Origin of the sequence: Pseudomonas sp. PWP3-1b2 (assembly GCF_049896045.1) — a bacterium.
In the GTDB taxonomy this organism is placed as follows: Bacteria; Pseudomonadota; Gammaproteobacteria; order Pseudomonadales; family Pseudomonadaceae; genus Aquipseudomonas; species Aquipseudomonas antarctica_B.
Genome location: NZ_JAFCTN010000002.1, coordinates 57,672 through 114,150, shown reverse-complemented (window position 1 = coordinate 114,150; position 56,479 = coordinate 57,672). Strand labels below are relative to the sequence as shown.

The following is a 56,479-nucleotide window of genomic DNA, read 5'->3' as shown; positions in this document are numbered from 1 at the left end:
ACACACACACAGCAGTCTCCTACTGCCTTGGATCAGTTACCGGCAGCACTGCCCTGGCTGCTGTCATCGGTGGTGTCGTAGCCGTCACCGTCGCTGGTGCCGCTGTCACCTTCGTTCTGGTGCAGCACGCCGCCGGTCTTGACCGTCGACTCACGCAACGTCGATTTCAGCGCCGAGCGCGGCAGCGGGTTGCTGGTGGTGGTCGACAGTTCCTGGCGGAACGGGTTGACCAGCTTGGCGTTCAGGCGAATATCCTGAGACGAGGCGCCCACCGACAGGTTGAAGCTGTCGGCGTCCACCACCCATTGCTTGCTGTTGACGTCGTAGTAGGCCAGCGAGCGATCGTTGAGTTCGATGGTCACACGCTTGCTCTCGCCCGGCTTGAGGAACACCTTCTTGTAGCCCTTGAGCTCCTTGATGGCGCGTTCGACTTTCGGGTTGTTCTGGCCCACATACAACTCGGCGACTTCAGCGCCCGCCACCTTGCCAGTGTTGGCCAGGTCGAACGAGACCTTGATCGGTGCACCGGCCACTGCGACACCTGGGCTCACGCTGATGTTGCTGTAGCCGAAGGTGGTGTACGACAAGCCGTAGCCGAACGGGTAAAGCGGCTTGATGCCTTTCTTCTCATAACCGCGATAGCCCAGGAACAAGTCGTCCTTGTAGCTCATTTCGGCCAGGGTTTCCTGGTTGTCGAATTTCGGGAAAGTCGCGTAGATCGGGTTGTCTTCGATGTTGCGTTCGATACTGATCGGCAGCTTGGCCGATGGGTTGACCTTGCCCAGCAGGATCTCCGCCAACGCCTGGCCGCCGTTCTGCCCAGGGTAGAACGCATGCAATGCGGCCGGCACCTGGTCGATCCAGTCACTCATTTTCAGGCCGGTGCCGCCGTGCAGGGTCACCACGGTATTGGGGTTGACCTTGGCAATGCTCTGGATCAACTGGTTCTGGAATTCCGGCAAATCGAAGCTGTGGTCGAAGCCTTCGCCTTCGTATTCGTTGCTGTTACCGGCTGCCACCAGCACCGCGTCGTAGTTCGCCAGGTCCTGTGGAGCAACCAGCGAAGCCCAGCTCATCTGCACGCCCACCAGGCCGCCCATGGTCGACAGGTAGCCGTTGCGGCGCGAGTATTCGAGCTTGATATCAACCGGCTTGCCCGCTTCCAGGTTGACCTTGGCAAATACCGGGATGGTCGGCGGAATGCTGTTGTTCGGCAGCGGCTTGCCGTCACCGTTATCGAGGACCTTCTGGCCATTCACGTACAGACGTACGGCACCGTCGGCGCGGATCTTGAACACCTGTTCGCCGCTGACGGTCGGGGTGATCTGGCCGCTGTAGCGAATCGAGGTGGCGGCGGTATCACCGTTCACCGGCAGGCTGTCGGTGGACCAGTCCAGGTCGACATGGTTGTCGGTGCGCGTGGCGGCCGGGTCGCCGGACCAGTTGGTGTTGCTGAAGAACTCGGTCTTCACACCTTTGACGCTGTTGCCATTGCTATCGGTATGGGTCCAGTTCGAGGTGGACGGGTCCAGGGACAGCCCCTCGATAAACTCAACCTTGGCCCCCGGTGCCAATTGCTGCAGGCCGCTCAGCTCACTGATGTAGTTGGCCGCCATTACGTTGGCGCTGCCGAAACCGGTCGGTGGCGCGTACTTGGCCAGCGTGCCGACCACGGCGATGCGCTTGACCTTCTTGGCGTCCAGCGGCAGCACATTGTTCTGGTTTTTCAGCAGCACAATGCCTTCGCGGGCAGCATTGAGCGCGACGCGGTTGCTGGTGGCGCTGTTCATGTTGTGGCTGGTCAGCGGGGCTTTGCTGTCGAACTTGTACAGGTAGATCTGCTTGAGGATGCGGCGCACCTTGTCATCGATGGTCGCGCTGCTCAGCTCGCCGCTGTCGAGGAACGGCTTGAGGACGGTGCTGTTCATCTGGTAGCCCATCATGTCCAGGTCGGTACCCGCCTGCGCCGCCGGCAACCCGTCGACCACTGCGTTGTAGTCGCTCTGCACAAAGCCCGGATAGCCCCATTCGGTTTTCAGAATGTCGCGCATCAGGTGCTTGTTCTGGCAGGCGAATTCGCCGTTCACCTTCTGGAACGAGCACATCATCATCGCCACTTTGCTGTTCTTCGAGGCTGACTCGAAAGGCGGCAACGTCATCTCGCGCAGCACGCGTTCGCTGATGGTTTCGTTGAGGTGGAAGCGGTTGCTTTCCTGATCATTGGCGGCGAAATGCTTGGCGTTGGCCCACACCCCGCGCGACTGAATGCCGTTGATTACCGCCGGGCCCAGGCTAGCGCCGAGGAACGGGTCTTCACCGGACAAATACTCGAAAGCACGGCCGCTGTAGGGCATGCGGTACAGGTTCACCCCTGGCCCGGTGACGAATTGATAACCGCCGCTGGCGGTGTCGTAGCCCAGCGCGCGGCCCAGGTCGATGGCGCGACGCGGGTTCCAGCTGGCGGCCAGGTTCGGGCCGGACGGATAAACTACGCCTTGGGCGTTGCCTTCGCTGGTGTAACGCACGCCGACGCCGCCGTCAGCACCATGAATTTGCGGGATGCCGTACTGGGTCAGTGGCTTGACGTCCCAGCCGCCGGTGCCGCCGATGTAGGCAAGCTTTTCTTCCATGGTCATCTTGGCCAGGGTCTTGTCCGCCGCCTTTTCGGCGCGGTTCACCCGGCCTTCGTCGAGGGCGGGGTTGGTGGCGGCATGCACTTGGGACACGGCCAGGGCCAGCAGCGCAAACGCCGACTGCGCACCGATCATCTTGCGTTTATTCATGAGTCTCTCCGACAACTGTTTTAGTAAACGTAGGGCATCGAAACGGCGCTTTACAGCGCGCGCTCGTCACTTTTTCAAAGGCATTAGTTCGCCGAGATCGCAATATTTGGCCGATGGCTCATTGCAACTACTGGGCGAATTTCGCAGTTTTATTAATGTAATAATTATATGAGTTGTTATTGTGAGTAGTGTCTATGCGATATCACTTGGTGGCATTTTGAATCGCAAAAACCGCATAATTAAGGCAATTCTTGCGCTTATATGTCAAACGAAAGCTAATTTTTGCGTGAAATTAGAAATATTTTCTTACGTTCGGGAACAAATGCTAAACCTACTGGTCGATTGGTTTAAGATAATTTGCGTGGTGTGGCGAACTAGTGGCTTTGCTCGGTAGTTCTAAAGTGCCATGTTTTAAGCAGGCTGTAATAACCAACGCTTTGGTGTAGGGTCTTGATCGAGTTCAAGGCGCCACTTGGGCTATCTGCTGTTTTTAAATTGGAGACTGTTGTGATGAAAATTTCCCTGATGGGTGCTTGTGCCGTGCTGGGCGTTGCATTGAGTGGCGCTGCCATGGCTGCTGAATCCACCGACGCCGACGCGACGTCGGGCGCTGCCGATTCCACCGTGATGACCCAGGCGCACGACGCCAAGGCGGCGAAAAAACAGAAAGCCGAAACCACCAAGGGTGGCCGCCCGCTGAGCAGCAGCCAGACGACGGCGCCCAAGACGTCCGACTAAGGTTGGATGCGCCTGTTCCCGGTACGCCTTGCCCCGAGGTGTGCCGCGAACGGGTTTTTTAACAATGGCCCCTCAGATTTCTACCCATGCCCCAGTCCAGCCCCTTAACGCCCATCGACGCCTGCCAGATGCACATCCCCGACACCGAACAGGTGTGCGCGTGGCTGATGCAGCAGGCCGGTTTGAAAACCGTCGATCTGGAGCGTGCCCGGCGTTTGTCGCAAGAGTCCGACGACACCGAATTGCTCGGCCTGCTGACGCGACTGGGGTTGGTCTCCGAAGTTGAACTGGCCCGCGCCTGGGCTGCCCTGCTCGGCGCACCGTTGCTGCTGGCCGACGCCGCACCGCCGCTGCTTGACCCGCTGCCGGCACTGACCGAACGCTTCATGCGCCATCACCAAGTGGTGCCGGTGGGCTGGAGCCAGGGTGGTTTGCGCGTGCTGGCGGCCAACCCGGCGCAGTTGTACCCGTTTCAGGCCCTGGCGTATGCCTGCGATGTGCCGATCTGGTTGGCCATCGGCCCGCGCAACGAAGTCGAAACCCTGATCGAGCGCTACTACGGCCAAGGCCGCTCGGCCATGGGCACGCTGATCGAAAACCTCGACGAGCAGGGCGGCGCCCTGGAAGACATCGAGCATCTCAAGGACATGGCCTCCGAAGCGCCAGTGATTCGCCTGGTCAATTTGATCCTGCAACGCGCCGTGGAAAACCGGGCGTCGGATATCCATATCGAGCCCTTCGAAAATCAGCTGCAGGTGCGCTACCGCATTGACGGCGTGTTGCACGAAGCCGAAGCGCCGCCTTCCAGCTCTTCGGCGGCGGTGATCTCGCGGGTGAAGATCATGGCGCGCCTGGACATCGCCGAGCGCCGCCTGCCACAGGATGGGCGGATCATGCTGCGCATCCAGGGCAAGGAGCTGGACTTGCGGGTGTCCACAGTGCCCACCAGTTTTGGCGAATCGGTGGTCATGCGTTTGCTCGACCGCCAAACCGTGCAGTTCGATTTCCAAAGCCTGGGTTTTGACGGCGAGCGTCTGGATGCGTTTCTCGATGTGCTGGAACGGCCCCACGGCATTCTGCTGGTCACCGGGCCCACCGGCTCCGGTAAAACCACCACGCTGTATACCGCGCTGTCGCGGCTCAACACTGCCGAGCGCAAGATCATCACCGTCGAAGACCCGGTGGAATACCAGCTGGAAGGGATCAATCAGATCCAGGTCAAACCGGCCATCGGCCTGGATTTCGCCGGGGCGCTGCGCTCCATCGTGCGTCAGGACCCGGACGTGATCATGATCGGTGAAATCCGCGACCTCGAAACCTGCCGCATCGCCATCCAGTCCTCGCTGACCGGCCACCTGGTGCTCTCGACGCTGCACACCAACAGTGCGGCAGCGAGTATCACGCGCCTGCTGGACATGGGCGTCGAAAGTTACCTGATCGCTTCCACGGTCAACGGCATTCTGGCCCAGCGCCTGGTCAGACGCCTCGATCCAGCCACGCGCGAAGCCTTTGAAGCACCGCCCGAGTTGATCGCTGAACACGGCCTCGATCGCTTCACCGACCAGCGTCCGATCCTGCTTTATCGACCGCGCGCCGATGCGCCTGGCGGCGGTTATCACGGCCGCAGTGCAATCACCGAGTTGCTGGTGATGAACGAAGAACTGCGCGGCCTGCTGATGCGTCAGGCCGACGCCGCCACCCTCGAACAGGCCGCACGCCGTGGTGGCTTGCGCACCTTGCATGAAGAGGGCTTGCGCCAGGCCGTGGCCGGCGTGACGTCGCTGGAAGAAGTGCTGCGCGTGACCCGAGGCGACGGCGCATGAGCCTGTTCAAATACCGCGCCCTCGACAGCCAGGGTGTGAGCCAAAACGGCACCCTGGAAGCCAGGGATCAGGCCGCCGCCGTCGCCGCGCTGCACAAGCGTGGCCTGATGCTGTTGCAGATTGATCCCGCCGGCAGCCAGGGCCTGCGCAATGCCTTGGGTCGCGGCCAGTTGAACGGTGCGGCGCTGGTCAGTTTCACCCAGCAACTGGCCACGCTGCTCGGCGCCGGCCAGCCGCTGGAGCGCTCGTTGAACATCCTGCTCAAGCAGCCCGGCCAGCCGCACACCCGCGCGCTGATCGAGCGCATCCGCGAACACGTCAAGGCCGGTAAGCCATTGTCCGCCGCGCTGGAGGAGGAGGGCAGCCAGTTCTCGCCGCTGTACCTGAGTATGGTGCGCGCCGGCGAGGCAGGCGGCGCGCTGGAAAATACCCTGCGTCAGCTCAGCGACTATCTGGAACGCAGCCAGTTGCTGCGCGGTGAAGTGATCAACGCGCTGATCTACCCGGCGTTTCTGGTGGTCGGCGTGCTGGGCTCCCTGGCCTTGTTGCTGGCGTATGTAGTCCCTCAGTTCGTGCCGATTTTCAAAGACCTCGGCGTGCCGATCCCGCTGATTACCGAAGTCATTCTCGGCCTTGGCCAATTCCTCGGCGCTTATGGCCTGGCGGTGTTGGCCGGGCTGATCGTGACGGTCTGGGCCTTGGCCGCGCGCCTGCGCAACCCCAGGCACCGCGAAAAATACGACCGGCGCGTGCTCGGCATTCGCATCATCGGCCCGCTGTTGCAGCGGGTTGAAGCGGCGCGACTGGCACGCACCCTTGGCACCTTGCTCAGTAACGGCGTGGCCTTGCTGCAAGCGTTGGTGATCGCCCGCCAGGTCTGCACCAACCGCGCCTTACAGGCCCAGGTCGCGCAGGCGGCCGAGTCGGTCAAGGGCGGCGGCACCCTGGCCAGCGCGTTCGGCAGCCAACCGCTGTTGCCGGACCTGGCCCTGCAAATGATTGAAGTCGGCGAACAGGCCGGTGAACTCGACAGCATGCTGCTCAAGGTCGCCGATGTGTTCGACGTCGAAGCCAAACGCGGTATCGACCGCATGCTCGCGGCCCTGGTGCCGTCGCTGACCGTGGTCATGGCCGTGCTGGTGGCGGTGATCATGCTCGCGATCATGCTGCCGCTGATGAGCCTGACCAGCAATATATGAACCCTCGAGGATCCAACCCGATGCGCCCGACCCGATTCAATGCTGCACGCCGCCAAAGCGGTTTCACCCTGCTGGAAATGCTCGCCGTGATCGTGCTGTTGGGCATTGTCGCGACCATCGTGGTGCGCCAGGTCGGCGGCAACGTCGACAAGGGCAAGTACGGCGCCGGCAAGGCGCAACTGGCCAGCCTGAGCATGAAAATCGAAAGCTACGGCCTGGACCTCGGCTCCCCACCCAAGAACCTGCAGCAGTTGGTCGAAAAACCCGCCAACGCCGCCGGCTGGGCAGGCCCGTACGCCAAACCGTCAGACCTCAAGGACCCGTTCGGCCATGCCTTCGGCTATCGCTTCCCCGGTGAACATGGCGCCTTCGACCTGATCTTCTACGGCCAGGACGGCCAGCCGGGCGGCGAAGGTTACAGCGCCGACCTGGGCAACTGGGAATAACCCCTGGCCATGTCCAAGCCCCAAGCCGGATTTACCCTGCTGGAAATGTTGGTGGTGATCGTTCTGATCAGCATCGCGGCCGGGTTGGTGGGGTTTGGTCTGCAACAAGGGCTCAAGGCTGCCAGGGAGCGCCAGACGGTCGGGCAGATCGTCGATGCCCTGCGCAATACGCGAGCCCGGGCGATTGTCAGCGGGCAGTCGGCCAAGACCGAGTTTGATTTGCAAACACTCAGCTTCAAGGCGCCGGGTCGACCGACCAGGCATTGGCCGGCCGATTTGCAAGTGACCCTGCACACCGCCGAACAGGCGGGCTCGGCGGTGGAGTTTTACCCCGACGGCAGTTCCACCGGCGGCAATCTGTTGTTGGCCAATGGCACGCGCCGCTGGCGCATCGATATTGGCTGGCTGACCGGCAGCGTGCAGTCCAAGGCGTTGCCATGAAGCGCCAGTCGGGTTTCACCTTACTGGAGATGCTTGCGGCGCTGATGCTTATGGCGATGTGCAGCACTGTGCTGCTGGTCGCCTTCGGCCAAAGCGCACGCTCGTTATTGCAGGTCAATCACAGTGATCGCCTGACCCATGCGGCGCTGAGCGTGATGGATCAGGAAGGCACGGGGCCGCTGACCAACGAGGTTCGCCAGGGCAACCTGGACGGCATTCGCTGGCAGTTGAACATCGCCCAGCAGCCGACCCGAATGGGCCAGCCGCGCCTGTTTCGCCTCGACTTGAACGTCAGCGAAGGCCCGCGACAGGCGCATTTCAGCACCCTGAAATTGCGCGCCGCAAGCGACAGGGCGCCGCTGTGAATAGACGCCAACAGGGCTTTACGTTGCTCGAAATCATGATTGTGCTCAGCCTGCTCGGGGTGCTGCTGACCCTGGTCGGTGGGGCATTGCTGGGGGCGAACCGTGCGGTGCTCAAGGCCCAGCGCTACACGGTCAGCCTGGACGAAATGCGCGCCGCTCAGCAGTTTTTGCGCACATCCATCAGCGAGGCGTTGCCGTTGGACGTGACCGAAGACGACAGCCAGACCGACGGCTTTTTTGCCGGTTCCGCGCAGCGTCTGCAATTTGTCGCGACCTTGCCTGGCGTGCTCGGTGGCGGCATCCAGCGCTTCACCTTGCAACTCACCGGGGCCGAGGGCCAGCGCGACTTGCAAGTGGCGTTCGCGCAGTTTGAATCTGCCGCTCACGCCAGCGTGCCGGCGTCGCGCAGCGAACCTCAGGTGCTGCTGAAAAACCTTGAAGATGTGCAATTCAGTTATCGCGGCGTGTCGCCCAAAGGCCAGCCCACCGGCTGGCTCAGCGACTGGCCCTGGACCAAACGCTTGCCCTATGCCGTGCGCATCGACGCCACGGTGAAGGGGCCGGTGCCTTGGGTCACTCAGGTGGTGGCCTTGCGCTTGAACCTGTCGGGCGGAGCATCGGATCAATGAAGCATCAGCGTGGCGTCGCCCTGTTGCTGGTGCTGTGGGTACTGGCCCTGCTCAGCCTGTTGCTGGGCGGCCTGGCCGGTTGGGTGCAACTGGAAACGCGCCAGGCCCTGTGGCATCGCCAGCACACCCAGGCCGTGCTGGCGGCGGAGGCGGGCGTGGCGTTGGTGATGCAGGCCCTGGCCGACCCGGTGCAGCGCAAACAGTGGGTCGCCGATGGGCGCGAGATGCCTCTGGTATTTGACGACGCGCAGTTGCACGTGAGCCTGCGCAGCGAGCGCGGCAAGTTGTATTTGAACAGTGCCGAGCCTGCTGATTTCTCCCGCCTGGCCCTGGCCTGCGGGGCGACTCAGGCTCAGGCCACACAGTTGGCCAAAGACCTGGAAAACCGGCGCAACAGAGGCCTGGCACCGTTTCGCGTGGTGGAAGAGTTGCGCCAACTGCCGGGCATGAGCCAGGCGCTGTACAGCCGGTTGGTGCCGCAGATCACCTTGTGGAGCGGCCTGGATCGACCCGATCCGGCGTTTGCCGGCGCGCTGATGCGCAAGGCCTTGAACCTGCCGCAGCAAAGCGCGGTGGGCGCCGATCCCGGCGAAGTGTTGGTGATCAGCAGTCGAGCAAACCGCCCCGGCGGTTATCACGCGCGGTTGCATGTCACTGTTTTATTGAGCCCATCGGAGGGAAGCGCACAACCTTATCGGGTGCTGCGTTGGCAGGAATGAATCGATCGTTATCCAAATCCCTGGCCCAGCTTGAGCAGCTGGCCGAGCCCATCGTCCGGCAGTGGCGCGGCAGCCTGCTGCAACTGGGTTGGCGGCTGTGGCTCAAGGAGCTGCGCGGCTGCCTGCCGGCCTGGTTGAAGCACCACGAACCGCCGGAGCAGACCTACCACTGGCCGCTGACCGAGCCGGTCGCGACAACGCCCGATAACGTGCGTCAGGTGCTGATGCTCGCCCCCTCGGCGGTGCTGGTGCAGCGGCTGCAACTGCCGTTGGCGGCGGCGCGCAACCTGCACGTGGTGGTGGGTTATGAGCTCGACCGGTTTACCCCGTTTGAAGCCCAGCAGCTGTATTTCGTGGCGCGTCAGGAGCGGCGCATGCCCAACCATCTGGACGTAACGTTGGTGGCGATCCTGCGCGAACGCCTCGACCAGATCCTGCTCGACTGCGCCGCCCTTGGCCTGCGCCCGCATCAAGTGGATGTGCAAAACCTGGGAATCGACCTGCTGCCCGCGCCGTTGCGTCCGCGCCAACGGGCCAGGGGCAAAGGCTTGCAGCGCAGTCTGCCGTGGCTGTGCGGTGCCTTGCTGATTGCGGCGATGCTGCTGTGGCTCAACGATCGCCAACGGGTACTCGACACGATGCAGGCCAGCGTCCAGCAACAAAAAGCCCAGGTGGCCGAGGTGCAGCGCCTGCGCCAGCAATTGCTCAACACCCGTGGCGCCGCGCAGTACTTGATCCGCCGCAAATCGGCCCAGCCACCTTTGGCAGCGTTGCTCAACGAACTGACCACCTGCCTGCCCGCCGACACCTGGATCGATCAATTGGAAATCAACGATGGCGCCGATGTGTCGTTCTCCGGGCAAAGCGCCAAGGCCAGCGCGCTGATCACCCGGATCAAGGCGTGTCACAGCCTGGAAAACGCCCAGTTCGAAGGGGTGATCCAACCGGATGCGAAAACCGGCAAGGATCAGTTTTCCTTGCGTGCCCACCTGCACCAGGAGGCCGCCGATGCGCCGACCACTGACACCCCGTGAACGTCGTGGCGCAGCGCTGCTGGTGCTGGCATTGGTACTGGGCGCCGCTTACTGGCTGTTGATCGACAGCTGGTTCGCCGGGCCGCTGCGCACCATGGGCGAGCGCGCTGAACAGTTGCGCGAGCAGCAGCAACGTTATGCCCGCGTGCTGCATCAGGGCGAGTCGCTGCGCGAGCAGTTGGAGCAAGCCCGCCAGGATCCGGCCAGCAGCAACAGCCTGCTGCCGGGAGAAGACCCCAGCGCTGTGGCGGCGGATTTGATGCAGCGCATCGCCGATCTGATCAACAGCCGTGCCGAGGTCGGCGGCGGTTGCAGCTTGACTCAGCGCATGCCGATCACCCCGGAGCAGGACGACACCGAGCCCTATCGGCAGGTCAAGGTCAGCCTGACGCTTAACTGCGCCATCGAGCCCTTGACCGCGATCCTGCACGAACTGGAGTACCAGCAGCCGTTTCTGTTTGTCGATGAAATGAGTATCCGTCGCCGACCCGATGCTCCCGCCAGTGGCGGCGCGGGCCAATTGGTCGTGCACTTGCTGGTACGTGGTTATCTGCAACCGGCTGGCGCCAGGCAGGTGGCCCGATGATCAACGCATTGCGCCCCATCGAATGGGGCTTGCTTGGTTTGTCTGCGCTGTTGGGCCTGTTGATGGTCGGCATTCTGAGCAGCATCGGCGATGCCCCGCAGTGGCTGCCGGAGCCGGCGCCGAGCGCTAGCACCCGCGCGGCGGCCAAGGTCCAGGTTGCACCGCAAGCGAGCCTTGAAAGCCTGGCCGGTACCTGGCAGGCACCGTTGTTCAGTCCGGACCGCAGCCCCGATCATGCGGTCGGGCAAGCCCAGGTTTCCAGCCTGTCGAGCCTGACGCTGACCGGCATCCTGATCGACGGCGACCTGCGGGTCGCGATGCTCAAGCGTGCCGACGCACCGCCGCTCAAAGTCCACCAAGGCCAGACCCTGCCCAACGGCTGGCGGCTGGAACACCTGACACCGCGTGACGCGCGCTTTGCGCAGGACGGCCGCACGCAAACCCTGAGCCTGCGCGCCTTGCGTTTGCCGCCGCCGTCCACCACACCCCCGATTTCCCTTCCTCACGAGTCAAACCCTTGATCGATACATTCCCTGGCGCCTTGCGCACCACCGTGTTTTGCCTGGCCACCGCCGTCTCCCTCGGCGGCTGTGGGACCTTCCCCAACCGCCTTGACCCGGACGATGCCCTGTTGCACGAAGCCATGCAGGGCACCGGCTCGCAACGGCCAGCCGTGGACCCGGCCAGCGAACAGGCACCGCCGGATAACCGCCAGCCCCAGGCCGCGACATTGCCGCAGCGCCAGTTGATTCGCGGCAACCAGCAGTTTGTGCGCCAACCCGCGCCCGCGCCGGCGGCTAAAGATGAGGCCACCGGTGACATCGTGTTCAACTTTGCCGACCAGCCCATCGAGGCGGTGATCAACAGCGTGATGGGCGACCTGCTGCACGAGAACTACAGCATCACCCAGGGCGTGAAGGGCAACGTCAGCTTTTCCACCTCGAAACCGGTGAACAAGAAACAAGCTCTGTCGATTCTTGAAACCCTGTTGTCGTGGACCGACAACGCGATGATCAAGCAAGGCAATCGCTACGTCATTCTGCCTGCCAACCAGGCGGTGGCGGGCAAGCTGGTGCCGGAAATGCGCGTTTCCCAGCCCTCCAGCGGCTTGTCGGCGCGGCTGTTTCCGCTGCGTTATATCTCCGCCACCGAGATGCAGAAACTGCTCAAACCATTCGCCCGCGAAAATGCGTTTTTGTTGGTGGACCCGGCGCGCAATGTGTTGAGCCTGGCCGGCACCCCTGAGGAACTTGCCAATTATCAGGACACCATCGACACGTTCGACGTGGACTGGCTCAAAGGCATGTCGGTAGGCGTGTTCGGCCTGCAGCGCGCCTCAGTGGCCGAGCTGATGCCCGAGCTACAAAAAATGTTCGGCCCCGACAGCGGCATGCCCCTGGCGGGCATGGTGCGCTTTCTGCCGATTGAGCGGACCAACTCGGTGGTGGCGATTTCTTCCCAGCCGCAGTACCTGAGTGAAGTCGGCGACTGGATTCATACCATCGACGAAGGCGGCGGCAATGAGCCGCAAATGTACGTCTACGACGTGCGCAACATGAAGGCCACCGATCTGGCCAAATACCTGCGGCAGATCTACGGCAGCGGCGCGATCAAGGACGACGCGCCGGCCAAGGTCGCTCCCGGTTTGCGCACCGCGACCTTATCGTCGCCCGGCACCAACAGCACCTCCGGCAGCACGCCCGGTGGCCTCAATGGCGCCAATACCGGCATGGGCAACAACCCGGTTGGCGCTGAAGAGGACGAGCAGGAACCCGAAGCCGATCCGGACAGCGAAAGCGCGGAGCAGGGCGCGAGCACCGATGCACCCGCCAAAAGCCTCGACGCCGGCACCCGCATTACGGCGCAAAAGAGCAGTAACCAACTGCTGGTGCGCACCCGCCCGGTGCAGTGGAAGGAAATCGAGTCGGCAATCAAACGCCTCGATAACCCACCGCTGCAAGTGCAGATCGAGACGCGCATTCTGGAGGTCAAGCTCACCGGTGAACTCGACCTTGGCGTGCAATGGTACTTGGGCCGCCTGGCCGGTAACTCGACCAGCACCACTGTGGGCAATACGGCGGGTAGCCAGGGCGCCCTGGGCGGTGGCGGCGCGGGCCTCGGCGCTACGGATTCGTTGTTCTATTCCTTCGTCAGCACCAACCTGCAAGTGGCCCTGCACGCGCTGGAAACCAACGGCCGCACCCAGGTGCTTTCGGCGCCGTCGCTGGTGGTGATGAACAATCAGCCGGCGCAGATTCAGGTGGGCGATAACATTCCCATCAGCCAGACCACGGTCAATACCGGTACGTCCGACACAACATTGAGCAGTGTCGAATATGTGCAGACCGGGGTGATTCTGGATGTAGTGCCGCGGATTAATCCGGGTGGTCTGGTGTACATGGATATTCAGCAGCAGGTCAGCGACGCCCAGGACCAGACGTCCAGCAACGACACGCAGAACAACCCGCGTATTTCCACGCGCTCGGTGTCCACGCAGGTGGCGGTGCAGAGTGGGCAGACGGTGTTGCTTGGGGGGTTGATCAAGCAGGACAACGCGGAGAGTGTCAGTGCGGTGCCTTATCTTGGGAAGATTCCGGGGTTGCGGTGGTTGTTTGGGAATACCAGTAAATCCAAGGATCGCACGGAGTTGATTGTGTTGATTACGCCTAGGGTGATTACGAGTAACGGACAGGCGCGGCAGGTGACGGATGATTATCGCCAGCAGATGCAGTTGCTGCGGCCGGGGGGGTGAGGGGCATATCCGTTATTTGGGTGATGGCTGATATGGGTTCCGCTCTTACAGCGGGTCACTTTTGGAAGTACCGGAAGCCGGCCCAGCCAAAAGTAACCAAAAGGTCCCCGCCCCACCACTCGGCACCTCGCTCCGGCTCGGTGTGCGGCCATCGTGGTTAACGGGGCGCCTGAGATCACAAGCAAGATCAAAAGCAAAAGCACGGCGGCCTAGTAGCCGACCTGAGTGGTGTGGATCAAAAGCGAGATCCAGTGTGGGAGCTGGCTTGCCTGCGATGGCATCAACTAGTTTTGCTTGATGTACCGAGGTGTCTGCATCGCAGGCAAGCCAGCTCCCACAGAGAAGCGGACCAGTGTATGAAGATGGTGAAGTCTTACTCGGTCAAAACTGTGGGAGCGAGCAAGCCCGCTCCCACAGTGGATCTTCATACATCAGGAAGAATGCAATCTGCTCTAGAAAAAACAGCGCTTTTGATTCAACCACTCAGGTCGGCTACTAGGCCGCCGTGCTTTAGATTTTGATCTTGCTTGTGATCTCAGGCGCCCCGTCAACCACGATGGCCGCACGCCGAGCCTAAGCGAGGTGCCGAGTGGTGGGGCGAAGACCTTTTGGTTACTTTTGGGGCGCTTGCCAAAAGTGACCCGCTGTAAGAGCGGAACCGATATCAGCCCTAACTCAAACAACGGATATGTACACCACCCCCCGTCCAAATCAAAACGCCAATTTATACCCAATGCTCATCAACATAATCGCCAAACAAGGCCGCAACACACCATCCGGCACCTTCCCGGTCATGTGGCTCCCCAGGTAAATCCCCGGCAACGACCCCATCAACAAAAACCCCAGCAAATGCCAATCCATATTCCCCATGCTCGCATGCCCCAACCCCGCGACCAGCGTCAACGGCACAGCGTGCGCAATCTCAGTCCCCACCAACCGCCGCGTAGCCAGAAACGGATACAGAATAAACAACGCCACAGTCCCCAACGCACCAGCGCCGATAGACGTCAGAGCAACCATGGTGCCCAGGACCGCCCCAGTCACCACCGTCAACGCATTCAGGTTACGCGGGCTCATCTGATAGTCATCACCCGCATGACGCTGAGCAAACGCCAACAAACTTTTCTTGAACAAAATCGCCAGCGCCGTCAACAGCAACACCACCCCAAGCGCCTGCTTGATCACCGCATTCATCGCAGTCGGATCCGTGTGCAAACTGGCAAGAAACCACAAGGTCAGCAACACCGCAGGCACGCTGCCCAGGGTCAGCCAGCCGGTAATGGTCCAGTCGATATTCCTGTTCTTGCTGTGAACCAGCACCCCACCGGATTTGGTAATCGCCGCGTATAACAGATCAGTGCCCACCGCAGTCGCGGGGTTAATACCGAACCAGAGCAGAATCGGCGTCATCAACGACCCCCCGCCTACCCCGGTCATGCCGACGATAAAACCAACGATCAGGCCAGCCACTACAAAACCAACATTACCCACATCCATTACAGCACCTGCGGCCATATAAATTTCTGGCCGCAGGATAGCGATTTTTCTTATAACGACTTATATCAATGTGATCTGACTTTATGCCTTTTATGTCAGTCGCTGACAGACAAACGCCTGGGTTTGATACGGGAACGCAACGGTATCCCGTCCGATCAAGTCGGGATGGGTGTCGATCAATGCCTGCAACTGCGCGGTCACCACAGCCTTTTGCGCTGCCGGCAACGCTGCAATAAAGCTCACCGAGAGAAACCGGTCCATAATCACTTCCTGTGGGCTGCCGACGTGGCTATAGGGAAAGCACGTCATTTCGGGCGCGGAAAAATACTCGCCAGTGAAGGCTTCGCGCCAACGGCCTGTGTGAAAACGCGGCGTATCGCCTTCATAGGGCGTGATGATCGCGGTAATGGCGGCCACCCAAGCCACCGACTCATCGCGCACATTCCACACCAGCCCCAGCCGACCGCCAGGCTTGAGCACGCGGTGAATTTCCGCCAGCGCGGCCTCCGTCGAAAACCAATGAAAGGCTTGCGCGCACACCAACGCATCGGCGCTGGCGGCGTCCAGGGGGATGGACTCGGCGGTGCCGTTAAGCAGGCGTACATCCGGCAACAGTTTTCTGAGCTGCGCGCCCATTGCCTCCACGGGTTCAACGGCAATCAACGTCGGCGCCAGGGTGCTGAGCATGCGGGTGAATTTACCGGTGCCGGCGCCGAGGTCGATGACCGTCGAGCGGGCATTGATGTGCAGGGTGTCGGCGAGCCAGCCGGTGAGTTGCCGTGGATAGTCCGGCCGGCCTTGGGCGTATGTAACGGCCTGGGTTGAGAAACCTTGTTGAGCAGACGTGTGAACACCAGTCATTGCCAATCTCTCCTCGGGTAAAGCGGGGGGCACAGTGTGCGCCCTCTCAGGTTTATTTTCTAACCCGTGCATCCAATCGCGCGTGTCGCGTGTAGTCCTTTCAGTCACCCCGCTGTTTTACTGAAATGGATCTACACCCATGAACGCTAAAGCACTGTTCTGCCTTACCGCCTTGCTCACCGCCGCGCCAACGGTATTCGCCCAAACCGGCTTGCCTGAGAGCATCAAGGTGCCGGACGGCCACAAGGTCGCGCTGGAGACCACCGGCGTCGGCGAAATCACCTACGAGTGCAAGGACAAAGCCAACGCCGCGGGCCAGACCGAATGGACCTTTATTGGCCCCAAGGCTGTTTTGAATGATCGCAGCGGCAAACAAGTGGGCACCTACTTTGGTCCGCCGGCCACCTGGCAAGCCAAAGACGGCTCGAAAATCACCGGCACTCAACTTGCCGTAGCGCCTTCGAGTGCAGGCAACCTGCCCTATCAACTGGTCAAGGCCAACCCGGCCGAAGGCAAGGGCGCAATGAGCGGTGTGAGCTACATCCAGCGCGTCGCCCTTAAAGGTGGCGTGGCGCCGAGCAGCGCATGCACGGCGGCGAATAAAGGCGCGAAGGAAGTGGTGAAGTACCAGGCCGACTACATCTTTTGGGCGGCCAACTGAGTAAATTCGGCTACGCTGCCTGTGGCGAGTGCGCTCGCCACAGGATCCAGCCATTCGGGGATGTGTTGTTTGTTTGATTATGAAGCCTGCCTTGCGGCCTGCGCCCGTGGCGATAAACACGCCTTGCGCCAATTGTATGCGCAGGACAGCAGCCGTTTGCTCGGCGTGGCGATGCGCATCGTCCGGGACAAAGCCCTCGCCGAAGACGTCGTGCATGACGCGTTTATCAAGGTTTGGCGCGGCGCGAGCAGTTTCGACCCCAGCCGTGGCGCGGCGCGTGGCTGGGTGTTCAGTATCACCCGTCACCTTGCGCTGAACGCCGTGCGCAATCATTACCGGGAGGTGGCGCTGAGCGATGAACATGAACACGTCACCGCAGCCGAAAACAGCTTCGAATTCAGCGCACGTGAAGGCCGGATTTATCACTGCCTGGAACAGCTCGACCCGGCCCGTCGCACGTGCATCCTGCACGCCTATGTCGACGGCTATTCCCACAGCGAAATCGCACAGAAACTGGACACGCCCCTGGGGACCGTCAAAGCCTGGATCAAACGTAGCCTCACCGCGCTGCGGGAGTGCATGGCATGAATGACCCACTGGATGAACTCGCCAGCGAATACGTGCTGGGCACCCTGCCCGCCGAGCAGCGCGCCGAGGTGGAACAGCGCCTTAAGCAGGACCCGCAATTGCGCGCGGCGGTGGATGACTGGGAACAACGCCTGCTGCCGCTGACGGCACTTGCCGAACCCGTGCCGCCCTCCGCTCAGCTCTGGCGGCGCATTGAACGTAGCGTCGCCGGCCCCGAGGCCGACGTGCCGTGGTGGAACCTGCTCGCACTGTGGCGCGGGCTGGCGGGCGCGGGGCTGGTGACTACCCTGGTGCTGGCGGCATTGCTGCTGACGCGCCCTCCCACCGCAGCCCCGACTTTTGTGGTGGTGCTGGTGGCGCCACAGAGCCAGGCGCCCGGCTGGGTGATCCAGGCGAGCAATGATCACAAGATCCAGTTGATTCCCTTGGGCGTGATGGAAGTGCCCACCGACAAAGCCCTGCAATTCTGGACCAAGGGCGACGGCTGGCAAGGCCCGGTATCGCTGGGGCTGGTTAAGCCCGGGCAAACGCTGTCGGTGCCGCTGGACGCCCTGCCGCCGCTCACCCAGAACCAGTTGTTTGAGCTGACCCTGGAAGACCCGCGCGGCTCGCCGACCGGCAAACCGACCGGGCCGATTCAGGCGATCGGCCGTGCCGTGAAAGTGCTCTGATCAGCCGACGCTGGGCAAGCACACGCAAAACCGCGCGCCGCCCAGGGGCGAGGCAGTGGCGGTCAACGTGCCGCCCTGGGCTTCCATCGCGCGCCGGCTGATCGCCAGGCCGAGGCCGAAGCCACCGGTGGCGCGGTCACGGCTGCGGTCGAGGCGGTAAAACGGCTCAAAAATACGTTCACGCTGGTCCAGCGGAATACCGATGCCGTCGTCGTCCACCCAGATTTCACAGCCTTTGGCGCTCACCTGAACACTCACCTGTATGCGCCTGTCGCAGTAGCGCGTGGCGTTGCGCAGCAGGTTCTGCAAGACCCGCGCGGTAAGGCGCGGGTCGAGGCTGAAGCGTTCAACGGAGCAGTCGAGCACTACCTCGATAACGATCTCCGGGTTTTGCAGCTCGTCGTCGACACTGCCCAACACGCTGTCGATAAACTCATCGAGCACCACCTCAACCCGCTCCGGCAACTGCGCCGGGTTTTGCAGGCGGCTGTAGGACAGCAACTCCAGCACCAGTTCATCCAGCTCGCGAATATGCGCCACCAGACTTTGCAGGCGTTCGCGACTGGCCTGCGGCAAGTCTTCGGAAAGCGCCAGCGCCAGGCCGAAATCCAGCCGGGTCAGCGGTGTGCGCAGTTCATGGGACACAGCATTGAGCAGGTCGCGCTGCTGGTTAAGCAAATGCTCGACATCATCGGCCATGGTGTCGAACACCGTCGCCAGGCTGCCGATGTTGGAGCTGGGTGGAATCTGCGTGCGCTCACTCAGGTTGCCTTTGCCCAACTGCGCGGCGGTGCTTTTCAGGCGCTCCAGGTCACGCCAGTGCGGGCGCAGCCAGATCAACAGGCAGGCCAGCAACGCCGCGATGATCAACACGTTGATCGCCCAATACAGCACGTTCATGTCCAGCGGGTCCGGCGGGATCGTCACCTTCACCACAAACTGCGAATTAATCGGCGAGCTGACTTCCTCCATCCAGCCCCACTCCCCCAGGCGCACCACCGACTTGCCATCTTCCAGCTGCTTTTCTTCAGCAGGGGTGTAGCTGGCGTCCTGGCGCAGCAGCAATTTCACCTTGAGCGGTGCGAAATCGTGGTTCAGGTGCTCGGTGACTTGCGACCAGCGCTCCACCGGCGCCCGTTGGTATTGTTTGACGATCAGCGTTTGCTGGCCACGGGTTTGCTCGATGTTGTAGTCCATGTAGCGATGTTCGAACACCTGGATGACCAGCTTGGGAATCAGGTAGATCGCCGTGCTGTAGGTGACGATGGTGATCAGGTAAAGACGCAGCAGTAGACGAAACATGGATCAGCATTCCCACTCGGACCGGCTGAACAGGTAGCCCTTGCCCCAGACCGTCTTGATCTTGCGCGCCTCACCGGCGTGGTCGTCGAACTTGCGCCGCAGCTTGGAGATGGCCACGTCCACCGAGCGGTCGGTGCCGTTGAATTCGATACCGCGCAGACGTTGCAGAATCTGGTCGCGGCTGAGCACTTCACCCGCATGCCGGGCCAGCACCACCAGCAAGTTGTATTCACCGCTGGACAGCTCCACCGCCTGCTCGCGCCACGTAACGGTGCGCTCCGACAGGTCGATGCACAGGTTGCCCATCACGATCTGATCATTGGCGGCCAGGGGTTCGGACAGGCTGCTGCGGCGCAGCAAGGTGCGCACTCGGGCGAGCAGCACGCGCGGCTCGCAGGGTTTGGTGACGTAGTCGTCGGCGCCCATTTCCAGGCCCAGCACCTGGTCGTGGCTGTCGTCGCGGGCAGTGAGCATCAAGATCGGCAGGCAAGCCGAGTCGGCGCGCAGCAAGCGGCAGACTTGCAAGCCATCAAGCCCGGGCAGCATCAGGTCGAGAATCACCAGGTCCGGCGGGTTGAGGCGCGCACGTTCGCGGACGTGGTCACCACGGCTGAGCACGTTGACATGATAGCCGTTGCGCTCCAGGTAGCTGGCAATCAGCTCGGAGAGTGCGGCGTCGTCTTCCACCAATAGGATGTTGGGCATGGTGTTTCCAGATAATACGGTTTGTCGGTGCGTTGCAGGATTGTGCAAGGATATACGCCCCCGACACCGAACGTGCCGCACCTTACATTTCTTCACACACCCGCTACACAGCTTCACAGCACCAAGGCGCAGGTGACTTTAGGATGCGCCAGTCAATAGTGGGATATGAGTATGTCGAAAAATCTGTTTGCGCCGTTTTGCCTGCTGGCCCTGACGCTGGCGTTAAGCGCCTGTGACAAGTCCTCGGCCGAGGCGCCGCAAACGCCTCTGGCTAAAGTGCGCATCGAAACCCTGCAAGCCAAACCCCTCTCCATCACCAGTGAACTCAGCGGGCGCATCGCCGCGCCGCGCATTGCTGAAGTAAGGGCGCGAGTAGCCGGTGTGGTGATGCAGCGCGTCTTCAAGGAAGGCCACGACGTTAAACAGGGCGACGTGTTGTTTCGTATCGACCCCGCTCCGTTCAAGGCCGACCTCGACAGCGCACAGGCGAACCTGAGCAAGGCCGAGGCGAATGCCTTCCAGGCGCGCCTGCAAGAGCAGCGCTACAGCCAGTTGGTCGAGGGCAACGCCATCAGCGGCCAGGAATACGACAATGCCCGCGCCAACCTGCGCCAGACCAACGCCGAAGTTGCCGCCAACAAGGCCGCCGTCGAGCGCGCAAAACTGAACCTGGGCTACGCCACCGTGACCGCGCCGATTTCCGGGCGCATCGGCCGCGCGCTGGTGACCGAAGGTGCGCTGGTGGGCCAGAACGAGGCCACGCCGCTGGCAATCATCCAGCAACTCGACCCGATTCACGCCGACCTGACCCAGTCGACCCGCGAACTGAATGACCTGCGCCGCGCCTTTCGCGCCGGCAGCCTGAAGCAGGTGGGCCAGGACCAGGCCAAGGCGACGCTGATCCAGGACGACGGCAACCTCTACCCATTGCCGGGCAAGTTGTTGTTCGCCGACATCAGCGTTGACCCGGGCACCGGGCAAATAATCCTGCGCAGCGAGTTCCCAAACCCGGACCTCGACCTGCTGCCCGGCAGTTTTGTGCGCGTGCGCCTGGAGCAAGCCGTCGACAGACAAGGCATCAGCGTGCCGCAACGCGCCATCACTCGTGACAGCGCCGGTATCCCGATGGTGCTGTTGCTGGACGCCGAGCACACCGTCAGCCAGCAACCGGTGGAGTTGGGCGCGGTGATCGAAGACCGCTGGATCGTCAGCAGCGGCCTCAAGCCGGGTGACCGCATTGTGGTCGAAGGCCTGCAGCACGCGCGCCCCGGCGAAAAAGTCGACGTGGACGACAGCCCCGCCTCTGGCCAGCCCGTTAAGGAATAACCCGCCATGCCGCAGTTCTTTATTGACCGCCCGATCTTCGCCTGGGTGGTGGCCCTGTTTATCCTGCTGGCCGGCGCGCTCGCGATTCCGCAGTTGCCGGTGGCCCAGTACCCCACCGTGGCGCCGCCACAAGTGGAGATTTACGCGGTGTACCCAGGCGCCTCGGCGCAGACCCTGGATGAAAGCGTGGTGAGCCTGATCGAGCAGGAGCTTAATGGCGCCGATCACCTGTTGTATTTCGAGTCCCAGAGCAGCTTGGGTTCGGCCACCATCACCGCCACGTTCCAGCCGGGCACCGACCCGGAAATGGCCCAGGTCGACGTGCAAAACCGCCTTAAAGCGGTGGAGCCGCGCCTGCCGCAAGCGGTCACCCAGCAAGGCTTGCAGGTGGAGAAAGTCTCCGCCGGTTTCCTGTTGCTGGTCACCCTGACCTCCAGCGACGGCAAGCTCGATGACGTAGCGCTCAGCGATTACCTGGCGCGTAACGTAATGAACGAGCTCAAGCGCCTGGACGGTGTGGGCAAGGCCCAGTTGTACGGCGCCGAGCGGGCCATGCGGGTCTGGATCGATCCGCAAAAACTGATCGGTTTCAACCTCACACCCGCCGACGTGAACGCCGCGATCAGCGCGCAGAATGCCCAGGTGTCAGCCGGCAGCATTGGTGACTTGCCAGGCACCAAGACCCAGGAAATCACGGCGGCGATTCTGGTCAAGGGCCAGCTGTCGACGCCGGCTGAATTCGCCGACATCGTGCTCAAGGCCAACCCTGACGGCTCCACGGTGCGCGTCGGTGACGTGGCGCGGGTGGAAATCGGCAGCCAGGAGTACCAGTTCTCCACGCGACTGAACGGCAAGCCGTCCACCGCCGTCAGTGTGCAATTGGCGCCGGGCGCCAACGCGTTGAACACCGCGACGCTGGTGCGGGCGAAGATGGACGAGCTGTCGCGCTACTTCCCGGCGAACGTGGAATACAAGATCCCGTACGACACGTCGCCGTTCGTCAAAGTCTCGATTACCAAGGTGGTCTATACCTTGCTCGAAGCCATGGCGCTGGTGTTTGCGGTGATGTTTCTGTTTCTGCAGAACGTGCGCTACACCTTGATCCCGACGCTGGTGGTGCCCGTGGCGCTGATGGGCACTTTCGCCACCATGTTGCTGCTGGGTTTCTCGATTAACGTACTGACCATGTTTGGCATGGTGCTGGCGATCGGCATCCTGGTGGACGACGCGATTGTGGTGGTGGAAAACGTCGAGCGCATCATGGCCACCGAGGGGCTGTCGCCCAAAGACGCCACGCGCAAGGCCATGGGCCAGATCACTGGGGCCATCGTCGGCATTACCCTGGTGCTGGTGGCGGTGTTCTTGCCGATGGCGTTTATGCCGGGTTCGGTGGGGGTGATTTATCAGCAGTTTTCGCTGTCGATGGCCACCTCGATTCTGTTCTCGGCGTTCCTCGCTCTGACGTTGACCCCGGCCTTGTGTGCGACGTTGCTCAAGCCGATCGCCAAGGGCGAGCACCATGCCAAAGGCGGTTTCTTCGGCTGGTTCAATAAACGCTTTGATCGGTTTACCGAGCGCTATGAAGGCTGGGTGGCGTATGCGCTCAAGCGCAGCGGCCGTTACCTGCTGATATATCTGGTGCTGCTGGTCGGCTTGGGCTGGATGTTCAGTCGCCTGCCCTCCTCGTTCCTGCCCGTGGAAGACCAGGGCTACACCATCACTGACATCCAGCTACCGCCGGGCGCGAGCAAGAATCGTACGGTGCAGGTCGCCGAACAGATCGAGGCGCACAACGCCGGGGAACCAGGGGTGGGCGACACCACCATGATCATGGGCTTCAGCTTCTCCGGCTCGGGGCAGAACGCAGCACTGGCCTTTACCACGCTGAAGGACTGGTCTGAGCGCAGCAGCGACGACTCGGCCTCGGCCATTGCCGACCGTGCCAACGCCGCGTTCAGCGACGTTAAAGACGCGATTGCCTACGCCATCCTGCCGCCGCCGGTGGACGGCCTTGGTACCTCCAGCGGTTTCGAATTCCGCTTGCAGGACCGTGGCGGCGTCGGCCATGCGGCGTTAATGGCAGCGCGCACCGAGTTGCTGACCAACGCCGAAAAGAGCCCGATTTTGGCCAACGTGCGCGAAAGTGCCCTGGCCGAAGCGCCGCAAGTGCAGTTGGAAGTTGACCGCAAGCAGGCCAACGCGCTGGGGGTTGCCTTCTCCGACCTGGGCAGTGTGCTGTCCTCGGCCATCGGTTCGGCCTACGTCAACGACTTCCCCAACCAGGGCCGCATGCAGCGGGTGGTGGTGCAGGCCGAAGGCGACCAGCGCAGCCAGGTCGCGGATTTGCTCAAGATCAACGTGCGCAACAACGCCGGGAAGATGGTGCCGTTGTCGGCGTTTGTTGAAGCCAAGTGGACCCAGGGCCCGGCGCAGTTGACGCGCTATAACGGCTACCCTGCCATCGCCATCAGCGGTGAAGCGGCGCCGGGGCACAGCACCGGTGAGGCCATGGAAGAAATCCAGCGGCTGGTCAGCCAACTGCCGGCCGGCCTGGGCCAGGAATGGACCGGGCTTTCGTTGCAGGAGCGGTTGTCCAGCTCACAGGCGCCGTTGCTGTTGGGCCTGTCGTTGCTGATCGTGTTCCTGTGCCTGGCGGCCCTGTATGAAAGCTGGTCAATTCCGACCTCGGTGTTGCTGGTGGTACCGCTGGGCGTGCTCGGCGCGGTGTTGGCAGTGAGTTTGCGCGGCATGCCCAATGATGTGTTCTTCAAAGTGGGGTTGATCACCATCATCGGCTTGTCGGCGAAGAACGCGATCCTGATTATCGAGTTCGCCAAGGACTTGTATGAGCAAGGTGAAGATTTGGTCGACGCCACCCTGAAAGCTGCGCGGCTGCGCCTGCGGCCGATCATCATGACCTCGCTGGCGTTCATTCTCGGCGTCGTGCCGCTGGCGATTGCCACCGGCGCCAGCTCGGCGAGCCAGCAGGCGATTGGTACCGGGGTGATCGGCGGCATGATCACCGCCACACTGGCGGTGGTGTTTGTGCCGGTGTTCTTTGTGGTGGTCATGAAGTTGGTGCGTAAGAAGCGCTAAACGCGCGTACCTGTGGTGAGCGGGCTTTTAGTGGCCAGCCCGCTTGTTGTAGCAGGCACGCGTGTCATGGCGAGCGGGCTTTTAGTGGCAGGCAGACTTCTTGTGGCGAGCGGGCTTGCCCCGCGTTGGGCTGCGAAGCGGCCCCATTCAGGCAAACGCCGCAGTGTCAGGTAAACCGCGGTGAATTTGATTGGGGCCGCTTCGCAGCCCAACGCGGGGCAAGCCCGCTCGCCACAACAGCCCAGTTGCTAGATCAAACCCGTTCCTCGTATCGTGCTTGCAATCTCCCATGTTGTGAGCATCTATGGCCTTCCTCGCCCGTACCCACCCTCGCCTCTCCACTGCTGCTGTATTGGGCGTTTTCGTGGGCATTTTGGCGCCCGCAGGCTCGCTCCTCAGCAAAATCCTGATCGGCTGGAATGCCGGGGTCTGGACTTATTTATTGCTGATGCTGTGGCTGACCAGCCGCTCCCGCGCCGACGATGTAAAACGCATCGCCGAAGTCGAGGATGAAAACGCCGGGCTGGTGCTGTTCATGGTGTGTATCGCGGCCATTGCGAGCCTGGCGACCATTACCCTGAACCTGGTGGGCATAAAAGACCTGGATGGCACCGCACGTTTGCTGCATTACGGCTATACCGGCCTGACGGTGATCGGTTCATGGCTGTTGATCGGGGTAATTTTCAGCGTGCATTACGCCCGCCTTTTCTACACCTGGGGCGGTGATGAGCCACCATTGCGCTTTGCCGAAGGACTGCGCACCCCCAATTACTGGGACTTTTTGTACTTCTCGTTCACCATCGGCGTGGCAGTACAAACCTCCGATGTGGGCGTCGCCTCACGAGAAATGCGCAAGGTGGTGCTGGGCCAGTCGCTGATCGGCTTTTTGTTCAACACGGCGATTCTGGGTTTCTCCATCAATATTGCCGCCGGGCTGTTCAGCTGACCCCGTCAGCCCCTGCGAGGCGCCGGCCCGTACTGCGGCGCAGTGGCGAATATGGGCGATCCAAATAACGCGCTGATACTGTCAACTTTGACAGTTACATGGATTCGTTTTTTGCTGCTTGATACCTCTAGCCAGAGGCAATGATGCTTCTGCGTTCGCATACACATCATTGACGGAGAGGCGATCATGTCAACACTATTGAATTTGGCAAGTGACACCAAGACACCCCGTAGCGTAAAGGGCACTGCCGAAGGCACCATCGGTGAGCACAGTTTTAATTTCGCTACAGGAACAGTCACCTACCACAATGGCAAAGTCCAGTTGACGCTAAGTGACAAGGATGATGCCGAAACCTGGGAAGATATTTACATGGAGTTTCCGGACATCGTTCAACCAAACGCAAAGCTGCCCCTGAAAGGCCAGAAACTTGTCAACATCTGGATTTCGTTTGTGAAATCTAAGGATTCATCCTCGCTAGAGTGCCCCGAAGGCGACCTGGTGATTGAGGAGCTCGTGCTCAGCCCTCTCAAAGTTAAAGGCACTATCTGCGCCACAACTGAGAGCACTAAAGAGAAAGTGGAAATAAAGTTCGATGTAACCACCGTTTGACCCCACAAAAAAAAGCCCTGATCTGTCGATCAGGGCTTTTTTACGTGTGCTGTTTAGAAAGCGTAACGCACGCCCACGTTGGCACCGAACGTCTGGTCGATTTTGTTGCTGGCGCTGGTCTCCAGGTCGGCATGCAGTTGCAGGTTCTGCGAAAACTTCACCGCAACGCCGGCACCGAACTTGCTGCGAGAACCCGACAGGTCATTGCTGAACGTCTGGTTGTTGACCTGGACCTTATTGTTATTGGCAAACTCGTGAACCATTGCCGCGCGCAGGTAAGGCTGAACAATGGTGCCGCTGTCGAGCTGGATATCCTTGCCAACTGTGGCGCCGGCCTCGCCCACCCTTGAACGGGTGCGCTCACCTTCGACTTGCAGCCCGTTTTTCAGGCTGTAATTACCACCCTGCACAACGATTGTGGACAGTCGAGCATAAGGTTCCACGAACCAGCCATCGTCGAGTTTGATATTGCGACCGAACTCGGCCGACACACTGCCACCCACGTTGTTGTAGTTGCCCTTGGTTGAAGTGTTATCACTGAGGGTTGCCTTGGCCTCGTTCTGGAAGCGGTTGGCCTTGGCGACCGTGTCAAAATAGAAACCGCTTTCCTGGTCCATCCAGGTGGCATAAGCACCGACGAAGTAACTCTTGACGGTGCCTGCCGAGCCGCGCGTCAGGTTCAGGTCGGAGGTGCTGTGGCCGGCCATTACACCCACCAGCCACTGACTGTCCGCCAGCGGCATGTCTGCACCGATGGAGAAACCACGCTGGTTCTGCGTGTAGCCGGTGCCCGAACTTTCCGACACGTTGTATTTGCTGCCAAAACCACGGATCCACAGGCCCGCCTGACCCGGTTCGAAACGCAACTCACCCATGCGTGCGCGCAACGAGGCTTCTTCGCCATACATAATGGTGGGTGCGGTGTTGAACACCGCCACGGCCACGCGTGTACTGCGGCTGGCTACACGTCTCTGTGTGTCCAGGAACCAGTCATCGCCGTCCTTTTTCAGGTCGTAGGCATAGGCGCCCAAGTCAACCGGGCCACCTTCCAGGGAAAATGCCGCATCACCACCCCCGGTATGCACCACCTGGGTTTTAACCGGCTCGGTACCGCTGGCGGCCAGCGCCACGCTGTAAGTACCGGTTGCCTCGCCCGTGACGTTGATGAAGTCCGTCTGGCCAGTGGCGAAATCGGTGCCCATGACAAACCTGCCGTCACCGGCAAGTGTGGTCAGGTTCAGCCGGTAAAACTCATCCGGCGCGCCCAGTGTGACAGTGCCCCCAGCCATGTTCAGTGCACCGACCTGGCTGTCACCGGTCAGGGTCCAGTTGGAGGCGTTGCCCACGGTCGCACTGGCGACATTCTGCAACTGGCCTGTGAGCCCTGCGCTGTTCTGCAGATTCACCGTGGCGTTACTGGTGGCGTCGGCGACCACATTACCGGTCAAACGGCTGTTATCGACATTCAGGCTCGCCGAACCGCCGCCCGATACGGTCAACAGGTTGCCATTACCACCGGTCAACGTGGAGCCGTTCAGCACATCGATCGCAACGACAGGCGCGCGGCCTGGCGTGCCCCTTACCGAGATGGCAGACCCCACTCGGCCTTCGACGCTGGATTGATCCAGTACCAGTTTGCCATCGGTGGTATCAAAGCGACCGCGGGTGAACGACACACCATTGCCGTTACCCACGATGGTGCTTTGGCTGGCCGTCACTGTTGTACCCTGCAGGGAAAGACCAAACGCCCCCGTGCCGGTGCCCTGCACCAGTGTGTTTTGAGTGAAGTGCAAATCGCTGCCGGACGTGGCTTCCGCACCGCCAATGGCGCCACTGAGCGTACTGTTGCTGAAGTGCGCAGACGAGCCCGTCCCAGTACCGGCCGTGCCCACCGCCTGCAAACCGACGCCTGCACTATTGGTAAGAGCGCTGTTATTGATAAAGGCGTTACTGTTTTCCAGGCGCACCGCGCCGAACAACGTAGAGCTCGTAGACACCCGTGCCGAATTGATATTGACCGTGGAGCCCTCCGTCGCACGAATATCATTGGCCAGGCTGCCGCTGTTCATGTTCAGCGTGGAGTTCGCCAGGTTGATAGTGGTAGCTGTCGCCCTGTTCATGTTGAGGATGGACTCGGCCGACAACTGCCAGTTGGTTGATTGCGCGGTGGCGTCGAGCGTTCTTTGCTCACCGATCAGTTGAACCGCTTGCGCTTGCCCGTGCACCGCGGCGAACAGACAAAAGGTAAAGGTGGGGACTTTCATCATCGCACTCAACGGTTTGAGTTCGAATGTATTCGGTACCGACATGATCAATCACTCTCTTGGTAAGGCCTACGAATGCGGTACGGCTCGTTCCCTGGAATGGAGCCTTACCTCTGCGGCGCACAGACTAAGGATTAAGTACGCCTTATTCTGTAGGACTAATCCTTGAGTGCCGGCGTAAACGCCGTGTATCAAATGGCTGGTTAAACGGAACATCGTCGGTGGATTCCTCCTCCCCGGAAGAAAGGAGGAACCCCGTGCCGATGGTTTGCCGCGCCGGCCGCTAAGGCGGCGTCAAGTCGCAGGAGGTTTCCGACAACACAGAACGTATAAACCTGCTGATAAAACCGCGCCCTATCACGCCACCAGTGAGCGGCGCCGTGATGGTAGCCTCTCCGGTCCCCCGCTGAGCCGTTCGAATGAAATCCCATGGCACGATGAAGGTGTGACCTTTGGTTAGCATTTCTGGCGTGATCGTTACACTGAACACCCGGGTAGAGTCCGCTTGCAGGGCGCCGGTGCGAGGCCTGAATATCCGCAGAGACAAGGTCAGTTGCTGACCCACCACCATCCGCGATTCGGCAGGTATCGTGATCTGTCCTTGATAAGTAGGTTTCGGAAGGGCATCACAGGTCCACTGCATATTGGCGCCGGCGCCTACAGCACCCACGAACACAGGCGGCTTCAAATTCTCGATCACCGCGTCAATGATATCGATTGATGTAGTGGGCGCCACATTGCGGTTGTCAGTTGCTGCGGGTGTGGCGCTGGATGCGATGAAATAACCCACGGTTTGAGGACCATTCCCATTGACTGCAACATCTGCCCACGGCACCGTGAAGGTTACGGCGGTTCCCGCCAGTTGACTACCAAGGGCGAACCCGGGTACTACCGGGCTTCCGTCCGGCCTTACGAAGATGATGAACTGACCTGGCTGGGGCACATCCTGCCCGCTCCACAATACGACGGACACCGTCACCGGTTTGGTCGCATGCGAAGCCCGCAGCGTGTTTAGCTCAATCGAACTCTCGCCGAAAATCTGCGCAGCGATCAGCCGGGTGTTGACGCTTCCGGGATCGCCACCATTGCCAGGCCCCGCCACACTCAGGTCCACATCGACGGTCTTGATCAGCGAGTCGAAATCTTCACCGTTTCGTACAATGCGATACTGCACGTCGGTGGGCTGGGGGCCTTTGCGGGTGCCGTAGTCAGCCACGATCAGCGCATCCAATGCCGCTCTGGTGAAAATAAATGGAAACGCGGTCAGGGCGACAGGCGCGGTCCAAGGCTGTGCCCCCCACTTCAATCGAACCTGGTCAAGGGTTGGCTGATGGTTCAGGAAGGTACGAAGCTCGGCGCTGATGCCGCTCACGTAGTCTGCGACGTTGAGCAATCTATCGAGACTACCGCCCTCCGGCGCCGGTGCCAGAGGAATGAAAAGGTCCTTTTGTTCGGGCGCAGGCAGCAACGCCACATTAAAGGACGTGACAGCCGAGGGCCGGCTGACATTCCCCGCGCGGTCAGTGAGCGTATAGAAAAAGTACCACGTGCCGCTGCCGGTAACGGCGCTGACCGGCACCGTAAAGGTGGTTCCGGTCTCAGGTATCAGGCGCGGCGTGTTAGCCACATCCAGTTCATACTGTGGCAGCGGGATTGACACGTTGGCCCAGTAACAGTGCACCGTATCGCCGACCGCCCATTGCCCACTGGGGATAGGGTAAGTATTGGGAGGAACGGTGAATGGCAACCCTGAATCAGCCGCAAGAGAAGACGCCGTTACCGGTGCGCCCGCCGGCAACGAGCCTGTATATTGCGCGACAGTTGGCTGATCCCGATCACTGGCTCGGGCATACGGAGCATGCCGGTCGACGACCCAGGGCGCACTGCGTGAGAACTCACCCGAGTCACTAGGACGGTCTACATCTGCAGGATCGAGGGGATCAGCGAACTTGTTGACATATAACATGTAACGCAACTCAAAACTCCCATGCTCGAACCCTCCGGAAAAAGAACTCGCCTCAATATTGATGGAAATGGAATTGCCTGATGCTGGTGCGAAGAACTGCTCGGGACCATAGATGGTGACCCAGTTGGGTAGTTTATGCGAACGATCCAAAAGTTGAACTTCAATCCAGTCAAGGTCCTCCGTAAATTGGCCTACCTCACAGTTCAGATTGATACCGACATTAGCGTCGGCGGTTGAAATAAGGCCTGAAACAGGATCCAGCCATTCATCGACGGTTGGCCTATTCAGCGTAGCATTGCCCGCCATGACTGCCGCTCTTGCAGAGATATAGCTGCTCATTTCATATTCTCCATCATGATTTGATATGACTACCGAACACACACGTGCATCACAAGCCAATGAGGCGTTTACGCAGAACTCATGGACTACTTCCATCCTCGCCCAGCCAAACTTTCAGTGACCGGTAAAGAAGTATAAAGTGGCGGTCGACTGTCGCCGCCCTGAACATAAAAATACGGCGCGCTTACTTGGGTCCTATTCCGTTAGGCCCGCAAAAGTTTCCCGAACCGGGATATTTGCGATCTATCTGTACATAGCGAATACCCGAGGTGCCGATCAGGATGCCGTTTCGCAAGACGCTGTACTTGGCCGACGCGCCAGCATTCACACTCAAGGGCCTGATAAGGTTCTCATAGTCAGTCACCAGAAATGTATAAGTAGTGTCCGAACCCTTCCATGTATAGCTAAACGTCTGCGCCGTTGACGGCAGCGGATTGCGATCCGGGTAGTTCAAGAATCCCTGGTAGCTCAAGACAACTTCATCGCCCGCCAATAACACCTGGGGCGCGGGATTAACGGTCACCCTGATACCCAACCAAACAGGCGGACTCGTTTCGCAATTAAGGAACGACCTGATGTTTTGCGAAGAATCAGGAAAGGTAGGGAGGGTGAACTTAATAGGCGGCGCAAGGCTGACAGAAACAACTTGATCACGTGACAACTGTTGATTGACGCGATTGTCCGTTTGATAGTTAACGAGCGTTGTGGCGTTATTGCCACTTGCGGCGATGACCGCCCAGGGAATTCGATTATCAAACTCCACTACCGCACCGCCTACATCGGCGTCCTTTACGGTATAAGTGGCAACCGCCTTCGTCTGACCGGGCCGGAACAGCAGAAGTTGTTCACCGGGTTTAGGGTTGTCAGGCAATGCAATCGTCGCCCTGACAGGCTGATCCGCATCTCGACTGTCCAAACGATTGGGCACAGGAGAAACCGCCCCATGGATATTAACCAATGGCAACAGTTGATTGAGCAAGGCAGGTGCCAACGGGTTCTCTTGGCCAAAGATCGTATTGTCCACATCGACATACTTAGCCGGCGACGAGACACCTGGGCCCACGGCATCGCCGGCCCGAAGAATAAAGTAGCGCACCGGTACGTTGTTGACCCGTTGGCGGTCGGAGCCATTGGCGATCAGGGTGAGCCAGTCGACGGGAACTGTGAGTGGCAACGCGGTGACCGATACTGGCGCCAATTTTTTGCTCCCCCACTGCACCACGCATTGGTCACCCGCCAGCCAATTATCATAGTGCTGCACCCTGACCGACACGATCAGCCGAGCGTCGTCTCTTTTTACAATCAGGTCGGAATCAAAGGCGGGCACTTGCGGGGCAGAGAGGTTGGACACCGGTGCAGGTAAAGCCAGGCCGGCACTCGTCACTTCCGAGTATTGAGCGCTTGTATTGCCAGCCCGGTCACGCACACGATAAAAGAAATGTATTTCCTTGGAACCGGCGAGCTTTTCAAGAACCGCCACCGGAATTCGCATGACCATAGGCCCAGAGAGGGCCGTAAATGATTGTTCAAATTGAGGCGCGCGTGTCGGCACCGAGTCACTTCCACTCAAATAGCCCAACAGTGTATCGCCTGTCTTCCGATCGAGATAATCGCCCGGTACCTCGACTTCAGCGAACGGGCTGCTTATTAAATTAAGCGGCGTAATAGGGTCTACCAGAAACCTGGCTGCCTTAAGTACACCACCGGCACCCGGTGCAGCCCGATCTATAATGATCTTGCGCGGGGACGATTGTTCGAACACCGCGCTGTCTTTATCAATGTTATTAATTCGGTAGGAGACATTAACCACGCCATTATTCAGGAAGTAATCCTGTGGAATATTAACGGTATAGGGAAATTGGCCCGCGACGATCGGCCCGGGTAACTCGATAGGTTCCAGTTCAAAGGCCACACTGCCTTGAACATGCCAGATAAACGTAATCCAGTCGCTTTCCCCGGCCTGTGGCAAAAATGTCCAGGGCGCCTCGATCTTTACCGGCAGGTCCATAAACAGAAAGCGCGTGGGAATCAAGCCGTCGGGCAATACGTTATCAATGATCAGCGGCGGTAATGTCGGCGTGACCGACAGGCCCACCGTTGCAGTTTTGGCTACCCCTGCGGCAACGTTAGTGTGAAGCGTATTGTCCGCTGAAGTGTTAGCCATCTCGCTCTCCAAACATAAGCGTTGTCAGAATTGTTTAACTCATTGCTCTGGCTTGATTGAATACCCTATAACCTTGGCCGGATACTGTCAGAACTAACAGGTAGCGCTGCCATTCGTCGGCTCTGTCACGGCGCCGGACGCTGCTCAGACGGAAATTCACTTGACGCGCATGCCGGGTTGAGGTTTCCTGAAACCGGTTTCAACGCTGCATAATTTCCAATAAGAAAGGCCTGCCACCGTGACTTCATTTTCCGCCGCCCAGCGCAGCCGCGTGACCATGCTCGACGTCGCCGAGCGTGCCGGTGTGTCCAAGGCGAGCGTGTCGCGCTTCATTGGCGACGACCGCGCCCTGCTCTCCGACGCCATTGCCCTGCGCATCGAGCAAGCCATAGAAGCACTCGGCTATCGCCCCAACCAAATGGCGCGCGGCCTGAAACGTGGCCGCACCCGCTTGATCGGCATGCTCGTCGCCGACATCCGCAACCCCTATTCCATTGCCGTGATGCACGGCGTCGAAACCGCGTGCCGCACGCACGGCTACAGCCTGGTGGTGTGCAACACCGACCGCGATGACGCGCAGGAAAGCCAGCACCTGGCGGCACTGCGCTCGTACAACATCGAAGGGCTGATCGTGAACACCCTCGGCCATCACCTCGACCAATTGCTGGAGCTGCGCCAGGAAATGCCGCTGGTGCTGGTCGACCGCAAGGTCGAGCCATTGCATTGCGATTTGGTCGGGCTGGATAACCGTGCCGCGGTGCGCATCGCCGTAGAACACCTGCAACAACAGGGTTACCGCGATGTGTTGCTGGTGAGCGAACCGGCTGATGGCACCAGCTCGCGCCTTGAGCGCCAGCAGAGTTTCAACACCGAGATCGCCCGCCGTCCGGAATTGACCGGGGCCGTGCTGGAAATGGACGCCGAACTGGAAAATCGTTTGCACACTTATCTGGCCAAGCCAGGCCGCAAGGCACTGTTCTGCGCCAACGGCATCGCCGCGCTGGCCTGCGCCCGCGCGCTCAAAACCCTGGGCTGCCACCTCTTCGATGACGTCGGCCTGATCGCCCTGGATGACCTGGACTGGTACCCGCTGGTGGGCAGTGGCATCACCGCCCTCGCCCAGCCAACCGAGGCGATTGGCGCCAGCGCCTTCGAGTGCCTGCTTAAGCGCTTGCGCGGAGATGACGCGCCAACCCGCACCCTGGATTTCGTCCCCGAATTGATTGTTCGCGGCTCCACTTGTGGGCGCTGGCTTGCCTGCGATAGCGGTGTATAAGCCGAGCACAGTGTGGGCTGACGTACCGCTGTCGCAGGCAAGCCAGCGCCCACATTGCTTATCTTTTGCGTAAAAAAATGAAACCGGTTTCAGAGGTCAATAACAATGCATAAATACCCCGTCTCCATCAGCCTTTCCAGCTACGGCGCAGACCTGGTTCGCCAGAAGGGTCAACTGAGTTTTGTCGAATTACTCAGCGCTGCCGGCGCGCAACGTATCGAGTGGCGTGAAGAACTGCTCACCCATGAACAGCCCGCAGCGCTGGCCGAGGCGGCTGCCGAACACGGCCTTGAATCGGTGTTTTCTTCGCCTCTGGAATTGTGGGTCGCAGGCCGCGCGCAGCCGAACGCAGAACTTGCCGCCACCCTGGACCGCGCCCAGGCGTTCGGTTCCGGCTGGCTGAAAGTCTCCCTCGGCTACTTCACCGACACCAATGACCTGCAAAGCCTGCAGGCCCTGCTTAACCGCCACCCGGTCAAGCTGCTGGTGGAGAACGATCAGACGCTGTACGGCGGGCGCATCGAGCCGATGCAACGGTTCTTCACCGAGGTGGAGCGCCTGGGCTTGCCGGTGAAGATGACCTTCGATATCGGCAACTGGCAGTGGCAGGACCAATCCGCCCTCACCGCCGCACGCCTGCTCGGCCGTCACGTGGCTTACCTGCACTGCAAGGCCGTGGCGCGTCGGCCAGACGGCAAGCTGGTCGCACTGCCGCCTGGCGCCACCGACCTGCATCTGTGGGAACAACTGCTCAAACATATGACTCAAGGTATTACCCGGGCCGTGGAATTCCCGTTGCAGGGCGATGACTTGACCCACGTCACCGCGCAACAGGTCGCCACTCTCGCGCTCCTCGGCCAGCCGCGTGCGGAGAATGCCCATGTCTGAGATCGATATCCTCTCGTTTGGTGAAACCATGGCGATGTTTGTCGCCGAGCAGACCGGCGACCTGGCCCAGGTGGCGCAATTTCACAAGCGTATTGCCGGGGCCGACAGCAATGTGGCCATCGGCTTGTCGCGCCTGGGCTTCAACGTCACCTGGCTGAGCCGGGTAGGCAACGATTCCCTGGGGCGCTTTGTGGTCGATACGCTGACCAAAGAGGGCCTGAATTGCCGGCATGTGGCGGTTGACCCGCTGCATCCCACCGGTTTTCAATTCAAGTCCCGTGAAGAAGCGGGTGCTGACCCTCAAGTGGAATATTTCCGCAAAGGCTCGGCGGCCAGCCATTTGTCGGTCGCCGCCATCAGCCCCGCGCTGTTGCAGGCGCGGCACCTGCATGCCACCGGCATTCCGCCAGCCTTGTCCGAGGCCACTGGCGAGCTGTCCACCGAGCTGATGACGCAAATGCGCAAGGCCGGGCGCAGCATTTCGTTTGACCCCAACCTGCGCCCTTCGCTGTGGGCAAGCCAGGCGCAGATGGTCCGTGAGATCAACGCCCTTGCAGCCCTTGCCGACTGGGTACTGCCGGGGTTGGGCGAAGGTCGCCTGCTCACCGGGTTTGATGACCCGGCCGACATTGCCGCGTTCTACCTGGACCTTGGCGCCGAAGCCGTGGCGATCAAACTCGGCGCCGACGGCGCCTACTACCGCACCCACATGGACCAGGGCTTTATCGCCGCCGTGCCGGTGGAAAAAGTCGTGGACACCGTGGGCGCCGGCGACGGTTTTGCCGTCGGCATGATCAGTGCCCTGCTGGAAAACCTCAGCTTCCCCGAAGCGGTGCAGCGCGGTAACTGGATCGGCAGCCGCGCCGTGCAAAGCCGCGGTGATATGGAAGGTTTACCCACGCGCGCGGAGTTGCCCAACCAGTCCGTTGCATGACCCCCTACACCCTGTTGCCACAACTACAACAAGCTCAGGAGCAACCCCATGGATACGCTGAAACTCGCCACCCGCCGTTGGTGGTACATCATGCCCATCGTGTTTATCACCTATAGCCTGGCCTACCTGGACCGCGCCAACTATGGGTTTGCCGCCGCCTCCGGGATGGCCGAAGACCTGATGATTACCCCCGGCATGTCGTCACTGCTGGGCGCACTGTTTTTCCTCGGCTACTTTTTCTTCCAGGTGCCGGGGGCGATTTACGCGCAGAAGCGCAGCGTCAAAAAGCTGATTTTCGTCAGCCTGATCCTGTGGGGCGCCCTGGCGACCCTGACCGGCGTGGTGTCCAACGCCTACATGCTGATCGCGATTCGCTTCATGCTCGGCGTTGTCGAAGCCGCCGTGATGCCGGCGATGCTGGTGTACCTGTGCCACTGGTTCACCCGCGCCGAACGCTCACGCGCCAACACCTTCCTGATCCTCGGCAACCCGGTGACCATGCTGTGGATGTCTGTGGTGTCGGGCTATCTGGTGCAGCATTTCAGCTGGCGCTGGATGTTCATCATCGAAGGTTTGCCGGCAGTGCTCTGGGCATTTATCTGGTGGAAGCTGGCGGATGAGAAACCCGCCAATGCCAAGTGGCTCAGCGACCGTGAAAAACGCGATCTGGAAAGCGCGCTGGCCGCTGAACAAGTCGGGATCAAGGCGGTGAAAAACTACGCCGAAGCCTTTCGCTCACCCAAAGTGATCATCCTGGCGCTGCAGTTTTTCTGCTGGAGCATCGGCGTGTACGGCTTTGTGCTGTGGCTGCCATCGATCCTCAAGGCCGGTTTGCAAATGGACATGGTCGAGGCCGGCTGGCTCTCGGCGCTGCCGTACCTGGCGGCGGTGATCGGCATGCTGGTGGTGTCGTGGGGTTCGGACAAGCTGCAAAAACGTAAACGTTTTGTGTGGCCGCCGCTGCTGATCGCCTCCATCGCCTTTTATGCGTCCTACGTGCTTGGCGCCGAACATTTTTGGTGGTCCTACACCCTGCTGGTGATTGCCGGGGCGTGCATGTATGCGCCTTACGGGCCGTTTTTTGCGATTGTGCCGGAGATTCTGCCGGCCAACGTCGCCGGTGGCGCCATGGCCTTGATCAACAGCATGGGCGCCCTCGGGTCGTTTGGCGGTTCGTACCTGGTGGGCTACCTCAATAGCAGCACCGGCTCGCCCGGCGCCTCGTACCTGCTGATGAGCGGCGCGCTGATGCTGGCCGTGGTGCTGACGATTTTCCTCAAGCCCGGCGCCAGCGATCGCGAACGCGCGCCGCTGCACACCCTTGAATTGAAGGCGAAACACTCATGAAAAAATCGGTCGTTTTATACAAGAAGCTCTCCGCACCCTTGATGGCCCGCCTGCATGAGCAAGCCGAGGTCACCTTTATCGAAGCCCTCGACGAAACGGGCCTGGCCAAACTGCGCGATGCCCTGCCTACCGCCCACGGCCTGCTCGGCGCCAGCCTGCGCCTGGATGCCACGCTGCTGGAGTTGGCGCCCGCACTGGAAGCCGTGGCCAGCGTTTCGGTGGGGGTCGACAACTACGACATTGACTACCTGACCGGGCGCGGCATTTTGCTCAGCAACACACCGGATGTGCTCACCGAAACCACCGCCGACACCGGCTTCGCGCTGATTCTCGCCACCGCCCGACGTGTGGTGGAGTTGGCGGACATGGTGCGGGCCGGCCAGTGGAATAAAAACATTGGCCCGGCGCATTTCGGCACCGACGTGCACGGCAAAACCCTGGGCATCATCGGCATGGGCCGCATCGGCGAAGCGTTGGCCCAGCGCGGGCACTTTGGTTTTGGCATGCCGGTGATCTACCACAGCCACTCACCCAAACCTCAGGTTGAAAAACGCTTTGGTGCGGGTTATCGCAACCTGGAGGCGTTGCTCAAGGAAGCCGATTTTGTCTGCCTGACACTGCCGCTGACCGCCGAAACCGAAAAATTGATCGGCGCTGAAGAATTCGCACTGATGGGCCCGGAGACAATCTTTATCAATATCTCGCGAGGCAAGGTGGTGGACGAGGCCGCGTTGGTCGAGGCCTTGCAGCAACGCACCATCCGCGCTGCGGGGCTGGATGTGTTTGAGCGCGAACCGTTGAATCACGATTCAGCATTGTTGCGCTTGAACAACGTAGTGGCCACGCCGCACATTGGCTCGGCGACCCACGAGACACGCGAAGCGATGGCCAAGTGCGCGGTGGATAATCTGCTGCAAGCCCTGGCCGGGGAAAAGCCGAAGAACCTGGTCAACCCGGCAGCCTGGACGAAATAACACCTGGCCCACCTCAAACCCATGTGGGAGCTGGCTTGCCTGATACACCTCAAAACCACTGTGGGAGCTGGCTTGCCTGCGATAGCAATCTGTCAGCCTCCACAGGTTGACCGATCAACCGCCATCGCAGGCAAGCCAGCTCCCACTTTTTGACTGTGTTTCAGATTGGGTTAGATCACAAACCTCGCCACCATCGCGTTCAAATCCACCGCCAGGCGCGACAGTTCATGGCTGGCGGCGCTGGTCTGGTTGGCACCCGCTGCCGACTGGGTTGCCAGGTCGCGGATATTGACCAGGTTGCGGTCCACTTCACGGGACACCTGGGCTTGCTCCTCCGACGCGCTGGCGATGACCAGGTTGCGCTCGTTGATCAGGCTGATGGACTGGGTGATCTGCTCCAGCGCAACACCGGCGGCGCGGGCCATTTCCAGGGTGGTGTGTGTGCGCTGATTGCTCTGCTGCATCGACTGCACCGCTTCACCGGTGCCGTTCTGGATGCCAGCGACCATTTTTTCGATCTCCTGGGTCGATTGCGCAGTGCGGTGAGCCAGTGCCCGTACTTCGTCTGCCACCACCGCAAAGCCGCGCCCAGCTTCACCGGCGCGCGCCGCTTCGATGGCCGCGTTAAGCGCCAGCAGGTTGGTTTGTTCGGCAATCGCGCGGATCACGTCGAGCACCTTGCCAATGTCACGGCCTTGAGACGCCAGGCCCTCAATCAGGACGGACGTGTTCTGCACATCCTGCGTCATGGTCTGGATCGCGCCGACGGTTTCCACCACACGGTCGCGCCCTTCCCGCGCCGCCTTGTTGGACTCGCTGGACGCTTCAGAGGTGGACACCGCATTGCGCGCGACTTCTTCCACCGCGGCGGTCATTTCATTGACTGCGGTGGCAGCCTGGTCGATTTCGTTGTTCTGTTGCTGCAAGCCTTTGGAGGCTTCCTCCGTGACGGCGCTCAACTCTTCAGCAGCCGAGGCCAGTTGCGTGGCCGAGCCGGCAATGTGCTGAATGGTCTGGCGCAGGTTGCCCTGCATTGCCGCCAACGCGCCGAGCAAACGCGCGGGTTCGTCTTTACCGTCATCTTCAATGGTTTTGCTGAGGTTGCCAGCGGCGATGGTTTCGGCCACTTCCACGGCTTTGCGCAATGGCGTGACAATGCTGCGGGTCAGCAGCCAGGCCAGCAGCACGGTAAGCAAAGCGGCGGCGACCGAGAAAAAAATCACACCCGTAATAGCGCCCTGGTAGCTCGCCCCGGCGTCGGTATCAGCCTGCTTGGCGTCGGCGAGGTTGATGGCGATCAGCTTATTGAGCTGCTCACCCATCTGGTCGGTGCCTTCCTTGATGCGCGTGTTGATCAGGGTGCGCATCTCATCAACCTTGCCCTGCTTGGACAGGGCCAGCATCTCAGCCTGCGCCTTGAAGTAGTTGTCCAGGGTATTGACGAAGGTCTTGTACAGCGCCGCTTCCTCGGTACCGGCGGGCGTTGCCGAGTAACCGGCCTGGGCGGTTTTGACCTTGTCAGCCAGCACGCCAATGCGGGTTTCCGCTTCCTGCAGACTGGCCGGTTCGCGATTGACCAGCACCCGAAACGACAGGATGCGCAGGCGCAGCACGTTTTCGGTGATGTTGCCCAGGAAGGTGACGCTCGGCAGTTGGGTCGCGCTCATCTCCACCGAGGACTGACGAATCTGCGTCATGCGGCTGACCGCAAACACCCCCAGTAACACCACTAACACCGCAATGAAGGCGAAACCAAGAAACGCGCGAGGGGCAATATTCAAATGACGAAGGGACATAGAGGGTGCTCTCAGAGGTTGTGTTTGCGAGCATCCCTGCCGCGAAACGATCAGTCAGCGTTAACGCGCTGCTCCGACCTTGGACACCACTGTTGGAATTGTAAGGTGGGCCTATTAAAGCTATCGGCTGCTCCTGGGGATTTACGCAGGGTGTTTATAAAATTTTTTTTACACTTCTGACGACTGCCGGTTTCTGGCATCCTGCGCCTCCTTTTTCTGACCCGAGCCCGCATTTTGTCTGACGCTCAAGCCCCCCGCCCGCGCTATAAATCCGACCTGATCTATGGCCTGGAAGACCGCCCGCACTTCACGGCGGCGATTTTCGCCGCACTGCAACACGTGCTGGCAAGTTTCGTCGGCATCATCACTCCCACCTTGATCGTCGGTGGCGTACTGGGCCTGGAAAGCGAGGTGCCGTACCTGGTGAGCATGGCGTTGTTCGTGTCAGGGCTGGGCACCTTTGTGCAGGCCCGCACATTCGGCCCCATCGGTTCAGGCCTGCTGTGCCTGCAGGGCACCAGTTTTTCGTTTATCAGCGTGATTCTCAGCGCCGGTTTCATGGTCAAGGCGCGGGGTGGCGGCACGGATGAAATCCTGTCGACGATCTTTGGCATCTGCTTTTTTGCCGCCTTTATTGAAGTGGTACTCAGCCAGTTCATCGGCAAGCTGCGCAAGCTGATCACCCCGGTGGTCACCGGCACCATTATTACCCTGATGGGTTTGTCGCTGATCAAAGTAGCGGTCACCGACATGGCCGGCGGCTATGGCGCCAGCGACCTCGGCGCGGCCAGCAACATGGGGCTGGCCGCGCTGGTGCTGCTGACCATCGTGGTCCTCAACCGCTTCAGCAACCCGTTCCTGCGCCTGGGTTCGATCGTAATCGGCCTGACCCTGGGCTTCGCCGTGGCATGGTTCATGGGCCGCGTGGATTTGGCAGCCCTGCCCCAGGTGCCACTGATCAGCGTGCCGGTGCCTTTCAAGTACGGTTTCTCGTTCGACTGGGTGGCGTTTATCCCGGTGGCGGTGATCTTCCTGATTTCGCCCCTGGAAGCGGCCGGCGACCTGACCGCCAACTCGATGATCTCCCAACAGCCGGTCAAGGGCCCGTTGTACATCAAACGCATCAAGTCCGGCCTGCTCGCCGACGGCCTCAACTCGGCCATGGCCGCCACCTTCAACAGCTTGCCGATGGTCACCTTCGCCCAGAACAACGGGGTGATCCAGTTGACCGGCGTGGCCAGCCGTTACGTGGCGTACTTTATTGCCAGCCTGCTGGTGCTGCTGGGGTTGTTCCCGATGATCGGCGCGGTGCTGCAACTGATGCCCAAGCCGGTATTGGGCGGCGCCACCCTGATCATGTTCGGCACCGTGGCGGTGGCGGGCATCAAGATACTTGCCGAAGCCGGGCTGCACCGGCGCAACGTGCTGATCGTGGCGATCTCCCTGGGGATGGGCCTGGGCGTGGCGGCGGTACCGGAAGTGTTGCGCGATTTACCCAAAGCGTTGCACAACATCTTCGAATCGCCGATTACCGTGGGCGCGTTCTGTGCAATCCTGCTGAACATTTTCCTGCCCGAGGAGTTCATAGAGCTGGAAGAAGATGAATTCGATCCGGAGTCCTCTACCCTCAAAGTCATGCAGGACCCGGACGTCACGAAATAGGAGCAACTTTCAATGCGCAAGCTCATGGCTCTATCGTTACTGCTGCTGACCCTGAGCGCCTGTGCGCTGTTCCCCAATCGCGACCCGTTGAATATCAACGTGGTCGGCATCGAACCGTTGCAAAGCCAGGACCTTGAAGTGCGTTTTGGCGTGAAGTTGCGGGTGCAGAACCCCAATGAAACGGCGATCGACTACAGCGGCGTGGCGCTGGACCTGGAGGTCAATGGCCGTCCCTTGGCGTCTGGCGTCAGTGATCAGGCGGGGTCCATCCCGCGCTTTTCCGAAGCGGTGATCACAGTGCCGGTCAGTGTTTCGGCGTTTTCGGTGTTGCGCCAGACCCTGGGCCTGAGCCAGACCCAGAGCTTGAATAACCTGCCCTACACACTGCGCGGCAAACTGGCGGGCGGGCTGTTTGGCACCCTGCGCTTTGTAGATCGCGGCACGCTGAACTTGCCGAATACGGCGACGTGGTGAATGTTGTGCAACCGATATTATTCACCGAACGCCTGATTCTGCGCCCCCTGACCCTCGATGACGCCGAGGGGATCCAACAGCAATTTCCTCACTGGGAAGTGGTGCGTTACCTCAACGACCAAGTGCCCTGGCCCTACCCGGCTGACGGCGCGCGTTGTTATCTGGAGCACGTGGCCTTGCCGGCCATGGCACGCGGTGAGGAGTGGCACTGGTCGATCCGGCTCAAAAACGCACCCGATTTGTTGATTGGTAACATCAGCCTGATGGACTCGGTGGATGATAACCGCGGGTTCTGGCTGGGGCCGCAGTGGCAGGGGCAAGGGCTGATGACCGAGGCCAGTGCAGCAGTGACGCACTATTGGTTCGAAGTGCTCGGGAGGGACGTACTGCGGGTGCCCAAAGCGGCACCGAACCTTGGCTCGCGGCGAATCTCCGAGCGTACGGGAATGCGATTGATCAAGAGTGACGAGGGCCGGTTTGTGGGAGGTATTTTTGCGCGGGATATTTGGGAGATGACACGTGAAGAGTGGCTCGAAGCACGGCGTGTCAATCCGTTGCAGCGCTAACGGCCCAGCCAAAAGCAAACGGTACCCTTAAGGCTTCGCGTGTGGGAGCTGGCTTGCCTGGGATGGCATCTACTGGGGGTGCCTGATGGACCGAGGTGTCTGCTTCGCAGGCAAGCCAGCTCCCACAGAGAAGCGGATCTGTGTGTGATGGTATTGAAGTCTTACTCGGTTAGAAATGTGGGAGCGGGCTTGCTCGCGAAGGCGGTGGGTCAGTTGATGAATTTGGTGGCTGACACACCGCATTCGCGAGCAAGCCCGCTCCCACAGGTGGATCTCCATTTGGTCTGGAGAATCGCGATCTGCTCTAGAAAAAACAGCGCCTTTGATTCAACCACTCAGGTCGGCTTTCAGGCCGCCGTGCTTTAGATTTTGATCTTGATCTCAGGCGCCCCGTTAACCACGATGGCCGAACGCAGGCTTGAATCCGTGGGCAACCCGGCAGGACGCCGGGTTAGCCGCTGTAAGAGCGGAACCCATCCAAGCCATCACAAAAATACCGGATATTCCCCCTACTTAGCCGCCATCAACTTATTAACCTCACTACGAACCATGTTGGCAAACTCGGGCGGCGACATCCCGTCCAACTCCGATCGCACCCACTCCGCCCACTTCCCCTTACGCTTCGCACGCTCCCCAAACAACCGCGCCGCCTCCCCCTTGGCCTTACCCAGGTTGGCCTGCCACAAATCATAAAGACGCGACTTTTCATCTTCCAGCTCAGCACGCTCAGCCAGGGTCTTGTCTGCGAGATTGAAGCTCATGTTAAATCCCCTGCTACAAAAATAGAGGACATCTTACACGCCAGCCCCCCATTTCCTGATCCGGTTTTTCACCCAAAACTCCCCAGCCACAAAAAAACTGCAACTTTTGCCGCAGCCCGATACTCCATTGTTCACTGTCACATTCACCTGCAAGGAGTCACACAATGGCCCGCAAATCTGCCGCCCAAGCTGTCGAAGAACAAATCAAGGATCAAGCCTTCAGTGAACTGACGGCATTGATCGAAGAATCCGACAAACTGCTCAAAAGCAGCGCGTCGCTGGTCGGCGAAGAAGGCGAAACCCTGCGTGAGCAGGTCGCCATCAAGCTCAAGCAAGCCCTGGATTCGGTGTCCAACGTGCGCGAACGCAGCAAGCCTGTGGTCGATGCCACTGAAAACTATATCGGTGGTCACCCATGGCAGACCGTGGCGATTTCCGCCGGTTTCGGCCTGGTCGTAGGCCTGCTGCTGGGCCGTCGTAACTGATGCCCTGAGGGCAACGCCACCGGCGTTGCCCTTTTTAACCGTTAGCCAGTGCCTGTAACTGCTCCAAGTCCTGCACGTCGATCACAATCCCCTCCTGCTCCGACTTCGCCCGTGTGCGATGACGTCGATCCCCCGGCAAACGCCGCAACCCTGCTGCATGCATCTGCCGCACCAATTCCTGGCTGCGCTCGGCAAAGCTTTGCCCGGCGGTTTTGCTCGGGTCGATCACGATCAGCAACTGACCCGTCCAGGGCGTACGCGCACCAGGATGATCAGCCCAATTGAACTCAAACGAGAAATTGCCACCGGTCAGCGCTGCCGCCAACAGCTCTACCATCATCGACAATGCCGAACCTTTGTGCCCGCCGAACGGCAACAGCGCGCCGCCTTCAAGGATAGCCTTGGGGTCCTGGGTCGGCTGGCCCAGGCCGTCGACGCCCATGCCCGGCGGCAGGCGCTCGCCCTTGCGCGCGGCAATCTGCACATCACCATGGGCGATGGCGCTGGTCGCCAGGTCAAACACAATTGGCAGGCCATCGGCGCGCGGGGCGGCAAAGGCGATGGGGTTGGTGCCGAACAGTGGGCGGTCGGCGCCATGGGGCACCACGCAGGTCATGCTGTTGACCACACTCAACGCCACCAGCCCTTGTTCGGCGAAGGGTTCGACGTCGGGCCACAAGGCGGCAAAGTGATGGGAGTTATGGATCGCCAGCAAGGCAATCCCGGCGCTGCGGGCCTTGTCTACCAACAGCCCCCTGGCCGCTTCCAGTGCTGGCTGGGCAAAACCATTGCCGGCGTCTACCCGCACAAAACCTGAAGCCACATCGCTCACAATGGGCACAGCGCGGCCATTTACCCAGCCACTGGCCAGTGTGCTGAGGTAGCCGGGAATGCGGAAAATGCCATGACTGTGCGCGCCATCACGTTCGGCGCTGGCGCAATTGCGCGAGAGAATCGCAGCCACCTCAGGCGAGGTGCCGTGCCGCACAAATACCTGTTGCAGCAATGCCACCAGCTCACCGAAGCCGATGGCGACACGAGAACCTTCAACTAGCTTGGACGGCGTAGACATCTGAAGCTCCGAATTTATGATTGGAAGGCGCGACAAGACGAGAAACCAGACCTGCGATTAAACAACGCGCCCGCCAGTTGCTGTCAATCGACGTTTGCCAACCCAGGCGCTTTTGCAGCAGTTATCTACCGCAACGGGCAGGCCGGCTTAACACTCAACGGGCTGTTCGCGAGGTCATCAATGTTCAGCGCAGGGCATGGGTACTATTCGCGCGTTGTCGCGTTCATGGCCGAATGCATCAACGAAGCAATTAATGCGGCGACTTGCTACACCGTGAGCTGGCGTCGCAACGTGGCGCTGTTTGCGCAGGAACCTGAGCGAAATGCTCGACGGGCTCAGCGATCCCTACTTCGGGCGGGTATTGGATCCGGGGGCCTGAACAGGCCCCCGAAGGGGGTCAATCAGTCTTTCTGGTCACGCAAGACGTTGCCCGAAGCGCCATCGATGCGGGCTTCATACACAACGCCGTCAGACTTGCGACCTTTGACTTCCCAGTAGCCGTCGTTGTCCGCCTCGGCGGCATAGACCTCGATATAACCGGCCTTGGTCTTGGCCACTTCGATGGCCTTTTCGATAGGGATCCAGCCGGCGCCCGGCTTGTCGGCCATGGCCGCACCGGCACTGAGCAAGGCGGTGGTTGCACACAGGGCGACTAAGGTTTTCTTGAACATTTTCATACTCCATTTGGCAATGACTGTTTCAGTCCCGAATTTTTTAGGCGCTTTCAAACGAGAATAAGTTCCAATTGATGTGCAATAGCCATGACTGCTGTTCTCGTCCTCCATGTGCAGAGGTTAGACTGTGGGAAATCAGGATGAGTAAATGAGCGAACAGTCCCTTTCAGAAGCCGAATATGACGCCATCACCGACGCCGCCGCGCATTGGTGCATGCGGCTGCACGCGGGCGATTGCACCACCACGGAACGGCAGGCCTTTGAGCAATGGCACGATGCTCATCCGCTGCATGCTTTCGAATACGCGGCCATGTTGGAAATCTGGGATGTCGCTGATCATTTACCGCGAAACACGCCGCCACTCCCGGCGGTAGTCCCGTTCAAACCCCGTAGCCGCCTGCGCACGTATGCAGTCGCCGCAGCGGTCTGCCTGGCAGCGTTGCCCTTGGCCGCGTTCACGGGTTGGGAAGCCGGTTGGCTGCCCAACGCCTATCAACGGGTCGATGCCACGAACGGCTTGCGCCAGGTCACCCTGGGCGACGGCAGCCAGGTGGAAATGAACCTTGGCACCGAGCTGGTCTACAGCAATTACAAGGATGAACGCCGGGTCACCTTGAAAAAGGGCGAGGCGTTTTTCAAGGTCAGCCATAACCGTGAGCATCCCTTTGTCGTCTACGCAGGCGCCGGCAAAGTGCGTGTGACCGGCACCCAGTTCAACGTCTGGGAGTATGAAGACCGGGTACGGGTCAGGCTGCTTGAAGGCTCCGTGCAGATTTCCAGCGACAGACAGTCCGCCAGTGTCCCGCTGAGCCCCGGCATGCAAGCCAGCTACCGACTGGGCGATGCCACGCCGCAGGTGCAAGCGTTCAACCCGGATGACAGCGCTCTGGCCTGGCGCAGCGGCAAACTGGTACTCGACAACCTGGCGCTGGCCGATGCGTTACCGTTGATTAACCGCTACCTGGACAAACCGGTGATGCTGGCAGACACCAGTACCGGCACGATTCGGATTGGCGGGATCTACAACATCAATGAGGTCAAAGACCTCGTCTCCTCCCTGCCCAAGGTTCTGCCGGTCTACCTGACCCAAAACCAGGACGGCAACCCGGTACTCAACTCCATCCCGCGCAAAGTACCCAAGGGCTGAGCCTTGCCTCAAGGCTGGGGCTCATTTGCGCCCGCAGTGTCCATTTTTGAAACACACCCCCGGCCTGAACCGCCCGCCTGTAGCGGGTTCATGGTTTTGTCACGCCCACTGTTACATCGCTGAGACAACCCGCAAATGGGGCCGGGCATCACTGACCGAGGGAATACTGTCTCAACGTTGAAACAGTGCGGCCATCATTTCGCCTCCTTTAAATCTCAAGCCTTTGATTATCAAAACAAAATAAAAAGCGGCACGGGTTCTGCTCCTTGTCTTGCAGCGCTGTTCAGGGTCAGCGCGGAGCATAAGGAACGTTGCCGTGCACACACACACTCCAGGCTCATTGAGCCTTCTGCTGATCAGCTGTGCCATGAGTGCCGGCATTAGCTTGCCAGTGCTCGCTGCAGGTGATGGTGTGATTGTCCTTGAGCGTCAGGTGCACCCTTATGCGATTGGCCGTTCACGCGGATCCGACCCCTACCCCACGACCGTGAATGCCAACGCCTCGGCGCAGATTTTGCGCGCCACCAACGGTGAACTCAGCGACAACGACATCGCGGGCATCAGCAGCGGTGCAGGCATTACGCGCACCCTCATGCCGAACGGCAACATTCCCGGCCTTAACACATTGACGGGCAGTCAAGGCTTGAGTGCGGGCAACGCGGCCGGCCTCGGCGCGGGTGGCGGCGGTGGCGTCTCGAACACGGTCAACGGGGCGGTTTCACGGGGCCTTGCGCCGCTGAACAACCTCGGCGGCATGATCGGAGGGGCGATGAAATGAACCGTGCCCTGATCCTGCTGGCGACGCTCGGTTGCGCATCGGCGCTGGCCGACAGCAACAACAACGCGACCATTGATAACACTGGCGCGCAGTCCAACGGGGTGGTCCTGATCAACCAGGCCGCCGGTGATCAACATCAACAGAGCAACAACCTCGCCCTTTCGGTGGGTCACAGCACCCAGTCAACCATCACCGTCATTCAAAAAATCAACGGCGCTGCCGCTGACCGCTCCCTGAACGCCAACGCCGCGATCCGGGGCAACTCTTTCAGCAACAGCAACGGTGCACTGAGCGTCAACCAGTCCGCCGGAGCACAAAACCAGATGATCAATGCCGTGCGCATCAGCGTGAACGCTGGCCCGCAAAGCATCGACGACAGTGTCATGTCGCAACAGACCGTTGCGCTTGCAACAGACTCGGGTTTGACCTCTACCACTGGCAGCCGCCAGGTCGTGACAAGCGACCAGGCCTTCACCGGCAGCCGTGGAGTGGTACAGGTCAACCAGAGCGCCGGGGTGGGGAACCGAGTGGCTAACACCCTGAATGTACGACTCAACTGATGGAGCTGAGTCGATGGCTGGAACGCACCAACATTTAACCAACCAATTAGAAGCAAGGAGATACACCATGAAAACCACAATGGCTCTCAAACCACTGGCATTCGCTCTCGCTGCGCTCATGGCTGTTGCTGCTCAAGCGGGTCAACCTGGCCATGGCGGCCCACAACCTGCGCCGGTCACTGCCAGCGCTACTTCCAACGACGGTCAAAGCAACAGCGGCAACGTGGTGCTCAATGACAAAACCAAAAACAACGCCTCGGCCACTGATTCGTACAACAACATCAGTGGCGTGGCCAACGGCAACGTGCTGAGCGGCGACAACAACCAGGGCAAAAACGACGTTGTCATTCAGTCTGCCGACGCTGATTTCGTGTTCGCTACTGTGAACTCCGCACAATCGAACAGTGGCAACGTGGCAATCAACAGCGGCAGCAAAAACAATGCTTCGCTGAACGACAGCGGTAACCGCGCTTCGGGCGTCATCCAGTTGAACGCCGCAGCCGGCACCTCCAACCAGGGCAGCAACAGCACTGTCATTCAGGCCAACAAAGATGGCAGCGGCGGCGCCGCAACCGTCAATGCCGTGCAGGACGTATCCGGCAACCTGACGCTCAACCTGGCCAGCGGCCACGGCTGGAGCACCAAACCGGTCGTCAACAATGCCAGCGTGAACAACTCGATGAACTTCAGCTCCGGCGTGTCGAACTCCAACGTTCTGTCGGGCAGCGGTAACCAGGGTCAAAACAACGTAGTCGTGCAATCCACCACCCGCTTCTGATTCAGAGAGGGCCTTGGAAACAAGGCCCTTTTATTCCAGTGTCCAGCAGGTCCTACGATCATGCGCCTCGTTGCCTTCCTCCTTCTGTTCACACTGACCGGCCCTGCCTGGGCGGGGCAAATGGCCGTGGTCATGCCCAACGGTGCGGTGATTTACAAGAAGGTCGAGAGCATCCGCGAGCGCAAGTTCGCCAACCTGGTGGAACAGAAAACCGATTTCAGCTGCGGCGCCGCTGCACTGGCGACCATCCTGCGCCAAGCCTACTGGATGGACGTGGATGAAGACCACGTCATCAAGGGCATGCTGGTCCACGCCGACCAGGATCTGGTACGCACCCAGGGCTTCTCCATGCTCGACATGAAGCGCTACCTGGAAAGTATCAACATGCGCGCCAAGGGCTACCGGATCGCCCCGGACGTACTGGTTACCGTGAAAGTGCCGGTGGTGGTGCTGCTCGACATTCGCGGCTACAAGCACTTTGTCGTGCTGCAACGTACCGACAAGGACTGGGCGTATATCGGCGATCCCGTGCTGGGCAACAAACGCTACGCCAGGGACGATTTCGTCAAAGGCTGGAACGGCATCGTGTTCGCGGTTATCGGTGAAGGCTACGACAAAGCCAACGCCCTGCTCACCCCGCGCAACCCGCTGACCGCCAAGGGCCAACTGAACGAATTCAGCCCGGTACGCGACAGTGAATTGATGGACTTCGGTTTTATCCAGAGCGACTTCTTCTAGAAGCGCAATAAGGGGCAGGACGCTCCAGGAGCTCACGATGAACACGTTTCGTTGGCTGACGGTCTTGTGCCTGGCAGCCTCTGCGCCGGCCTTTGCCTCGTCGGCGTTCAAGCCGATCGAACTCAAGGACTCGGAAATGGCCGACCTGCGCGGGCGCTATGTAATGCCGGGGCGGATTGTCAGCTTTGGCCTGGTCATGAGCACCACCTGGACGAACGCCGCCGGCGCAACCGTCACTGGCACCGCCAACATGCAGGTCAGCTCAAGCACCGTCACGCCGCAATTTTATGTGCAGATAACCGGTCACGATGGCAACGGACTGGCCCGGCAGCCTGATGGCACGGGCACCGTGGTCGGGGGTTCCGGCCTGGGCAACGGCCAGGGTGTGGTGCAAAGCGTCCGCGCGGCGGGCGATGGCAACAGCGCCACCAATGGTGTCGACATCAACGTGAGCAAAAACGGCCTGGCACCCGCCAACTACGTGCAATCCGGCCAGGCATTGATGGCTGGCCAGCCGGTGACCGGCGGCACAGCGGCAGGCCAGGTGACGATTTCGGCGCAAAACGGCGGGTTGCAAATGGCGCTGCTGGCCAATAACAACCAAGGCAGCGTTTTGCAGCAGATCGGCGGCGGCGCCGTCAGCCAGGGCACGATTATCAAAGGGGATTTGAATGCCATTTCCAACCTGACCCAACTCAATGTAGTCCTGGGAAATAACGGCCTTAACACCATCACGCAGAACCTCAATCTGGACCAGCTCAAGGGCCTACGCACTGCTGGTTATTGAACTCCGCTGAGCCTCGACACCTACGCATTAAAAAGGGACGGCTTATTCCATGCCTCGATCGTTATCGCTACGTGCCGTGATTTGTTTGAGTACGCTCCTGCCCGCATCCGTTCTTTATGCCGCACCGGATACCGATATCGAGACCTTGAAACAGGAACTGCTGGAACTCAAGCAACGTTATGAAGTGCAGCAAAAAGCACTGGCCGTATTGGAACAGCGCGTACGACAGGTAGAAGACCAGCCCGCAACACCGGCGCCCAAACGCTTGGCCAAGTCGCCTGCCGACTTCCAGAAAGGCGGCGCCACTGTGGCCGCAAACACCACGGGCGTGGGCGCGGCGGCCGCTTCAGGCGGTGCAGGAGGCGGCAGCTCCTACGGGCAAAGCCTCAAGGATGACTCGGCCCCGGCGCAAAGCGTGAGCAACCTCTACAACGAGGCCAGCGGCTTTTTCGGCAACGGCAAGTTCAGCGTTGAAACCGGCATTACCTATGCCCGCTACGACGCGCGCCAGCTGTCCCTCAACGGCTTTCTGGCGCTGGATTCGATCTTCCTCGGCAACCTGAACCTGGACCGGATCAAGTCCGATAGCTGGACCCTCGACATGACCGGGCGCTACAACCTCGATAATCGCTGGCAGTTCGACCTGAACGTGCCCGTGGTGTACCGCGAATCGACTTACCAATCAGGCGGCGCGGGCGGCGACTCGAACGCCACCTCGGAAGGCTCAGTCACCCGCGACCCCACCATCGGCGACGTCAACGTCGGCATTGCCTACAAGTTCCTTGATGAAAGCGCCCACCTGCCAGACGCCGTGGTGTCGGTGCGGGTCAAGGCGCCGACTGGCGAGGAGCCCTACGGCATCAAGCTGATCGAACAAGCCAACAACAATAACCTGGCCGTGCCGGAAAGCCTGCCGACGGGCAATGGCGTGTGGTCGGTGACGCCGGGCATCTCTCTGGTCAAGACCTTCGACCCGGCGGTGCTGTTCGGTTCGCTGTCCTACACGCATAACTTCGAGGAGTCGTTCGACGACATCAGCCCCAACGTCAATCAGAAAACCCCCGGTAAAATCAGCCTTGGGGACAGCTTCCAGTTTGGCGTGGGCGTAGCCTTTGCGTTGAACGAGAAGATGAGCATGTCGTTCTCCGTTTCCGACCTGGTGCAACGCAAGAGCAGGATCAAGCAGAACGGCGGGGATTGGCAATCGGTGGTCTCCAGCGATGCCAACGCCGGTTACTTCAACGTGGGCATGACCATAGCCGCGTCGGATAACCTGACGATCGTGCCCAACCTGTCGATTGGCATGACCGATGATGCGCCGGACTTTACGTTCAGCCTGAAATTCCCGTACTACTTTTAGTGATGGCGGGACGCGGAGCGTCCCATGAGGTTCACCCGCCCTAGCGGATCTGGTGTTTGTGCAGCAACCGGTAGAACGTCGGCCGGGATACGCCGAGCACACGGGCAGCAACACTCAGGTTGTCGCTGTGGCGGTTGAGCACATCGCACAGCGCCTGGCGTTCGGCGCGGTGTTTGTAGTCCTCCAGTGTTGCCATCGGTGGCGCGATTGGCTTTTGGCCTTGCAACCCCAGATCAACGGCTTCGATCTGCCGCCCCTCGGCCAGCACCAGGCCGCGGCGCACACGGTTGGCCAGCTCTCGCACATTGCCGGGCCACGGGTGCTGGCCCATGGCGATCAGGGCATCCTCACTGAAACTGCGCGGGCGGCGGCCGGTTTCCTGGCTGTAAAAACGCGAAAAATGGTTGGCCAGCATCGCCACGTCGCCATGGCGCTCGCGCAGCGGCGCCGTGACCACTTGCAGCACGTTCAGGCGGTAATACAAGTCTTCTCGGAAAGCGCCCTTGGCCACCGCCGCTTCCAGATCCACGTGGGTCGCCGCCAGCACTCGCACGTCCACCGGGATCGGCTGGCTGCCACCTACGCGTTCGATCTGTTTTTCCTGCAGAAAACGCAGCAGGTTGGCTTGCAACTCCATCGGCAGATCGCCGATTTCATCCAGAAACAGCGTGCCACCGTTGGCAGCCTCGATGCGTCCAACCTTGCGCTGATGGGCGCCGGTGAACGCGCCTTTTTCATGGCCGAACAGTTCGGACTGGATCAAGTGTTCGGGGATCGCGCCGCAATTGATCGCCACAAAGGGCTTGGCATGACGCTGGGATTGGCGGTGCAGGGTCTTGGCCACCAGCTCTTTACCGGTACCGCTGTCACCGCGAATCAACACCGGGGATTCGGTCGGTGCGAGCTTGGCCAATAATTTACGCAGCTCACGGATTGGACGGCTGTCTCCGAGCAGCTCGTGCCCGGCTTCGTCGACCAGCATCTGGCCTTTGCCTCGCAGGCGCGCCATGCCGAACGCACGCCCGAGGGTGACCTGCACTCGCGCCACATCAAACGGCAGCGTGTGGAAGTCGAAGAACCATTCGCAGACGAAATCACCGACATTCTGCAGGCGCAACACATCCTGGCAGAGCACGGCGATCCATTCGGTGCCACTGCGGCTGATCAGCTCCTTGACCGCCTCAGGGCGTTCCAGGTGATAAGGCTGCAAACGCAGCAAACCGACATCACATGAACGGTCGCCCACGGCGCCCAGCGCACAGCTGTCCACTTCCCACCCGGCAGCGCGCAAGACGGGCAGCAGCTCATGGCAGTCTTCACACGGGTCGACAACGAGCAAGCGTCTTTGGACAGGTGTAACAACCATGTCTATTCCTTGGCGCCAAAATCGATAAAGTTACTTATAAACAACCATTTGTGAGGGCTGCGACCAACACTAGCAAAATATTGACGCACTCCTTGTAACGTTTCGCTATAAGTGTTGGCAAAAAGCCACCTACCCTTTCACGCAGGCAAAAAGTGACGCCGCAGCAAAAACGCTATTGCGCTTTTAAAACAGCTGCTTACATGACGCCCGTCAGGGAAAGTTGAAAATTCTTGTTCCAGGATGTGACCCGTACCCTGCCATCGTGCATCAGTACAAGTAACCCGCCGCACGGTCAGCCCAACCGCCGGCACTTCACTTGAATGGGCATTGAGAGAGACGAACCCATGAACGCCCCGCTCCGCATCAACGAAGCTCTTTTGATCGCAGACCGTGCTTTTCAGCCCTTTCAGTGCGTGGCCTGGCACGATGGCAACGGCGCCCTGAGCCTGAGCGTCATCGACCGCACCAATACCCGTATTGGCAGCAAACAGCTGTCCTCAAGTACTTATACCGACCCGGCCCAATTGGAAGACTTGCTGTTGCAAGCGCGCGCCGAGCTCGACAAAGAAGGCCATCAGTTGCAGTCGTGGGCAATGCCCAAGTAAGTAGACGCAACAACTTCCGATCATTGTCAGAACGCTAAAACAATGATCGGAAGTTCACGCCGGAGCGGCGCTTATTGCGCGGTAAGAATAAACCGTTCAATCGCCTCGGCAGCGCCGTCGTCAACGTTGCTGCCAGTGACGACGGTTGCTTGACGCTTAACCGCCTCTTCCGCCTGGCCCATGGCAATCGACAACCCGGCCACCTCAAACATCGCCGGGTCATTGCCGCCATCACCGATGGCCACGGTCTGCTCCAACGGTACCCCAAGATGTTCAGCCAGGGTTTTCAAGGCATCGCCCTTGTTGGCCAGCAGTGCGGTCACATCCAGGTAAATTGGCTGCGAACGCGACACGTGGGCCAGCCCTTGCACCTTGGGTTGCAACTGCGCCTCAAGCTCGACCAGCAGCGGCGCGTTGCGGCTGGCCGCGACGATCTTGTTGACCCGGTCCAGGTACGGCTCAAAACTCTCCACTACCCGTGGCCCATAGCCCAGGCCTGCCTCTTCAACGGCAGCCATCGGCCCGGGCGGATCGCGGCGCAGCCATTCACCGTCGGCAAACACCCAAACCTCCACGTCCGGCTGCGCCGAAAACAGCGCCAGCGCCACCAGTGCCGCTTCTGCGGGCAGGTGGTGCGACAACAACACGCTGCCGTCGGGATTGACCAGCGTACCGCCGTTAAACCCGGCCACCGGCACATCAATACCGAACGCTTCGACCATATGCATCATGGCCCGGGGCGGTCGCCCGCTGGCGAGGCTGAAAAACACGCCGGCATCGCGCAACGCACGCACCGCGTCAATCGTGCGTTGGCTGGGCGTGTGGTCGGGACGCAGCAGCGTCCCGTCCATGTCACTTAATACAAAACGGATGGGGTGAATCGCGGCATCACTCATCCCAGGCTGTGCCAGGTTCGGCCATCGCGGGCCAGCAACGCATCGGCAGCCGCAGGACCGTCTTCACCGGCCTTGTAGGCCTGAATACCGTCGTCTTCCTTCCAGGCATCCAGGAACGGCTGCACGGCACGCCAGCCGTTTTCGATGTTGTCGGCACGCTGGAACAAGGTCTGGTCGCCGGTCATGCAGTCGTAAATCAGGGTTTCGTAACCCGTCGACGGTTGCATCTCGAAGAAATCCTTATAGTCAAAACCCAGCTCGATATTGGCCATTTCCAGGGTCGGCCCAGGCTTTTTGGCCAACAGGTCGAACCACATGCCTTCATTAGGCTGGATCTGGATTTTCAAGTAGGTGGGTTTGAGTTCATCCACGTCCGTGTCGCGAAACTGCGCGTACGGTGCAGGCTTGAAGCAGATCACGATTTCAGTGTCGCGGATGCTCATGCGCTTGCCGGTACGCAGGTAGAACGGTACGCCGACCCAGCGCCAGTTATCGATCATCACCTTGAGGGCGACAAAGGTTTCGGTGCTGCTGTCAGGCGCAACGTTCGCTTCTTCGCGGTAGCCGGGCAGCGACTTGCCGCCAATGTTACCCGCCGTGTACTGGCCGCGTACGGAGTTGGCCCGCGCATCCTCCAGAGACCATGGACGGATAGCGCCGACCACCTTGGCTTTCTCGCCGCGCACCGCATCGGCGCCAAACGCCGCCGGCGGTTCCATGGCAACCATCGCCAGTAACTGGAACAGGTGGTTGGGCACCATGTCGCGCAGGGTGCCGGTCTTCTCGAAGAAATTACCCCGCGTTTCCACACCGACGGTTTCCGCCGCCGTGATTTGCACGTGGTCGATGTAATGGTTATTCCAGAACGCCTCAAACAGCACGTTGGAGAAACGGCTGATCAGGATGTTCTGCACCGTTTCCTTGCCCAGGTAATGGTCGATGCGATAGATCTGCTTTTCGCTCATCACTTTAAGCAGGCAAGCGTTCAGCGCTTCGGCGGTGGCCAGGTCGGAGCCGAAAGGCTTCTCGATGACCACACGACGGAACCCCTCATCGGTTTCATTCAGCAAGCCGGCGCTGCCCAGACGCTCCACCACTTCACTGAAGAAGCGCGGTGCAGTCGCCAGGTAGAACACCGCGTTGCCGGTGCCGCTGTCGGCAATCTTGCTGGCGATGTCGGCGTAGGTGCTGTCGTCGAGGAAATCGCCCTCGACGTAGCTGATGCCTTTGGCCAACTGTGCCCACAGTTCAGGGTCCAGGGCGTTGTCGCCATTGCCCTTGACCTTGCTGGCGGCCTCGGTGCGAATGAAGTCCTCGAGTTTCTTGGCAAAGTCGGCGTCGCTGATGGCGTTGTGATCAACCCCGACAATGCGCAGGCCTTCGCCCAGCAGCCCGTCGCGACTCAGGTTGTACAGCGCCGGCATCAGCAGGCGCTTGACCAGGTCGCCGTGGGCACCAAACAGAAACAGCGTGGTGGGCGGTGCGGGTTCGGCTTGGGGTTTCTTGCCGTTGGCGGTCATTTTTTGGAAGTCTCCACGTGGCCGCCAAAGCCGAAGCGCATGGCAGAGAGCATTTTGTCACCGTAGGTGCTTTGCTGACGCGAACGGAAGCGCGCGAACAACGACGTGGACAACACTGGCACCGGCACCGCTTGCTCCATGGCCGCTTCGATGGTCCAGCGGCCTTCACCACTGTCAGCCACGGAACCTGAGTAGCCGTCGAGTTTCGGGTCGGTGGCCAGGGCGTCCGCGGTCAGGTCCAGCAGCCAGGACGACACCACGCTGCCACGGCGCCAGACTTCAGCGATGTCGGCGACGTTGAGGTCGAAGCGCTCGTGTTCCGGCAAGTTGTCCGAGTTCTTGGTCTTGAGAATGTCAAAACCTTCGGCGAAGGCCTGCATCATGCCGTACTCGATACCGTTGTGAATCATCTTCACAAAGTGCCCGGAACCGGCCGGGCCTGCGTGGATGTAGCCGTGCTCGGCGCGCGGATCAGCGCTGGCGGAACGGTCCTTGGTGCGCGGGATGTTGCCCAGTCCCGGTGCC

52 protein-coding genes (1 of these 52 running past the window's edge) are annotated in these 56,479 nt (G+C 60.3%); 36 read left to right on the top strand and 16 right to left on the bottom strand.

The genetic code is table 11. The annotated features are described in order from the left end of the window. Positions 1 to 32: 32 nt before the first annotated feature. Positions 33 to 2,783 (bottom strand): glycoside hydrolase family 3 C-terminal domain-containing protein, encoded by a 2,751-nt coding sequence (locus tag ACP7A2_RS01665; RefSeq protein WP_426132827.1) that lies wholly within the window; start codon positions 2,781 to 2,783, stop codon positions 33 to 35. Between the two features lie 510 nt (positions 2,784 to 3,293). Here ACP7A2_RS01665 and ACP7A2_RS01660 point away from each other — a divergent pair. From ACP7A2_RS01660 to gspD, 12 genes are all read left to right on the top strand, one after another. After that, positions 3,294 to 3,521, top strand: coding sequence for a hypothetical protein (locus tag ACP7A2_RS01660; protein WP_426132826.1), 228 nt, complete (start codon positions 3,294 to 3,296; stop codon positions 3,519 to 3,521). Positions 3,522 to 3,607: 86 nt separating this feature from the next. After that, positions 3,608 to 5,344: a type II secretion system ATPase GspE gene (gspE, locus tag ACP7A2_RS01655; RefSeq protein WP_426132825.1), complete on the top strand. Its 1,737-nt coding sequence runs from the start codon at positions 3,608 to 3,610 to the stop codon at positions 5,342 to 5,344. Then, positions 5,341 to 6,543 (top strand): type II secretion system inner membrane protein GspF, encoded by a 1,203-nt coding sequence (gspF, locus tag ACP7A2_RS01650; protein WP_426132824.1) that lies wholly within the window; start codon positions 5,341 to 5,343, stop codon positions 6,541 to 6,543. Before gspE ends, gspF begins: the two co-directional genes overlap by 4 nt. Before the next feature lie 20 nt (positions 6,544 to 6,563). Further along, positions 6,564 to 6,989, top strand: a complete 426-nt coding sequence (gspG, locus tag ACP7A2_RS01645; protein WP_348057589.1) for a type II secretion system major pseudopilin GspG — start codon at positions 6,564 to 6,566, stop codon at positions 6,987 to 6,989. Between the two features lie 9 nt (positions 6,990 to 6,998). Next, a complete protein-coding gene (locus tag ACP7A2_RS01640) occupies positions 6,999 to 7,430 on the top strand; it encodes a pilus assembly FimT family protein (RefSeq protein ID WP_426132823.1) in 432 nt (143 codons plus the stop codon). Next, positions 7,427 to 7,795 carry a prepilin-type N-terminal cleavage/methylation domain-containing protein gene (locus ACP7A2_RS01635; protein WP_426132822.1) on the top strand — a complete coding sequence of 123 codons (369 nt, stop codon included), beginning with the start codon at positions 7,427 to 7,429 and terminating at the stop codon, positions 7,793 to 7,795. Before ACP7A2_RS01640 ends, ACP7A2_RS01635 begins: the two co-directional genes overlap by 4 nt. After that, complete coding sequence (locus tag ACP7A2_RS01630; RefSeq protein WP_426132821.1) at positions 7,792 to 8,424, top strand: prepilin-type N-terminal cleavage/methylation domain-containing protein; 633 nt, start codon at positions 7,792 to 7,794, stop codon at positions 8,422 to 8,424. Before ACP7A2_RS01635 ends, ACP7A2_RS01630 begins: the two co-directional genes overlap by 4 nt. Beyond that, on the top strand, positions 8,421 to 9,143 hold the full coding sequence (locus ACP7A2_RS01625; RefSeq protein WP_426132820.1) for a type II secretion system minor pseudopilin GspK: 723 nt from the start codon (positions 8,421 to 8,423) through the stop codon (positions 9,141 to 9,143). Before ACP7A2_RS01630 ends, ACP7A2_RS01625 begins: the two co-directional genes overlap by 4 nt. Beyond that, a complete protein-coding gene (locus tag ACP7A2_RS01620; protein WP_426132819.1) occupies positions 9,140 to 10,177 on the top strand; it encodes a PilN domain-containing protein in 1,038 nt (345 codons plus the stop codon). Before ACP7A2_RS01625 ends, ACP7A2_RS01620 begins: the two co-directional genes overlap by 4 nt. Continuing rightward, positions 10,152 to 10,763: a type II secretion system protein GspM gene (gspM, locus tag ACP7A2_RS01615; RefSeq protein ID WP_348057578.1), complete on the top strand. Its 612-nt coding sequence runs from the start codon at positions 10,152 to 10,154 to the stop codon at positions 10,761 to 10,763. The genes ACP7A2_RS01620 and gspM overlap by 26 nt, the downstream gene beginning before the upstream one ends. Continuing rightward, on the top strand, positions 10,760 to 11,284 hold the full coding sequence (locus tag ACP7A2_RS01610; protein ID WP_348057576.1) for a hypothetical protein: 525 nt from the start codon (positions 10,760 to 10,762) through the stop codon (positions 11,282 to 11,284). The genes gspM and ACP7A2_RS01610 overlap by 4 nt, the downstream gene beginning before the upstream one ends. Further along, positions 11,281 to 13,515: a type II secretion system secretin GspD gene (gspD, locus tag ACP7A2_RS01605; RefSeq protein WP_426132818.1), complete on the top strand. Its 2,235-nt coding sequence runs from the start codon at positions 11,281 to 11,283 to the stop codon at positions 13,513 to 13,515. The genes ACP7A2_RS01610 and gspD overlap by 4 nt, the downstream gene beginning before the upstream one ends. Positions 13,516 to 14,226: 711 nt before the next feature. Here the strand turns inward: gspD and ACP7A2_RS01600 are convergent. Both ACP7A2_RS01600 and ACP7A2_RS01595 read right to left on the bottom strand, forming a co-directional pair. Then, positions 14,227 to 15,012: a sulfite exporter TauE/SafE family protein gene (locus tag ACP7A2_RS01600; RefSeq protein ID WP_348061703.1), complete on the bottom strand. Its 786-nt coding sequence runs from the start codon at positions 15,010 to 15,012 to the stop codon at positions 14,227 to 14,229. 90 nt (positions 15,013 to 15,102) lie between these two features. Next, positions 15,103 to 15,873 carry a class I SAM-dependent methyltransferase gene (locus ACP7A2_RS01595; RefSeq protein WP_426132817.1) on the bottom strand — a complete coding sequence of 257 codons (771 nt, stop codon included), beginning with the start codon at positions 15,871 to 15,873 and terminating at the stop codon, positions 15,103 to 15,105. Positions 15,874 to 16,012: 139 nt separating this feature from the next. Here ACP7A2_RS01595 and ACP7A2_RS01590 point away from each other — a divergent pair, with 139 nt between their 5' ends. The 3 genes from ACP7A2_RS01590 to ACP7A2_RS01580 are packed head-to-tail and all read left to right on the top strand — an operon-like array spanning position 16,013 to position 17,793. Next, a complete protein-coding gene (locus ACP7A2_RS01590; RefSeq protein ID WP_426132816.1) occupies positions 16,013 to 16,534 on the top strand; it encodes a DUF3455 domain-containing protein in 522 nt (173 codons plus the stop codon). Between the two features lie 60 nt (positions 16,535 to 16,594). Then, positions 16,595 to 17,122, top strand: a complete 528-nt coding sequence (locus ACP7A2_RS01585; RefSeq protein ID WP_348061706.1) for a sigma-70 family RNA polymerase sigma factor — start codon at positions 16,595 to 16,597, stop codon at positions 17,120 to 17,122. After that, positions 17,119 to 17,793 (top strand): anti-sigma factor, encoded by a 675-nt coding sequence (locus ACP7A2_RS01580; RefSeq protein ID WP_426132815.1) that lies wholly within the window; start codon positions 17,119 to 17,121, stop codon positions 17,791 to 17,793. Before ACP7A2_RS01585 ends, ACP7A2_RS01580 begins: the two co-directional genes overlap by 4 nt. On the opposite strand, the gene ACP7A2_RS01575 is transcribed toward ACP7A2_RS01580, so the two are convergent. Further along, on the bottom strand, positions 17,794 to 19,095 hold the full coding sequence (locus ACP7A2_RS01575; RefSeq protein ID WP_426132814.1) for an ATP-binding protein: 1,302 nt from the start codon (positions 19,093 to 19,095) through the stop codon (positions 17,794 to 17,796). It lies immediately after the preceding gene. Between the two features lie 3 nt (positions 19,096 to 19,098). Beyond that, positions 19,099 to 19,800: a response regulator gene (locus tag ACP7A2_RS01570; protein ID WP_426132813.1), complete on the bottom strand. Its 702-nt coding sequence runs from the start codon at positions 19,798 to 19,800 to the stop codon at positions 19,099 to 19,101. A 171-nt stretch (positions 19,801 to 19,971) separates the two neighbouring features. On the opposite strand from ACP7A2_RS01570, the gene ACP7A2_RS01565 reads away from it, so the two are divergent. From ACP7A2_RS01565 to ACP7A2_RS01550, 4 genes are all read left to right on the top strand, one after another. Then, a complete protein-coding gene (locus tag ACP7A2_RS01565) occupies positions 19,972 to 21,126 on the top strand; it encodes an efflux RND transporter periplasmic adaptor subunit (RefSeq protein ID WP_426132812.1) in 1,155 nt (384 codons plus the stop codon). 6 nt (positions 21,127 to 21,132) lie between these two features. Continuing rightward, positions 21,133 to 24,222: a multidrug efflux RND transporter permease subunit gene (locus tag ACP7A2_RS01560; protein ID WP_426132811.1), complete on the top strand. Its 3,090-nt coding sequence runs from the start codon at positions 21,133 to 21,135 to the stop codon at positions 24,220 to 24,222. Between the two features lie 304 nt (positions 24,223 to 24,526). After that, entirely contained in the window at positions 24,527 to 25,168 is a 642-nt protein-coding gene (locus tag ACP7A2_RS01555; RefSeq protein WP_426132810.1) for a DUF1345 domain-containing protein, read from the top strand. A gap of 186 nt (positions 25,169 to 25,354) precedes the next feature. Continuing rightward, positions 25,355 to 25,777, top strand: coding sequence for a hypothetical protein (locus tag ACP7A2_RS01550; RefSeq protein WP_426132809.1), 423 nt, complete (start codon positions 25,355 to 25,357; stop codon positions 25,775 to 25,777). Positions 25,778 to 25,830: 53 nt separating this feature from the next. Here ACP7A2_RS01550 and ACP7A2_RS01545 read toward each other — a convergent pair whose 3' ends face one another. The 3 genes from ACP7A2_RS01545 to ACP7A2_RS01535 form a co-directional block, all read right to left on the bottom strand. Beyond that, on the bottom strand, positions 25,831 to 28,086 hold the full coding sequence (locus tag ACP7A2_RS01545; RefSeq protein ID WP_426132808.1) for an autotransporter outer membrane beta-barrel domain-containing protein: 2,256 nt from the start codon (positions 28,084 to 28,086) through the stop codon (positions 25,831 to 25,833). 238 nt (positions 28,087 to 28,324) lie between these two features. After that, a complete protein-coding gene (locus ACP7A2_RS01540) occupies positions 28,325 to 30,346 on the bottom strand; it encodes a hypothetical protein (protein WP_426132807.1) in 2,022 nt (673 codons plus the stop codon). 184 nt (positions 30,347 to 30,530) lie between these two features. Then, positions 30,531 to 32,510, bottom strand: a complete 1,980-nt coding sequence (locus ACP7A2_RS01535) for a hypothetical protein (protein WP_426132806.1) — start codon at positions 32,508 to 32,510, stop codon at positions 30,531 to 30,533. Positions 32,511 to 32,748: 238 nt separating this feature from the next. On the opposite strand from ACP7A2_RS01535, the gene ACP7A2_RS01530 reads away from it, so the two are divergent. The 5 genes from ACP7A2_RS01530 to ACP7A2_RS01510 all read left to right on the top strand — a co-directional run bounded on the left by ACP7A2_RS01530 (position 32,749) and on the right by ACP7A2_RS01510 (position 37,929). Continuing rightward, positions 32,749 to 33,786, top strand: coding sequence for a LacI family DNA-binding transcriptional regulator (locus ACP7A2_RS01530; protein ID WP_426132805.1), 1,038 nt, complete (start codon positions 32,749 to 32,751; stop codon positions 33,784 to 33,786). Positions 33,787 to 33,891: 105 nt separating this feature from the next. Beyond that, positions 33,892 to 34,674 (top strand): sugar phosphate isomerase/epimerase family protein, encoded by a 783-nt coding sequence (locus tag ACP7A2_RS01525; protein ID WP_426132804.1) that lies wholly within the window; start codon positions 33,892 to 33,894, stop codon positions 34,672 to 34,674. Next, positions 34,667 to 35,608 carry a sugar kinase gene (locus tag ACP7A2_RS01520; RefSeq protein WP_426132803.1) on the top strand — a complete coding sequence of 314 codons (942 nt, stop codon included), beginning with the start codon at positions 34,667 to 34,669 and terminating at the stop codon, positions 35,606 to 35,608. The genes ACP7A2_RS01525 and ACP7A2_RS01520 overlap by 8 nt, the downstream gene beginning before the upstream one ends. Positions 35,609 to 35,656: 48 nt before the next feature. Further along, positions 35,657 to 36,955: an MFS transporter gene (locus ACP7A2_RS01515; RefSeq protein ID WP_426132802.1), complete on the top strand. Its 1,299-nt coding sequence runs from the start codon at positions 35,657 to 35,659 to the stop codon at positions 36,953 to 36,955. Further along, positions 36,952 to 37,929 (top strand): NAD(P)-dependent oxidoreductase, encoded by a 978-nt coding sequence (locus ACP7A2_RS01510; RefSeq protein ID WP_426132801.1) that lies wholly within the window; start codon positions 36,952 to 36,954, stop codon positions 37,927 to 37,929. The genes ACP7A2_RS01515 and ACP7A2_RS01510 overlap by 4 nt, the downstream gene beginning before the upstream one ends. Before the next feature lie 170 nt (positions 37,930 to 38,099). Here ACP7A2_RS01510 and ACP7A2_RS01505 read toward each other — a convergent pair whose 3' ends face one another. Continuing rightward, entirely contained in the window at positions 38,100 to 39,725 is a 1,626-nt protein-coding gene (locus ACP7A2_RS01505; RefSeq protein WP_426132800.1) for a methyl-accepting chemotaxis protein, read from the bottom strand. Positions 39,726 to 39,959: 234 nt separating this feature from the next. Here ACP7A2_RS01505 and ACP7A2_RS01500 point away from each other — a divergent pair, with 234 nt between their 5' ends. From ACP7A2_RS01500 to ACP7A2_RS01490, 3 genes are read left to right on the top strand one after another with little or no spacing between them, the layout of a single operon-like run. After that, entirely contained in the window at positions 39,960 to 41,387 is a 1,428-nt protein-coding gene (locus tag ACP7A2_RS01500) for a nucleobase:cation symporter-2 family protein (protein ID WP_426132799.1), read from the top strand. A 12-nt stretch (positions 41,388 to 41,399) separates the two neighbouring features. Further along, complete coding sequence (locus tag ACP7A2_RS01495; RefSeq protein ID WP_426132798.1) at positions 41,400 to 41,861, top strand: LEA type 2 family protein; 462 nt, start codon at positions 41,400 to 41,402, stop codon at positions 41,859 to 41,861. A gap of 5 nt (positions 41,862 to 41,866) precedes the next feature. Beyond that, positions 41,867 to 42,427: a GNAT family N-acetyltransferase gene (locus tag ACP7A2_RS01490; protein WP_426132797.1), complete on the top strand. Its 561-nt coding sequence runs from the start codon at positions 41,867 to 41,869 to the stop codon at positions 42,425 to 42,427. 509 nt (positions 42,428 to 42,936) lie between these two features. Here the strand turns inward: ACP7A2_RS01490 and ACP7A2_RS01485 are convergent. Continuing rightward, complete coding sequence (locus tag ACP7A2_RS01485; RefSeq protein WP_426132796.1) at positions 42,937 to 43,188, bottom strand: hypothetical protein; 252 nt, start codon at positions 43,186 to 43,188, stop codon at positions 42,937 to 42,939. A 164-nt stretch (positions 43,189 to 43,352) separates the two neighbouring features. Between ACP7A2_RS01485 and ACP7A2_RS01480 the strand changes: the two genes are divergently transcribed. Continuing rightward, on the top strand, positions 43,353 to 43,673 hold the full coding sequence (locus ACP7A2_RS01480; protein WP_078742982.1) for a DUF883 family protein: 321 nt from the start codon (positions 43,353 to 43,355) through the stop codon (positions 43,671 to 43,673). Positions 43,674 to 43,707: 34 nt separating this feature from the next. On the opposite strand, the gene ACP7A2_RS01475 is transcribed toward ACP7A2_RS01480, so the two are convergent. Together ACP7A2_RS01475 and ACP7A2_RS01470 are read right to left on the bottom strand one after the other, a co-directional pair. Then, positions 43,708 to 44,745 (bottom strand): Ldh family oxidoreductase, encoded by a 1,038-nt coding sequence (locus ACP7A2_RS01475; protein ID WP_426132795.1) that lies wholly within the window; start codon positions 44,743 to 44,745, stop codon positions 43,708 to 43,710. A 401-nt stretch (positions 44,746 to 45,146) separates the two neighbouring features. After that, positions 45,147 to 45,416 carry a PepSY domain-containing protein gene (locus ACP7A2_RS01470; RefSeq protein WP_426132794.1) on the bottom strand — a complete coding sequence of 90 codons (270 nt, stop codon included), beginning with the start codon at positions 45,414 to 45,416 and terminating at the stop codon, positions 45,147 to 45,149. A 151-nt stretch (positions 45,417 to 45,567) separates the two neighbouring features. Here ACP7A2_RS01470 and ACP7A2_RS01465 point away from each other — a divergent pair, with 151 nt between their 5' ends. From ACP7A2_RS01465 to ACP7A2_RS01435, 7 genes are all read left to right on the top strand, one after another. After that, the gene (locus tag ACP7A2_RS01465) at positions 45,568 to 46,566 is read left to right on the top strand and encodes a FecR family protein (protein WP_426132793.1); all 999 of its coding nucleotides are present in this window, start codon (positions 45,568 to 45,570) and stop codon (positions 46,564 to 46,566) included. Between the two features lie 316 nt (positions 46,567 to 46,882). Further along, positions 46,883 to 47,344 carry a hypothetical protein gene (locus ACP7A2_RS01460; protein WP_426132792.1) on the top strand — a complete coding sequence of 154 codons (462 nt, stop codon included), beginning with the start codon at positions 46,883 to 46,885 and terminating at the stop codon, positions 47,342 to 47,344. Further along, the gene (locus ACP7A2_RS01455) at positions 47,341 to 47,904 is read left to right on the top strand and encodes an adhesin (RefSeq protein WP_426132791.1); all 564 of its coding nucleotides are present in this window, start codon (positions 47,341 to 47,343) and stop codon (positions 47,902 to 47,904) included. Before ACP7A2_RS01460 ends, ACP7A2_RS01455 begins: the two co-directional genes overlap by 4 nt. Positions 47,905 to 47,971: 67 nt before the next feature. Beyond that, positions 47,972 to 48,682: a heme utilization protein gene (locus ACP7A2_RS01450; RefSeq protein ID WP_426132790.1), complete on the top strand. Its 711-nt coding sequence runs from the start codon at positions 47,972 to 47,974 to the stop codon at positions 48,680 to 48,682. Between the two features lie 60 nt (positions 48,683 to 48,742). Beyond that, positions 48,743 to 49,420 (top strand): C39 family peptidase, encoded by a 678-nt coding sequence (locus ACP7A2_RS01445; RefSeq protein ID WP_375069893.1) that lies wholly within the window; start codon positions 48,743 to 48,745, stop codon positions 49,418 to 49,420. Positions 49,421 to 49,457: 37 nt separating this feature from the next. After that, a complete protein-coding gene (locus ACP7A2_RS01440; protein ID WP_426132789.1) occupies positions 49,458 to 50,207 on the top strand; it encodes a hypothetical protein in 750 nt (249 codons plus the stop codon). Between the two features lie 49 nt (positions 50,208 to 50,256). Next, on the top strand, positions 50,257 to 51,567 hold the full coding sequence (locus ACP7A2_RS01435; protein ID WP_426132788.1) for a hypothetical protein: 1,311 nt from the start codon (positions 50,257 to 50,259) through the stop codon (positions 51,565 to 51,567). A 40-nt stretch (positions 51,568 to 51,607) separates the two neighbouring features. On the opposite strand, the gene ACP7A2_RS01430 is transcribed toward ACP7A2_RS01435, so the two are convergent. Further along, on the bottom strand, positions 51,608 to 52,933 hold the full coding sequence (locus ACP7A2_RS01430; protein WP_426132787.1) for a sigma 54-interacting transcriptional regulator: 1,326 nt from the start codon (positions 52,931 to 52,933) through the stop codon (positions 51,608 to 51,610). 344 nt (positions 52,934 to 53,277) lie between these two features. Between ACP7A2_RS01430 and ACP7A2_RS01425 the strand changes: the two genes are divergently transcribed. Beyond that, positions 53,278 to 53,538 carry a hypothetical protein gene (locus tag ACP7A2_RS01425; RefSeq protein ID WP_426132786.1) on the top strand — a complete coding sequence of 87 codons (261 nt, stop codon included), beginning with the start codon at positions 53,278 to 53,280 and terminating at the stop codon, positions 53,536 to 53,538. A 71-nt stretch (positions 53,539 to 53,609) separates the two neighbouring features. Here ACP7A2_RS01425 and ACP7A2_RS01420 read toward each other — a convergent pair whose 3' ends face one another. The 3 genes in view from ACP7A2_RS01420 to gnd are tightly spaced (each overlapping or abutting the next) and all read right to left on the bottom strand, a layout consistent with a single transcriptional unit that may run on beyond the window. Further along, complete coding sequence (locus tag ACP7A2_RS01420) at positions 53,610 to 54,434, bottom strand: Cof-type HAD-IIB family hydrolase (RefSeq protein ID WP_375069898.1); 825 nt, start codon at positions 54,432 to 54,434, stop codon at positions 53,610 to 53,612. Beyond that, positions 54,431 to 55,954, bottom strand: coding sequence for a glucose-6-phosphate dehydrogenase (zwf, locus tag ACP7A2_RS01415; RefSeq protein WP_426132785.1), 1,524 nt, complete (start codon positions 55,952 to 55,954; stop codon positions 54,431 to 54,433). The genes ACP7A2_RS01420 and zwf overlap by 4 nt, the downstream gene beginning before the upstream one ends. Further along, positions 55,951 to 56,479, bottom strand: the 3' portion of a protein-coding gene (gene gnd, locus ACP7A2_RS01410; RefSeq protein ID WP_348060280.1) for a phosphogluconate dehydrogenase (NAD(+)-dependent, decarboxylating). It continues 455 nt past the right edge of the window; only the last 529 of its 984 coding nucleotides appear in the window; the start codon falls outside the window, past its right edge; it ends in the stop codon at positions 55,951 to 55,953. The genes zwf and gnd overlap by 4 nt, the downstream gene beginning before the upstream one ends.

Excerpts from the sequence above, each read along its gene's own strand:
- ACP7A2_RS01665 (WP_426132827.1), bottom strand. The coding sequence starts at position 2,783 with ATGAATAAACGCAAGATGATCGGTGCGCAGTCGGCGTTTGCGCTGCTG.
- ACP7A2_RS01660 (WP_426132826.1), top strand. The coding sequence starts at position 3,294 with ATGAAAATTTCCCTGATGGGTGCTTGTGCCGTGCTGGGCGTTGCATTG.
- gspE (WP_426132825.1), top strand. The coding sequence starts at position 3,608 with ATGCCCCAGTCCAGCCCCTTAACGCCCATCGACGCCTGCCAGATGCAC.
- gspF (WP_426132824.1), top strand. The coding sequence starts at position 5,341 with ATGAGCCTGTTCAAATACCGCGCCCTCGACAGCCAGGGTGTGAGCCAA.
- gspG (WP_348057589.1), top strand. The coding sequence starts at position 6,564 with ATGCGCCCGACCCGATTCAATGCTGCACGCCGCCAAAGCGGTTTCACC.
- ACP7A2_RS01640 (WP_426132823.1), top strand. The coding sequence starts at position 6,999 with ATGTCCAAGCCCCAAGCCGGATTTACCCTGCTGGAAATGTTGGTGGTG.
- ACP7A2_RS01635 (WP_426132822.1), top strand. The coding sequence starts at position 7,427 with ATGAAGCGCCAGTCGGGTTTCACCTTACTGGAGATGCTTGCGGCGCTG.
- ACP7A2_RS01625 (WP_426132820.1), top strand. The coding sequence starts at position 8,421 with ATGAAGCATCAGCGTGGCGTCGCCCTGTTGCTGGTGCTGTGGGTACTG.
- ACP7A2_RS01620 (WP_426132819.1), top strand. The coding sequence starts at position 9,140 with ATGAATCGATCGTTATCCAAATCCCTGGCCCAGCTTGAGCAGCTGGCC.
- gspM (WP_348057578.1), top strand. The coding sequence starts at position 10,152 with ATGCGCCGACCACTGACACCCCGTGAACGTCGTGGCGCAGCGCTGCTG.
- ACP7A2_RS01610 (WP_348057576.1), top strand. The coding sequence starts at position 10,760 with ATGATCAACGCATTGCGCCCCATCGAATGGGGCTTGCTTGGTTTGTCT.
- ACP7A2_RS01600 (WP_348061703.1), bottom strand. The coding sequence starts at position 15,012 with ATGGATGTGGGTAATGTTGGTTTTGTAGTGGCTGGCCTGATCGTTGGT.
- ACP7A2_RS01595 (WP_426132817.1), bottom strand. The coding sequence starts at position 15,873 with ATGACTGGTGTTCACACGTCTGCTCAACAAGGTTTCTCAACCCAGGCC.
- ACP7A2_RS01590 (WP_426132816.1), top strand. The coding sequence starts at position 16,013 with ATGAACGCTAAAGCACTGTTCTGCCTTACCGCCTTGCTCACCGCCGCG.
- ACP7A2_RS01585 (WP_348061706.1), top strand. The coding sequence starts at position 16,595 with ATGTGTTGTTTGTTTGATTATGAAGCCTGCCTTGCGGCCTGCGCCCGT.
- ACP7A2_RS01580 (WP_426132815.1), top strand. The coding sequence starts at position 17,119 with ATGAATGACCCACTGGATGAACTCGCCAGCGAATACGTGCTGGGCACC.
- ACP7A2_RS01575 (WP_426132814.1), bottom strand. The coding sequence starts at position 19,095 with ATGTTTCGTCTACTGCTGCGTCTTTACCTGATCACCATCGTCACCTAC.
- ACP7A2_RS01570 (WP_426132813.1), bottom strand. The coding sequence starts at position 19,800 with ATGCCCAACATCCTATTGGTGGAAGACGACGCCGCACTCTCCGAGCTG.
- ACP7A2_RS01565 (WP_426132812.1), top strand. The coding sequence starts at position 19,972 with ATGTCGAAAAATCTGTTTGCGCCGTTTTGCCTGCTGGCCCTGACGCTG.
- ACP7A2_RS01560 (WP_426132811.1), top strand. The coding sequence starts at position 21,133 with ATGCCGCAGTTCTTTATTGACCGCCCGATCTTCGCCTGGGTGGTGGCC.
- ACP7A2_RS01555 (WP_426132810.1), top strand. The coding sequence starts at position 24,527 with ATGGCCTTCCTCGCCCGTACCCACCCTCGCCTCTCCACTGCTGCTGTA.
- ACP7A2_RS01550 (WP_426132809.1), top strand. The coding sequence starts at position 25,355 with ATGTCAACACTATTGAATTTGGCAAGTGACACCAAGACACCCCGTAGC.
- ACP7A2_RS01545 (WP_426132808.1), bottom strand. The coding sequence starts at position 28,086 with ATGTCGGTACCGAATACATTCGAACTCAAACCGTTGAGTGCGATGATG.
- ACP7A2_RS01540 (WP_426132807.1), bottom strand. The coding sequence starts at position 30,346 with ATGAGCAGCTATATCTCTGCAAGAGCGGCAGTCATGGCGGGCAATGCT.
- ACP7A2_RS01535 (WP_426132806.1), bottom strand. The coding sequence starts at position 32,510 with ATGGCTAACACTTCAGCGGACAATACGCTTCACACTAACGTTGCCGCA.
- ACP7A2_RS01525 (WP_426132804.1), top strand. The coding sequence starts at position 33,892 with ATGCATAAATACCCCGTCTCCATCAGCCTTTCCAGCTACGGCGCAGAC.
- ACP7A2_RS01520 (WP_426132803.1), top strand. The coding sequence starts at position 34,667 with ATGTCTGAGATCGATATCCTCTCGTTTGGTGAAACCATGGCGATGTTT.
- ACP7A2_RS01515 (WP_426132802.1), top strand. The coding sequence starts at position 35,657 with ATGGATACGCTGAAACTCGCCACCCGCCGTTGGTGGTACATCATGCCC.
- ACP7A2_RS01510 (WP_426132801.1), top strand. The coding sequence starts at position 36,952 with ATGAAAAAATCGGTCGTTTTATACAAGAAGCTCTCCGCACCCTTGATG.
- ACP7A2_RS01505 (WP_426132800.1), bottom strand. The coding sequence starts at position 39,725 with ATGTCCCTTCGTCATTTGAATATTGCCCCTCGCGCGTTTCTTGGTTTC.
- ACP7A2_RS01495 (WP_426132798.1), top strand. The coding sequence starts at position 41,400 with ATGCGCAAGCTCATGGCTCTATCGTTACTGCTGCTGACCCTGAGCGCC.
- ACP7A2_RS01485 (WP_426132796.1), bottom strand. The coding sequence starts at position 43,188 with ATGAGCTTCAATCTCGCAGACAAGACCCTGGCTGAGCGTGCTGAGCTG.
- ACP7A2_RS01480 (WP_078742982.1), top strand. The coding sequence starts at position 43,353 with ATGGCCCGCAAATCTGCCGCCCAAGCTGTCGAAGAACAAATCAAGGAT.
- ACP7A2_RS01475 (WP_426132795.1), bottom strand. The coding sequence starts at position 44,745 with ATGTCTACGCCGTCCAAGCTAGTTGAAGGTTCTCGTGTCGCCATCGGC.
- ACP7A2_RS01470 (WP_426132794.1), bottom strand. The coding sequence starts at position 45,416 with ATGTTCAAGAAAACCTTAGTCGCCCTGTGTGCAACCACCGCCTTGCTC.
- ACP7A2_RS01465 (WP_426132793.1), top strand. The coding sequence starts at position 45,568 with ATGAGCGAACAGTCCCTTTCAGAAGCCGAATATGACGCCATCACCGAC.
- ACP7A2_RS01455 (WP_426132791.1), top strand. The coding sequence starts at position 47,341 with ATGAACCGTGCCCTGATCCTGCTGGCGACGCTCGGTTGCGCATCGGCG.
- ACP7A2_RS01450 (WP_426132790.1), top strand. The coding sequence starts at position 47,972 with ATGAAAACCACAATGGCTCTCAAACCACTGGCATTCGCTCTCGCTGCG.
- ACP7A2_RS01445 (WP_375069893.1), top strand. The coding sequence starts at position 48,743 with ATGCGCCTCGTTGCCTTCCTCCTTCTGTTCACACTGACCGGCCCTGCC.
- ACP7A2_RS01440 (WP_426132789.1), top strand. The coding sequence starts at position 49,458 with ATGAACACGTTTCGTTGGCTGACGGTCTTGTGCCTGGCAGCCTCTGCG.
- ACP7A2_RS01435 (WP_426132788.1), top strand. The coding sequence starts at position 50,257 with ATGCCTCGATCGTTATCGCTACGTGCCGTGATTTGTTTGAGTACGCTC.
- ACP7A2_RS01430 (WP_426132787.1), bottom strand. The coding sequence starts at position 52,933 with ATGGTTGTTACACCTGTCCAAAGACGCTTGCTCGTTGTCGACCCGTGT.
- ACP7A2_RS01425 (WP_426132786.1), top strand. The coding sequence starts at position 53,278 with ATGAACGCCCCGCTCCGCATCAACGAAGCTCTTTTGATCGCAGACCGT.
- ACP7A2_RS01420 (WP_375069898.1), bottom strand. The coding sequence starts at position 54,434 with ATGAGTGATGCCGCGATTCACCCCATCCGTTTTGTATTAAGTGACATG.
- zwf (WP_426132785.1), bottom strand. The coding sequence starts at position 55,954 with ATGACCGCCAACGGCAAGAAACCCCAAGCCGAACCCGCACCGCCCACC.